The sequence below is a fragment of the Halomonas halmophila genome, from assembly GCF_006540005.1.
Lineage (GTDB): Bacteria > Pseudomonadota > Gammaproteobacteria > Pseudomonadales > Halomonadaceae > Halomonas > Halomonas halmophila.
This window is the reverse complement of sequence record NZ_BJOC01000035.1, coordinates 1-42,961: the sequence shown is the minus strand read 5'-3', so window position 1 is coordinate 42,961 and position 42,961 is coordinate 1. Positions and strand designations below refer to the sequence as shown.

The 42,961-nt window shown below is 53.5% G+C and carries 34 protein-coding genes and 2 pseudogenes; 33 read left to right on the top strand and 3 right to left on the bottom strand.

The genetic code is table 11. The features are described 5' to 3' along the window. Positions 1-168 precede the first annotated feature (168 nt). Positions 169-1,707, bottom strand: a complete 1,539-nt coding sequence (locus HHA01_RS12340) for an alkaline phosphatase D family protein (protein ID WP_141321125.1) — start codon at positions 1,705-1,707, stop codon at positions 169-171. Positions 1,708-2,237: 530 nt separating this feature from the next. Between HHA01_RS12340 and HHA01_RS12335 the strand changes: the two genes are divergently transcribed. From HHA01_RS12335 to HHA01_RS12185, 31 genes and pseudogenes are all read left to right on the top strand, one after another. After that, entirely contained in the window at positions 2,238-4,001 is a 1,764-nt protein-coding gene (locus tag HHA01_RS12335) for an SLC13 family permease (protein ID WP_141321123.1), read from the top strand. 282 nt (positions 4,002-4,283) lie between these two features. Next, entirely contained in the window at positions 4,284-5,093 is an 810-nt protein-coding gene (cysQ, locus tag HHA01_RS12330; protein ID WP_141321135.1) for a 3'(2'),5'-bisphosphate nucleotidase CysQ, read from the top strand. 258 nt (positions 5,094-5,351) lie between these two features. Then, the gene (gene cysD, locus HHA01_RS12325) at positions 5,352-6,266 is read left to right on the top strand and encodes a sulfate adenylyltransferase subunit CysD (protein WP_141321121.1); all 915 of its coding nucleotides are present in this window, start codon (positions 5,352-5,354) and stop codon (positions 6,264-6,266) included. Between the two features lie 104 nt (positions 6,267-6,370). After that, the gene (locus HHA01_RS12320) at positions 6,371-6,718 is read left to right on the top strand and encodes a four helix bundle protein (protein WP_141321119.1); all 348 of its coding nucleotides are present in this window, start codon (positions 6,371-6,373) and stop codon (positions 6,716-6,718) included. Between the two features lie 61 nt (positions 6,719-6,779). Further along, entirely contained in the window at positions 6,780-8,696 is a 1,917-nt protein-coding gene (gene cysN, locus HHA01_RS12315; protein WP_141321117.1) for a sulfate adenylyltransferase subunit CysN, read from the top strand. 106 nt (positions 8,697-8,802) lie between these two features. Further along, positions 8,803-9,213: an RT0821/Lpp0805 family surface protein gene (locus HHA01_RS12310; RefSeq protein WP_141321115.1), complete on the top strand. Its 411-nt coding sequence runs from the start codon at positions 8,803-8,805 to the stop codon at positions 9,211-9,213. Between the two features lie 14 nt (positions 9,214-9,227). Next, positions 9,228-10,919, top strand: a complete 1,692-nt coding sequence (locus tag HHA01_RS12305; RefSeq protein ID WP_141321133.1) for a polysaccharide biosynthesis/export family protein — start codon at positions 9,228-9,230, stop codon at positions 10,917-10,919. 63 nt (positions 10,920-10,982) lie between these two features. Beyond that, positions 10,983-11,798, top strand: a complete 816-nt coding sequence (locus tag HHA01_RS12300; RefSeq protein WP_141321131.1) for an ABC transporter permease — start codon at positions 10,983-10,985, stop codon at positions 11,796-11,798. 12 nt (positions 11,799-11,810) lie between these two features. Continuing rightward, positions 11,811-12,830 carry an ABC transporter ATP-binding protein gene (locus tag HHA01_RS14860; RefSeq protein ID WP_218023810.1) on the top strand — a complete coding sequence of 340 codons (1,020 nt, stop codon included), beginning with the start codon at positions 11,811-11,813 and terminating at the stop codon, positions 12,828-12,830. Between the two features lie 96 nt (positions 12,831-12,926). Beyond that, positions 12,927-14,009 (top strand): KpsE/RkpR family capsule polysaccharide export protein, encoded by a 1,083-nt coding sequence (locus tag HHA01_RS12290; RefSeq protein WP_141321113.1) that lies wholly within the window; start codon positions 12,927-12,929, stop codon positions 14,007-14,009. A 59-nt stretch (positions 14,010-14,068) separates the two neighbouring features. Beyond that, a pseudogene (locus tag HHA01_RS12285) lies at positions 14,069-15,063 on the top strand (IS30 family transposase). A gap of 46 nt (positions 15,064-15,109) precedes the next feature. Then, a pseudogene (locus tag HHA01_RS12280) lies at positions 15,110-15,259 on the top strand (IS30 family transposase); the annotation flags it as partial. Between the two features lie 88 nt (positions 15,260-15,347). After that, positions 15,348-16,202: a sulfotransferase gene (locus HHA01_RS12275; protein ID WP_141321111.1), complete on the top strand. Its 855-nt coding sequence runs from the start codon at positions 15,348-15,350 to the stop codon at positions 16,200-16,202. Between the two features lie 268 nt (positions 16,203-16,470). Then, on the top strand, positions 16,471-17,406 hold the full coding sequence (locus tag HHA01_RS12270; protein WP_141321109.1) for a phytanoyl-CoA dioxygenase family protein: 936 nt from the start codon (positions 16,471-16,473) through the stop codon (positions 17,404-17,406). Between the two features lie 388 nt (positions 17,407-17,794). Beyond that, positions 17,795-18,622: a sulfotransferase gene (locus HHA01_RS12265; RefSeq protein WP_141321107.1), complete on the top strand. Its 828-nt coding sequence runs from the start codon at positions 17,795-17,797 to the stop codon at positions 18,620-18,622. Between the two features lie 102 nt (positions 18,623-18,724). Further along, a complete protein-coding gene (gene rfbB, locus HHA01_RS12260; protein WP_141321105.1) occupies positions 18,725-19,804 on the top strand; it encodes a dTDP-glucose 4,6-dehydratase in 1,080 nt (359 codons plus the stop codon). Next, positions 19,804-20,688 (top strand): dTDP-4-dehydrorhamnose reductase, encoded by an 885-nt coding sequence (rfbD, locus tag HHA01_RS12255; RefSeq protein WP_141321103.1) that lies wholly within the window; start codon positions 19,804-19,806, stop codon positions 20,686-20,688. Before rfbB ends, rfbD begins: the two co-directional genes overlap by 1 nt. Positions 20,689-20,765: 77 nt before the next feature. Next, positions 20,766-21,638 (top strand): glucose-1-phosphate thymidylyltransferase RfbA, encoded by an 873-nt coding sequence (rfbA, locus tag HHA01_RS12250; protein WP_141321102.1) that lies wholly within the window; start codon positions 20,766-20,768, stop codon positions 21,636-21,638. Positions 21,639-21,720: 82 nt separating this feature from the next. Next, entirely contained in the window at positions 21,721-22,263 is a 543-nt protein-coding gene (gene rfbC, locus HHA01_RS12245) for a dTDP-4-dehydrorhamnose 3,5-epimerase (RefSeq protein ID WP_141321100.1), read from the top strand. A gap of 81 nt (positions 22,264-22,344) precedes the next feature. Then, positions 22,345-26,028 (top strand): glycosyltransferase, encoded by a 3,684-nt coding sequence (locus HHA01_RS14775; protein ID WP_170214877.1) that lies wholly within the window; start codon positions 22,345-22,347, stop codon positions 26,026-26,028. A 476-nt stretch (positions 26,029-26,504) separates the two neighbouring features. Next, positions 26,505-27,551, top strand: coding sequence for an HAD family hydrolase (locus HHA01_RS12235; protein ID WP_141321098.1), 1,047 nt, complete (start codon positions 26,505-26,507; stop codon positions 27,549-27,551). An 11-nt stretch (positions 27,552-27,562) separates the two neighbouring features. Further along, a complete protein-coding gene (locus HHA01_RS12230) occupies positions 27,563-29,500 on the top strand; it encodes a rhamnan synthesis F family protein (RefSeq protein WP_141321096.1) in 1,938 nt (645 codons plus the stop codon). Continuing rightward, positions 29,500-30,426, top strand: coding sequence for a hypothetical protein (locus tag HHA01_RS12225; RefSeq protein ID WP_141321094.1), 927 nt, complete (start codon positions 29,500-29,502; stop codon positions 30,424-30,426). The genes HHA01_RS12230 and HHA01_RS12225 overlap by 1 nt, the downstream gene beginning before the upstream one ends. 13 nt (positions 30,427-30,439) lie before the next feature. Beyond that, positions 30,440-31,432: a hypothetical protein gene (locus HHA01_RS12220; RefSeq protein WP_141321080.1), complete on the top strand. Its 993-nt coding sequence runs from the start codon at positions 30,440-30,442 to the stop codon at positions 31,430-31,432. 34 nt (positions 31,433-31,466) lie between these two features. Then, positions 31,467-33,206 (top strand): glycosyltransferase family 32 protein, encoded by a 1,740-nt coding sequence (locus HHA01_RS12215; RefSeq protein WP_170214876.1) that lies wholly within the window; start codon positions 31,467-31,469, stop codon positions 33,204-33,206. A gap of 15 nt (positions 33,207-33,221) precedes the next feature. Next, a complete protein-coding gene (locus HHA01_RS12210) occupies positions 33,222-33,899 on the top strand; it encodes a hypothetical protein (protein WP_141321076.1) in 678 nt (225 codons plus the stop codon). Positions 33,900-34,176: 277 nt separating this feature from the next. Then, positions 34,177-35,145 (top strand): sulfotransferase family 2 domain-containing protein, encoded by a 969-nt coding sequence (locus HHA01_RS12205; RefSeq protein WP_141321074.1) that lies wholly within the window; start codon positions 34,177-34,179, stop codon positions 35,143-35,145. A gap of 221 nt (positions 35,146-35,366) precedes the next feature. After that, on the top strand, positions 35,367-37,445 hold the full coding sequence (locus HHA01_RS12200) for a glycosyltransferase family 2 protein (RefSeq protein ID WP_170214875.1): 2,079 nt from the start codon (positions 35,367-35,369) through the stop codon (positions 37,443-37,445). Positions 37,446-37,520: 75 nt separating this feature from the next. Continuing rightward, entirely contained in the window at positions 37,521-38,564 is a 1,044-nt protein-coding gene (locus HHA01_RS12195; RefSeq protein WP_141321070.1) for a glycosyltransferase family protein, read from the top strand. Positions 38,565-38,574: 10 nt separating this feature from the next. Further along, positions 38,575-39,591 (top strand): phytanoyl-CoA dioxygenase family protein, encoded by a 1,017-nt coding sequence (locus HHA01_RS12190; protein WP_170214874.1) that lies wholly within the window; start codon positions 38,575-38,577, stop codon positions 39,589-39,591. Positions 39,592-39,690: 99 nt separating this feature from the next. Continuing rightward, a complete protein-coding gene (locus tag HHA01_RS12185) occupies positions 39,691-40,347 on the top strand; it encodes a hypothetical protein (protein ID WP_141321066.1) in 657 nt (218 codons plus the stop codon). A 159-nt stretch (positions 40,348-40,506) separates the two neighbouring features. On the opposite strand, the gene HHA01_RS12180 is transcribed toward HHA01_RS12185, so the two are convergent. After that, complete coding sequence (locus HHA01_RS12180) at positions 40,507-40,815, bottom strand: hypothetical protein (RefSeq protein WP_141321064.1); 309 nt, start codon at positions 40,813-40,815, stop codon at positions 40,507-40,509. 294 nt (positions 40,816-41,109) lie between these two features. On the opposite strand from HHA01_RS12180, the gene HHA01_RS14770 reads away from it, so the two are divergent. Beyond that, a complete protein-coding gene (locus tag HHA01_RS14770) occupies positions 41,110-41,352 on the top strand; it encodes a hypothetical protein (RefSeq protein WP_170214873.1) in 243 nt (80 codons plus the stop codon). An 82-nt stretch (positions 41,353-41,434) separates the two neighbouring features. Here the strand turns inward: HHA01_RS14770 and HHA01_RS12170 are convergent, their stop codons facing one another. After that, the gene (locus tag HHA01_RS12170) at positions 41,435-42,109 is read right to left on the bottom strand and encodes a manganese efflux pump MntP (protein ID WP_307725351.1); all 675 of its coding nucleotides are present in this window, start codon (positions 42,107-42,109) and stop codon (positions 41,435-41,437) included. Between the two features lie 420 nt (positions 42,110-42,529). Here HHA01_RS12170 and HHA01_RS12165 point away from each other — a divergent pair. Beyond that, positions 42,530-42,961 (top strand): contractile injection system protein, VgrG/Pvc8 family (locus tag HHA01_RS12165; RefSeq protein WP_281285702.1); only part of this gene is annotated, 432 nt, incomplete at its 3' end.

Here is a 42,961-nt window from a genome sequence, read left to right as displayed (position 1 = left end):
TCCCTTCTCCCTTCTCCCTTCTCCCTTCTCCCTTCTCCCTTCTCCCTTCTCCCTTCTCCCTTCTTCCCTCTTCCTTCTTCCCTCTTCCTTCTTCCCTCTTCCTTCTTCCCTCTTCCTTCTTCCCTCTTCCTTCTTCCCTCTTCCGAGCGGCGTCAGCCGCGCTCTTTCTCAGCTTCGCTCCGGCTTCAACTCCTGCCTGAACAACGCTTCCCCGGCGGCGTCTTTCAGCGTCACGGTGAGGGTTTCGCTTTCGCCTTCCAGGTCGACCTGGCCGAAGAACTGGTAGCCGGCAGAGGGGGGAAGGTTGGCCTGGCCGTCGGGTGGCGCCTTCTGGAAGACGACTTCCGGGCCGAAGGTATCGTCGAGGGTGTTGGGGCCGAAGGTGCCGGCGTGCAGTGGGCCGCTGACAAATTCCCAGAAAGGCCGAAAGTTCTTGAAGGCGGCTCGTTCCGGTGAGTAGTGATGCGCCGCGGTGTAGTGCACATCCGCCGTGAACCACACCACATTGCGGATATCGTGGTCGCGAATGGCCTCGAGCAGGCGGGCGATTTCCTGCTCGCGTCCCAGCGGGCGGCCGCCATCGCCGTTCGCCACCGCCTCGGCGTTGTCGCCATCGGCCACCATCAGGCCAACCGGCATGTCCGAGGCGATGATCTTCCAGGTGGCAGTGGAGCGTTTCAGGCTGTCGATCAACCAGTCGATCTGCTGCTGACCGAGCAGGGTGGCACCCTCTGGCTGCTGGTTGGCGTCATTGGCGCTGCGGAAGGTGCGCATATCGAGCATGAACACTTCTATGCCCGGCCCGTACGGGAAACGCCGGTAGATGCGTTGCGGCGCATCGGGCTGTTGGCGCATCGGCATGTATTCGAGGAAGGCACGACGTGCCCGGGCGGAGAGTAGCGAGACATTGGTCTCGGTGTAGCGCGGGTCGTCGAGAACCTCGCCGGGATACCAGTTATTGACCGTCTCGTGGTCATCCCACTGGGCCAGCATGGGCACTTCGGCATTCAGCTGACGCACATTGGCATCCAGCAGGTTGTAGGCATGCTGGCCACGGTATTCGTCGAGTGTTTCGGCCACCTTGCGCTTGGCCGGTGTCACCAGATTGCGCCAGGTGCTGCCATCGGCCAGTTCGACACTCTCCTTCAGGGGACCATCCGCATAGACCGTATCGCCGGAATGGATGAAGAAGTCCGGGCTCTGCTCGCGCATGGTCGCATAGGTGGTCATGCCGCCCCGGGATTCATCGATGCCCCAGCCCTGGCCGACAGTATCCCCCGACCACACAAAACGCACATCCCGCCTGTCGGACGGCGCCAGGCGCAGCTGACCGGTAACCGGCTCGCTGACCGCGCGATGATCCCCCAGCGCGGCAAAACGCACTCGGTAGAACACCCGATCCATGCCATCCAGGCCGGTAACATCCAACCTGGCCGTCAAATCCTGCACGGGCAGGGCATCCGGACCTCGCAGTTGCCGAGCATTCCGGAACTCCGGGTTATCGGCGACCTCCAGCAGCATGCGGGCAGGGCGGTCGACACGTGACCAGATCATCGCCCGATCGGTGAGTATATCGCCGCTCATCAACCCGCTGGTGATCAGCGGACGGCGCTTCTCGGCCAGCACGATGCCCGGCGCAGCCAGCGTCGCACCAAGCGCCACACCACTCTGAACCCCCAATTCCAGTACCTGACGTCGAGTCAACATGTCATTCGTCTCCCTGTGATCGATGAACACCACACGACTCTGACGCAGGGATGTGACAACGCGATAGCAGGTAGGTGAAGCCGGAAGCCGCTAACGGCTAGCTGTAAGCCGTAAGTCGTAAGCTTTAAGAAAGGTCAACTGCACCCCAAAACCTGTCCGCGTTGGGTTTGACCTTGGGGGTACTTACAGCTTACGGCTTACAGCTTATAGCTGGCAGCACTCATGTCAGCAAAACGAGACATTACACATAAGCCCGTTCCTATGGTCTGATAGGTCGCTGCTGACACGCTGGGCCGTTCAGGTTACTGAAATTCATGTTGTAACCGGATAGTGCAGCTGGCCAGCAAGGCCGGTGAGACTGGCCGTGGCTGGCGTTAATCCATAGAATGGGCGTTCAGCCAGAGGCCGGGGTGGGGTTCGCCGCCGGCTATCCAGCGCCGTTCACAACCTAGCAAGACAGGGCAGGGGAATACGCCCGTAACAATCCCGGGGCGGTAGCGTGCCTGAACGCATGAGGAGCAGTCTCTAACATGGCACTGGATGCCTGGCTCAGTACTTTCAGTGTGGTCGCCGTGCTGGTGGCCCTGGCGACAACCAAGATCGCCGCCGATGCGATTCTCATGGCAGCCCTGGCGTTTCTGGTGGTCAGCGGCGTGCTGGGGCCGGCCGAGGCCCTGGTGGGTTTTTCCAACACCGGCGTGATGACCATCGCCGCCCTCTATGTGGTGGCCGCCGGTCTCAAGGAAACCGGCGCCGTGCAGTGGGTCGCCAATGCCCTGCTGGGCCAGCCGGACAGCCTCAAGAAGGCCCAGCTGCGGGTCATGCTCCCGGCTTCGAGCCTCAGTGCCTTCATGAACAACACCACCGTGGTGGCCATGTTCATCCCCGCGCTGCAGGAGTGGTCGCGCAAGCTCAAGCTGCCGCCTTCCAAGCTGCTTTTGCCGTTGAGCTACACGGCGATCCTGGGCGGTACCTGCACCCTGATCGGCACCAGCACCAACCTGGTGGTCGATGGTCTGCTGCAGAGCGAGAAGGGCGTGGCTCTCGGCATGTTCGACCTCGCCCAGGTCGGTGTGCCCATGCTGTTGGTCGGCGGCACCTTCCTGATGCTGTTTGCCGACCGCCTGCTGCCGCGCCGCGAAGGCTTGATCGAGCAGCTGGACCTGGCCCGCGAGTACAGTGTCGAATTTGTGGTCACCGAGGGCGGACCCCTGCCCGGCAAGACGATTTCCGAGGCCGGGCTGCGTAACCTCCAGTACGGCTACCTGACCGATATCGAACGTGACGGTCGTTTGATGACCGCCGTGCCGCCCGAAACCCAGCTCGAAGGCGGCGATATTCTGGTCTTCATCGGCGCGCCGGAGCTCGCTCGCGAGCTGCGCCAGGTGCGCGGTGTCAGCCCCGGCAGCGACGACATTCACAAGCTCGACGTGGCCAACCACCATCGCTGCCTGGTCGAGGCGGTGATCAGCCCGGACTTCACCGGGGTCGGCCAGACCGTGCGCGAAGCTCGGGTGCGTTCACGCTTCCAGGCGGTCATCCTGTCGATCTCGCGCCAGGGCCGGCGCCTGCCTGGCAAGGTCGGCGATATCCGCCTGCAGGTCGGCGATACCCTGTTGATGGAAACCGGCCACGACTTCGTCGACCAGTACCGCTATCGCCGCGACTTTCTGCTGGTCAGTGCCCTCAACGACTCCACGCCGCCCAGCTTTCACAAGGCGCCTGTCGCCCTGGGCGTGCTCGGCGCCATGGTCGCGGCCGCCGGAGTCGGCCTGCTGTCGATCTTCGAGGCCGCGCTGCTCGCCAGCGGCGGCATGCTGGCCACGGGTTGCATCACCGTCAGCAAGGCGCGCCGCTATATCGACCTCTCGGTGCTCACGGTCATCGCCGCTTCCTTCGCGCTCGGCGCCGCCATGACCAGTTCCGGCGCCGCCCAGGTCATCGCCGGCGGCGTCGTCAGCGACAACATGTCGCCCTGGCTGGCCCTGGCCGTCGTCTACCTGCTGACCACGCTGTTCACGGAGATCATCACCAACAACGCCGCCGCGGTACTGATGTTCCCCATCGCCATGTCGGTCGCCGACCAGCTCGGCGTGAACTACATGCCCTTCGCCATCGCCATCATGTTCGCCGCCTCCGCCAGCTTCATGACCCCGCTCGGTTACCAGACGAACCTGATGGTCTACGGCCCCGGCGGTTACCGACTGCTCGACTACCTCCGCCTCGGCGCACCACTCAGCCTGCTCGTCGGCAGCACCGCCGTAGGGCTGATACCGATGGTGTGGGGGTTTTGAGCCAAGAACGAAGAGGGAAGAAGGAAGAGGGAAGAAGGAAGAAGGAAGAGGGAAGAGGGAAGAGGGAAGAAGCCTGGTTGGCCATGGTTCCTAGAGAAAAGGGGTTTCTTCCTTCTTAAAGCGGCCTCAGCCGCGTTCTTCCCTCTTAATTCTTATGCAGCCGCGCAGCGCCGTTCTTCCCTCTTCCTTCTTTAAGCGGCTTTAGCCGCGCTCTTCCTTCTTCTTCCAACACACTCACAGCTGGACCAGGAGCCCCCCTTGCCCCATTTCGTAACCGACAATATGCGCGACCGTTTGCTGGCGGGTGTCGAGGCCGCGGGCCGTGAGGTCCTGACGGTGTACAACCGTACCTACGAGGTCGAGACCAAGGACGACGACAGCCCGCTGACCGAGGCGGATATGGCAGCGCATCATGCCCTGGTCGCGCTGCTTGAGACGGTGACGCCGGAAGTGCCGGTGTTGTCCGAGGAATCCGGCGAGATCCCTTTCGAGACGCGCCGGAGTTGGGAGCGTTACTGGCTGATCGACCCGCTGGACGGCACCAAGGAATTCATCAAGAAGAACGGTGAGTTCACCCTGAACGTGGCGCTGGTGGAAAACGGCGATCCGGTGTTCGGCATCGTGCATGCGCCGGTGCTGGATACCAGCTGGATCGGCCAGGTCGGCCAGGGCGCCACCAAGATCGAGAAGGGCACCACCCGCGAGATCCAGGTGCGCGCATTGCCGGAAGCTGGCGCTGAGCCCTGGAAGGTCGTCGGCAGCCGCTCCCACGGCTCCGACGAATTCGAAGCCTTCTGCGCCCGCCTGCCGGAGCACGAACGCGTCTCCATGGGCAGCTCGCTCAAGCTCTGCCTGGTCGCCGAAGCCGAAGCCGACCTCTACCCACGCCTCGCCCCGACCTGCGAGTGGGACACCGCCGCCGCCCAAGCCGTCGTCATCGCCGCCGGCGGCCAGGTACTCAACGCCGAAACACTTGAACCCCTACGCTGCAACCAGCAGGATTCGGTGTTAAACCCACACTTCATCGTCTGCGGACAACGCGACGAACGGTGGACGACGGCCCTGCGGGCCAGTCTCCAGAAGGAAGACTGAAGAAGGAAGAGGGAGGTCGAAGAGGGAAGAGGTAAGAAGGAAAAGGTAAGAAGCCACCATGATCAGAGTTCAAGGGGTTTCTTCTCTCTTCAAGGCACGAAGCGCCGTTCTTCCCACTTCACTCTTACGTAGGCACGAAGCGCCGTTCTTCCCTCTTCAAGCGGCGTAAGCCGCGGTCTTCCCTCTTGACTCTTTTCGAGGCGCGTAGCGCCGAGCGTCCACCCACAGACCTATCTTCGACCCAACGGACCAACCGCTATGGAAATAACCCCTGAACGCCAGACTCACCTCAAGCAGCTCGAGGCTGAGTCGATTCATATCATTCGCGAGGTGGCTGCCGAGTTTCGTAACCCGGTCATGCTGTACTCCATCGGCAAGGACTCCTCGGTGATGCTGCACCTGGCGCGCAAGGCCTTCTACCCGGGGCCGCCGCCGTTTCCGCTGATGCACGTCAACACCACCTGGAAATTCAAGGAAATGATCAAGTTCCGTGACGAGATGGCAGAGGCCGCCGGCATGGAGCTCATCGAGCACATCAACCAGGAAGGTGTCGAGGCCAACATCAACCCCTTCGATCACGGCAGCTCCAAGTACACTGACGTGATGAAGACCCAGTCCCTGAAGATGGCGCTGGACAAGTATCAGTTCGACGCCGCCTTCGGTGGCGCCCGCCGCGACGAGGAAGCCAGCCGCGCCAAGGAGCGTGTCTTCTCCTTCCGCGACAAGCACCACCGCTGGGACCCGAAAAACCAGCGCCCGGAGCTGTGGAACGTCTACAACTCCAAGGTCAACAAGGGCGAGTCGATCCGCGTCTTCCCGCTCTCCAACTGGACCGAGCTGGATATCTGGCAGTACATCTACCTCGAATCCATCCCCATCGTCCCGCTGTACTACTCCGCCCCGCGCCCGGTCGTCCACCGCGACGGCATCGACATCATGGTCGACGACGACCGCCTGCCGCTGGAAGAAGGCGAAGTCCCGGAAGAGAAGTGGGTCCGCTTCCGCACCCTCGGCTGCTACCCGCTGACCGGCGCCGTGGAATCCCACGCCACCACACTCCCCGAGATCATCCAGGAAATGCTCCTGACCAAGACCTCGGAACGCAGCGGCCGCGCCATCGACCACGACCAAGCCGGCTCCATGGAGAAGAAGAAGAGGGAAGGCTACTTCTAACGCGCCGGAGGCGCGTTAGAAAGACGGAAGAAGGAAGTCGGAAGAGGGAAGACGTCCTATCTTGACCTAGTCTGCAGGTATCACCATGGAGACAGGGCAATGAGATGGACTTCGAACAACTGGATGTCTGGAAACGGTCGGCAAGGTTATCCGCCGAGCTTTACAGGCACTTCGCAGACTCCCGCGATTTCGGCTTCAAGGACCAGATCACGCGATCAGGCCTTTCCGTACCCAGCAACATAGCCGAGGGGATGGCACGGTTGACCATTCGAGACCGCACTAAGTTTCTTTATATCGCCAAGGGCTCATGCGCGGAGCTTAGAACGCAGGTCTACATCGGCATGGAAATTGGCTATATCGAACGTGAGAAAGGGAATCTCTGGGTAGTGGAAACCAAAAATATCGCTGCCATGTTAACCGGACTGATTCGCAAACAGTCAGATTTCGGCTAGTGCCAGGGGGTTCTTCCTTCTTCCCTCATCCCTCTTCTTACTTAATTGCTAGGACCACGTTATGTCACATCAGTCAAGCTTGATCGCCGACGACATCGAAGCGTATTTGAAAGAACACGAGAACAAGGATCTGCTGCGGTTTATCACCTGCGGTAGTGTGGATGATGGTAAATCGACGCTGATTGGTCGGTTGCTGCATGATTCCAAGATGATCTACGAGGATCAGTTGGCGGCGATCACCCAGGCGTCGAAGACCAGCGGGACCACCGGGGATGAGGTGGATCTGGCGTTGCTGGTGGATGGCTTGCAGTCCGAGCGGGAGCAGGGCATCACCATCGACGTGGCTTACCGCTTCTTCTCCACCGAGAAGCGCAAGTTCATCATCGCCGATACCCCGGGGCACGAGCAGTACACCCGCAACATGGCGACGGGCGCGTCCACGGCGAGCCTGGCGGTGATCCTGGTCGATGCGCGTCACGGCGTGCAGACCCAGACCCGCCGCCACAGCTTCATCGCCGATCTGCTGGGTATCCAGCACCTGGTCGTGGCCATCAACAAGATGGACCTGGTCGATTACTCGGAAGAGCGTTACAACGAGATCGTCAAGGAATACCAGGATGAGGTCGCCGGCAAGCTGAACGCGCCGGACATCCGCTTCGTGCCCATGTCGGCGCTCAAGGGCGACAACGTCGTCAACAAGAGCGAGACCATGGCCTGGTACGAAGGCCCGGCGATGCTCGACCTTCTCGAGACGGTCGAGATCCGCCACGACTCCAACCTGCGCGACCTGCGCCTGCCGGTGCAGTACGTCAATCGCCCCAACCTGGACTTCCGTGGCTACTGCGGCACCCTGGCCGCCGGCGTCATCAAGCCGGGGCAGTCCATCCGCGCGCTGCCTTCCGGGAAGACCTCGAAGGTCGAGCGCATCGTCACCTGGGACGGCGACCTGGAGGCGGCTTACCCCGGTCAGGCGATTACCGTGACTCTGGAAGACGAGATCGACATCTCACGGGGTGACTGGATCGTCGCCGACGACGCCCAGGTCCCGCTGGCCACCAGCTTCGAGGCCGACATCGTGTGGATGCACGAGAAGGCCCTGGAGCCCGGCAAGCTGTATGACCTCAAGCTTGCCACCCGCGACATGGCCGGCAAGGTCTCGGCGATCGACTACCAGGTCGACGTCAACACCCTGGAGCAGCGCCACGCCGATCATCTCGACCTCAACGCCATTGCGCGCTGCCAGGTCGAGCTGACCGCGCCGGTGCCGGTGGACGACTACCGCACCAGCCCGGGCACGGGTAACTTCATCATCATCGACCGCCTGACCAACATCACGGTCGGTGTCGGCATGATCCACCAGCCGCTGGAAAGCGAACTGCCCTACGAGTTCCGCGAGCACGACAGCAAGGCCAATGTGGTGTGGAACCGCACCAGCGTCACCCAGGCCATGCGTGAGCAGCTCAACGGCCACGAAGGCAAGTGCGTGTGGCTGACCGGCTACTCCGGCTCCGGCAAGTCCACCCTGGCCAACGCCCTGGAAGTCGAGTTGAATCGTCGCGGCTACCACACCATGCTGCTCGACGGTGATAACATCCGCCACGGCCTGTGCAAGGACCTGGACATGGGCGAGGGCGATCGTGCCGAGAACATCCGCCGGGTGGGCGAGGTGGCGCGTCTGTTCGCCGAGGCCGGGGTGATCGTCATCACCGCCTTCATCTCGCCGTTCCGCGCGGGCCGCGAGGAAGTGCGCAGCATGTTTGACGAAGGCGACTTTGTCGAAGTGCACGTCGATACGCCGCTGGATATCTGCGAGCAGCGCGATCCCAAGGGGCTGTATCACAAGGCACGTGAAGGGCGCCTCAAGGACTTCACCGGCATCAACAGCCCCTACGAAGTTCCGGCCAACCCGGATGTGACGGTCAGCACCGAGACCATGAGTCAGCAGGACATCATCACCCACCTGCTCAAGGCCCTGTAATACGCTTTGACAGGCTCCTGAAAGGACTTCCGGCGGGCTTCTGAGCATTCTGGTTCAGGTGCCCGTCGGGAGGGCAGCGTCAAGCTGATATCGCAAGGAAACCCCAATGCCACATCAACACCCCGGCCGCGGGCTGCGGCGTAGTGCCTCCGTGCTACTGCTCGCCCTGGCGGCAGGTCTGACCGGCTGTGCTGCCCAGCAGGGCTATCAGAACGACGCCGGCTCAGTGGTCGCCAATACTCAGGGCACCCCGGTTGGCGCCAATCTCAATGGTTTTCTCAGCCAGGCAGCTCCCGGTTCCACCGTGGTGCTGCAGCAGAGCCCCTGGGGCGCCAACGTCGAAGTCATGGCCGAGGCGAGTTATTTCGCCGCCAGCGGTCGCGAATGCCGCCATTTGCAGGTCACATCGTTGCGGGGCAGTTCAATGCGCACCGCAGTGGCCTGCAAGACCGCTGACGGTAGCTGGGTCGCCCACCGATTGGTGACGCAAACTCAGTCAAGGAGGATGGGCCGGTGATCAACCCCAGGAAGATGACACTCAGTGCGGCCCTGGTCGCCAGCCTCTGCCTATTGCCCGGCCTGGCCGGCGCCCAGAACTTCGTGCAGCCCAGCACGGGCATCAGCCAGTCCGAGAGCGGGTCGCTGGGCGACGGCAGTGTCGATGCCAGCCCGCGGGCCGACTGGAGCAATCCCAGGTACGGTCCGGTAGACAACCCGCCGAAGACACAACTCGATGAACTGCCGCCCTTCGGTGCCAACCTCTTCGAGGGCGGCTTCCGTGGCACCATGGCCGACGGCCTGAACAGTAACTACCAGATCAAGCCCGGCGACCAGGTCACCCTGCGCGCATGGGGTGCTGTGGAAATCGAACAGACCATGCCGGTCGATGCCCAGGGCAACGTCTTTATTCCTTCCATCGGGCCAGTCAGTGTACAGGGTATGACCGGCCAGCAGATGGACTCAGCGGTCCGCTCGGCCATCAAGAATGTTTACCCGAAAGACGTGGAGGTCTACACCAATCTGCAGGGTGTGCAGCCGGTGGGCGTCTTCGTGACCGGCTATGTGGACAGCCCCGGCCGTTATGCCGGCACGCCGTCCGACTCGGTGCTCTACTTCCTCGATCAAGCCGGTGGCATCGACCAGAAACTCGGCAGCTACCGTCAGATCCGCGTCGAGCGCAACGGCCGCACCGTGACCACCATCGACCTCTACGATTTTCTGATCGATGGCGATATCCCGCGTCCTCAATTCAAGGATGGCGATACCATCGTGGTCGAGGAGCGTGGCCCGGCCATCGCCGTGACCGGCGACGTCAAGCGCGAATACCGCTATGAGCTGCAGGGTCAGCAACTCAGCGGGGCAGACGTCAAGCAACTGGCTCGCCTCAAAAGCGGTGTATCCCATGTGCTGCTGCGCGGTGACCGAGCCGACGGCCCCATGGCCGATTACTTCGCGCTTAACGAGTTCAACAACCAGACCGTGAAGAGTGGCGACGAAGTACTGTTCAGCTCCGACAAGCGTGCCGACACCATCGTGGTGGAAGTGCAGGGCAGCTATTACGGGCCCTCGCGTTATGCACTGCCGCGTAACGCCCACCTGGGCGAGTTCCTTGACGCCATCAGCGTACCCAGGGACATGACCAGCGTGCGCGATATCTCGATCCTGCGCGACAGCGTGGCCGAGCAGCAGGAAGCCGCCCTGGAGAAGAGCCTGCGCCGTTTGCAGACCACCTATCTGGGCTACCCGGCGAGAACGGCCGAAGAGGGCAAGATCCAGGTGCAGCAGGCGCAACTGATCAAGCAGTTCGTCGAGGAAGCGTCCGAGGTCGAGCCCTCCGGTCAGCTGGTCGTCGCCCGCGGCAATGGCAACATCGCCAACGTGCGCCTGCAGGACGGCGATGTGATCAACATCCCCGAGTCCAACGACGCCATTCTGCTCAGCGGCGAGGTCACCATGCCCCAGGCTGTGGTATACACGCCGGGCATGTCCGTCGAAGACTACATCGAACAAGCCGGTGGCCTCACCTCGCGGGCCGACGATGACCAGATCCTCGTGGCGCACCGCAATGGTGCCGTGGTGCCGGCCGATGATGCTCGCCTGCGTGCCGGTGACGAAATCATCGTGCTGCCAGCCGCACCGACAAGCAACATCGAGCTCGGCAAGTCGATCACGCAGATCCTCTATCAGATCGCCGTGGCCACCAAGGTCGCGCTGGATCTCTGATGGTGCATGATCAATCAGACGGTCACCAGACCGTCTGATTCCTTGCTAGCAGGTTTAATACTCATGTTTCAGATATTCTCTCGTGGGCCGTATGGTACCGAACGGTCGCCGTGGCAAGTCACACGCAGTGTGTGGTACGCCATGTTCATGCGTGAGGCAATCAGCCGTACCATGACGGACCGTATGGGCTGGTTCTGGATGATTGCCGAGCCCATGATGTTCACGTTGATCATGATTGGCATTCGCGGTTTTATACGCGGGGATCGGTTAATCGTTGGGGCCGAGTTCATACCCTGGATGATCGTCGGAATGATGGGGTTTTTTCTGGTGCGAGAAGGCATGATGCGAGCGCTTGGCTCGATAGAAGCCAATCAAGCACTCTTCGCCTACCGTCAGGTACAACCGGTTGATCCAGTGCTGGTTCGAAATTTCCTTGAAGTGATGTTGAGGACCTTCATCTTTCTGATATTTATCATTGGTGCTTTTCTGTTGGGTATGAGCCTGTTTCCGGATCAAGCTCTGTATGCCATGTGGGACTGGTTGGCCTTGTGGTGCCTGGGGCTTGGGTTAGGGTTGATAGTTTCGGTGGCGGGCAGCATGGTGCCGGAGATCGCCAAAGTAGTACGTATGCTCAACATGCCCTTGTTAATCCTCTCCGGCGTGATTTTTCCCTTGAATAATCTGCCGCATTGGCTGCTTGAATACGTGATGCTCAACCCTATCGTACATGGTCTCGAGCTTTTGCGGGCCAGTTTTTTCGATGGCTATCAGGTGATTCACGGCACCAGCGCGACGTACTACTGGATATGGGCTTTGGTGACACTTGCTCTTGGGTTGATGATGCAAATGCGTTTCCGCGATCGACTCAAGGCTAAATAATCCGGAATCCCTATGATCGAGATACGTAACCTCTACAAACGCTATCATAATCATCATGGTAGCCCCTGGGTTCTGGAAAACATCAACCTGACAATCCCTCAAGGGGTAAGTGTTGGTCTGGTTGGACGAAACGGTGCCGGTAAGTCCACTTTGCTGCGCTTGATTGCCGGGATGGACAATCCCGAACGAGGCGCTATCGAGAGGAACTGCCGAGTCTCATGGCCTATCGGCCTGGCGGGTGGCTTTCAGGGCTCAATGACCGGCCGCCAGAATGTCAAATTCGTGGCACGGGTACATGGTGGCCGCTACCAGGTGGAAGAGATAATCCAGCGGGTGCAGGACTTCGCCGAGATAGGCGAGGCCTTCGATGAACCCATCAAGACTTATTCATCCGGCATGCGTGCACGCCTGAATTTTGGCCTCTCCCTGGCGTTCGATTTTGATATTTACCTCTCTGATGAGGCTACGGCAGTCGGCGACCGTGCTTTCAAGGCCAAGGCATCGAAAGCTTTCAAGGACAAGGTTGGGCAGGCTAGTTTGATCATGGTTTCCCACGGCGAGGGCATGCTGAAGCAGCTTTGCCAGGCGGGCATTTATCTCAAGGATGGTCAAGCGATCTGGTATGATGATATCAAGGACGCTATTGCGGATTACCATGCAGAAACCGATGCGGTGAGAGAGAAACAGGACGCTGCGCCACGAAGCGGAACTCTTCAAAAGCCTAAGACTTCGAACCCCAATATGCAGAAGAAAGGCAAGAAGTCTGTTGAAGCCGATGATATTCAATCGCTCGAAAACAGGCTAGAAACAAAGGAAAACGAGCTGACAGTAGCCAAACACGCCTTTGAACATGCCAAATCCTTGGGGCTTGTCACCCCGGGCAACCCCAGCCCATACCGAAAACGTTTTCGGAAAGCGCATCAACAATTCCACCAGACTAAACAACGCCTACAGCAAGCTCGTAACGCTAGTCAAACTGGTAGTGAAAATAATCTGAACCCTCATGGTGCGGCAGATAATTCGACTGATTGAGGGGAGGTTGTTTATTCTGAAGATTAATCCTAAAACGATTCTTCAATCCTTTTGTTTAGTGTCTAGTATTTAAAATTTTTATCGGAATAAGTGTTCATGGTCCGTTTCATCAAAACCCAGCCCCATTGGTTTTTGGCATTAGCCGCTATAGTGCTTGTCTCATTTTACTGGTTTTTCTGGGCCGAGGATCGTTACGTCTCCCGTGCCACGGTCGTCCTCGAGAGCCCCCAGATCGCTCAACCAGAACTGAGCATGTCATCGCTGCTCGGTGGTGGCAGTGGTGATACCGACCTGTTGCTTTTGCGAGAGTACTTGCTCTCTGTCGATATGCTCAAACAGGTGCAGGAGCAGCTCGACTTTCGCAAGCACTACACCGAAAACGGCGACTTTCTGGCTCGGCTGGATGACAGGAATGCCCCCATCGAAAAACTACACAATTATTACAAACAAAGAGTCACTGTCGAGATGGACGAGTATGCCGGGGTTCTGAACGTGAGAGCTCAAGCCTACACGCCAGAGTTTGCCCATCAGATGGTTCAGTTATTGCTCGATGCGGGTGAGCGCCATATGAACCAGATGGGTCAGCGCCTGGCACAGGAGCAGGTAACTTTCCTGGAAGACCAGCTGGAACGTTTGAACGAACGCCTCAAGGAAGCTCGCACCAACCTGCTGGAATTCCAGAACAAGGAAGGTCTGGTAGCACCAGAGCAGACCGTACAAAGCATCAACCAGGTGGTAGCCACGCTGGAAGGCAATCTGGCCCAGCTCAAGGCCCAACGGCAGGCGCTTTCCAGTTATCAGAGCGCGCGCTCCTCGGAAATGCAGCGCGTGCAGAGCGAAATCGACGCCATGCGCGAGCAGATCCAGCAGCAGCGTGATCGCCTGGCTCAGGCCACCGGCGAGTCCCTGAACCGGGTTTCCTCCGAATACAGGACGTTGGAACTCCAGGCCCAGTTCGCCCAGGAGACTTACTCCAGCGCGCTCTCTGCCCTGGAGAACACCCGACTGGAAGCCGCCCGCAAGCTCAAGCAGGTGAGCGTGCTGCAAAGCCCGCTGATGCCGGAATACCCCACCAAGCCGGACCGTCTCTACAACACCACCGTGTTCGCGCTGGTCACCATCTTTCTGGCCTTCATCTTCAGCATGCTGGTGATGATCATTCGCGATCATCGGGATTGAACCCCCTGGCGGTCTCAATGACCAAGTGCAACACATGAACCATCAGGTAAGGTGTTGCTATGACTCACTGCTATCGCTCTCTCTGCTGAAGACCGAACCGCCATCATGATGGTGCGAGCGACTCATTCGATCCGGGCCATCGTCACTCATCTGGGCGTGCATCGAATAGCTTGTCGCGAGAAATCACTCGCCACATGATCAACCCGGTCAAGGGTTAAAGGGCTCGTCTGACACGACATCGGCCACGTTAGTGCCTCAAGCTGCATCCCAATGGGGAGCAGTTCGAGCTGGTGGTCTAGCTGCTACGCAAGTACTGGTCACCGCAACAGATAGCCCGCACAATGAAGCTCATGTCTTCCCATGATTCACGTCGCCAGGTCTCGCATGAGGCCATTTACAACGCCCTCTATGTGATGCCCCGTGGCAGCCTCAAGAAGGAGCTCATCGCCTGCTTGCGTCAGGGCAACGGCAAGCGTCGGCCACGCAGCCGTGGTCAGGATCGACGACAACAGATTCCCGTCCTGGTCAGTATCCACATGCGGCCGCCAGAGATTGAAGATCGCCTGATGCCGGGTCACTCTGGGAGGGTGATCTCATCATTGGCGCTAACAATCGGTCTGCTGTCGGGACGCTGGTGGAACGCACCACGCGCGTTGTCATGTTGGCGAAAGTCGATGGCACCACGGCGGCGGCATACGTCGGCTTCAGTGACAAGCTCAATGAGGTGTCGCGGTCCCTGCGTCTGTCCATGACCTACGACCAGGGTAGAGAGATGGTCAAGCATGCCGATATCACGCAAAAGACCGGTACGGCGATTTATTTCGCTGATCCGCATAGCTCATGGCAGCGGGGCTCCAATGAGAACACTAACGGTCTGTTGCGGCAGTACCTTCCTAAGGGAGCGGACCTGTCGGTCTACAGCCCGGACGATCTCGACGAGATCGCCGCCTCACTGAACACGCGTCCGCGCCAGACACTGGACTGGCGCAAGCCATTGGAAGTTTACGCCAAGGTGCTCCAGAAATCGGTCGCTGGCCCGAGCACCCTTCAATAATGTTGCGCCTGGAACCTGGGACCGCCCTCATACGGCAGTACTTGCCGATCTATCGGTCTATAGCCAGCAAGAGCTGGATGAGATTGCGCTGTAGCGGAACATGCGCCCGCGAAAGCGCTTCGACTTCAAGTGCCCTATTGAGGTGATGAGCGAGCAGATGGCGAAGCACCATGAAGCTCCGTCATCGACACATTGACGGTGTTGCACTCAGAGCCTGCATCCGCCGTTTTTAGTTCCCGGGACCAGACTGATACATTGAAAAGATTTTATATAATGGGTGGCTTATGATTAACAATCTCTTTTTAAGTGTTGGTGCCATGAAAGCTGGCACTACATGGCTCTATGAGCAGCTGAAAGATCTTCCGGATATTTATTTTACTCCCGAAAAAGAGATTCATTATTTTGCTAATAAGGTAGGTATTGAGAAACAGCTAAATCACCGTAATCGTATTCTTAAATTAAAGTCAGTGATGGAGAGATACGGTGCGGGCAATCCGAAGTTTATTTCACAAAACATAGATGAGATCGTTTGGTATGCAAATTATGCTCACCCTGAAGAAATAAGCAACGAATGGTACGAAAGTCTTTTCTCGCAAAACCCCGGTAAGAAGTTTTGCGCTGATTTTTCAAACCTATATTGTCAAATGGATGAAGAGGGTTGGCGTAATGTCCATGAAATTTCACCTAATGTTAAGGTGGTTTACACCTTGCGAGACCCACTGAGTAGGCTTTGGTCTCATTATAAGTTCCACATGAAATGGGTTGGACAGGAAGATAACGCTTTAGATGCTGGTTTTGAAAATTTTAAAAACTTGTTAGATAAGCCTTGGTTTTGGTGTAATGCAGAATATGCAAGAAACTACAGGAAGCTTACAGCCTCTTTGAGTGAAAACCAGCTAATGCTACTTTATTTTGAAGATTTTCGCGAAAAGCCCGTCCAAAATCTAAAAAGAGTGCTAAAATTTATTGGCTTGGAAGAGCGCGGTGTCGAAAGCTTAGGTTTAGAAAAAAAGGTGAATCCAACAAAAAATTTTGATTTTCCTGATGAGTGGAGGTCATATGCTTTGGAAAAGCTAGAGCCGATTTATGAGGAATGTGAGCAATTAGGAATAGCTTCTTCTAAATGGTCGCGCGAATGAAGAGCAGACCCAATGTAGGCGGCGGTCTCAAGGCGCACGCCGCTGGAAGTTTACGCTGAGGTTCTCAAGAAATCGGTCGCTGGCCCGAGGACCCTTTAATTGTGCTGCGCTAGGAAATTGAGACCTCCTGCTGCTTAAAAAATAAACTCCACGGTTAAAATTGATATGCCTAAAGATTGGCATGCGATTGCAATCTTTTTTTGGAAGTTTAAATTAACGACATGTTCCGCTAAGGTATTTTCCATCCTGCCTGGAGGAGTTGAGGTTTATGAAAAGAGTTCACGCTCACAATTTTGAGAAAATTCGCTCAGGGGATTATTTTACGATTCCCAAAGATCAGCTTGATAAAGTCGACTATGCTAGTATTTCGCAACCACCTCATCAAAACATTTACATTATGCGTCGTTTTGCACATGAGCGCTTGGATGAGCTCATGCGAGAGCAGCTAGATGACAACCAGCTATTTTATAGAGATAATGGCTATTTGATTCTTAGGGATTTTATTCCTCATGAATTAATAGATAGATATCTTGAACTCAGGAATGAGTTGCAGCTGGGTCGAGATCAAGTATCTCAGGCTAAGACCCCTCATGTTGAATATAGAGAAATACAAGATATTTTGTGTTATCAACCTCTGGTAAATGTTATTCAAACTCTTCATTCTATGGAGATGGGGTTGATTTTCGCACTCACTGGTTTTAAATCTACGCAAAGAGGTTGGCATCAAGATTCATATCTCGACCATGATGAAGCTATGCCTAGGTGCGCGACATGGGTTGCTTTAGGGGATGTCACAAAAGAGTGCGGTCCATTTGAGTTTGTCCCTAAAAGTAACCAATGGCAAGCCTTATCCAATAAAAAAATAAATAAATACTTGAAAGAAGATTACCACTGGCCAAAGGCACATAGGGAGTCAGTTAACAATGCGCCACGTTGGGGTAGATTAGCTGAATCATTTGTTGATGATGCTGTTTTTAGTAAAATCGAAAGAGATAATTGTGAAGTCAAGCAGTTCTTAGCAAGCAAGGGGGATGTGTTGATATGGTATGGTCGCTTGATGCACAGAGGGATGCCTCCCGAAGACCCTTCTTCTACTCGTCCGGGTTTGATCGGCCACTATGCACCACTAGGTGAAAAGGGGCGTGGCTTTTTTCAGAAGCGTTCGGACAAATCTCACTATTTACTTCCCCCTGGCAAGCTGTGATTAAAAGTGATTTTTAAATTGAATAATAAAACCTTTTGATATTTTACAGCTTAGATCTGTCTGTCGGTCTTAATGACCAAGTGCAACACGTGACCCATCAGGTAAGGTGTTGCACTCAGAGCCTGCATCCGCCGCGTCTTTGAGGCGTTGTCATGGCACTTCGGCATCCATCGGGGCCGGAACCGCTCGCGGCGGGTGGCGTTGTCAGCGGGTTGTAGACAGCTTCTACCCTACCGGTGGCTACGAGGAAGCTCCGGCGGAATTTATGTAGTGTTTCCCTAGCTTTACAATCGTATATGTTTTTCGGTTATTTAATAATTGTCATGGCTTAATATCTTTATTCCAGGTTTTAACGATAAAGAGTTTGAGGCAGTAAAAAGGAGAAAACATGAATCAAGTCCATTTTATTGGAATTGGTGCGATGAAAGCTGGAACAACTTGGCTGCATGATTATCTAAAAAATCATGATGAAGTTTTGGCTTCTCCAATAAAAGAAATGAATTTCTTTACTTCGCATTTAAGAAGGAAAGAGTATCCTCATATTTTGAATGGGTTTGTGAGCCGTTATTGTGAGTTTTCATCTAGCTGTGATTTTAAACAGCCTAACCAAGTAGAAAAGCTTCGCAATCTTTCAGATAGGTTAGCTATGGAGTTTAATCCTTATCACTACCTTAATTTTTTTGAAAGTCGATTGAGTGGTCAGTCTGCTTATGGAGAAATTTCTCCTAGCTATGCAGATCTTGGTTCTGAAGATTTTGCCTACATCACCAGACTTTGCCCGAATGCAAAGTTTATTTTTATCATGAGAGATCCGGTCTCGCGTTTGCTCTCTCATATTAGGTTTGATAAAAAGCTTAACCAAAAACTATCAATATCTCAGTTGTTAGAAAAAGCAGTTAATCCTTCCTCAGTTTTTCAAATTAGAAGTCGTTATGATGTCACTATAAAAAATCTAGAAAAATCAGTGCCAAAAGAAAATATTATCTACCTATTTTACGAGTCAATGTTTTGTAATGAGGAAGTCGCTCGCTTGTGTGGCTTTCTAGGTATTTCAAACAAAAATGCTGATTTTGGCAAAAAAAAGAATAAAAACGACGCTATGCCCTATTTTGACTGGGATGAAGGTTTCGTCAGAGAAATCAGGGAATCTCTCTCTAGCACATATGATTTTTGTAATTATCGGTTTGGTCGTTTGATCCCTGATGATTGGTTATGATCTAATTGTGCGGCCGTTCTTTTATTGTATATCCCTTGGCTTTTTGCTTGTGTGTATTTTGCTTTCCCTCTAATTTTATTTTTATAGAGCTTGTCAGTGTTTATGCCTAAATCAATTCTTTTAACTGGCGGTGCCGGCTTTATCGGTTCGGCCGTGAGTCGTGAGTTGATCCAAAATTCTGGTCATCACGTAGTCAATGTCGACTCGCTGACCTATGCGGGCAATCTCGAGTCCCTGGCATCCGTCGAGTCGGATGAGCGCTACCATTTCGTGCAGGCGGATATCGGCGATATCGAGGCCATGACCGAGGTGTTCGAGACGCATCAACCCGACGTGGTGATGCACCTGGCGGCGGAGAGCCATGTCGACCGTTCCATTGACGGACCGGCGGCGTTCATTCAGACCAACGTCGTCGGTACTTCGGTGCTGCTGGAAGTGGCCCGCAAGTACTGGCTCGGCCTGCTGGAAAGCCAGCCAGAGAAGGCGGCGGGCTTTCGCTTCCATCATATCTCCACCGATGAGGTGTATGGCGACCTGGAAGGCACGGATGACCTCTTCACCGAGACCACTCCTTATGCACCCAGCTCGCCGTACTCGGCCAGCAAGGCCAGCTCCGATCATCTGGTTCGCGCATGGTACCGCACCTACGGCCTGCCCACGCTGATCACCAATTGCTCGAATAACTATGGGCCTTACCACTTCCCCGAGAAGCTGATCCCACTGATGATCCTCAATGGCCTCGCGGGCAAGCCTCTGCCTGTCTACGGCGATGGCATGCAGATCCGCGATTGGTTGTACGTCGAGGACCATGCCCGTGCACTGATCACGGTCGCCAGCGAGGGCGAAATCGGCGAGACCTACAACATTGGCGGGCATAACGAGAAGGCCAACATCGAGGTGGTACGCACGCTCTGTGACTTACTGGATGACAAGGTTGGTACTTCGCATCTCGCACCTCACTCCTCACACCATGACTTGATCACCTTTGTGGCCGATCGCCCGGGTCATGATATCCGTTACGCCATTGATGCCTCGAAGATCGAGCGCGAGCTGGGCTGGAAGCCTGCCGAGACCTTTGAAACGGGCATGGCCAAGACGGTGGATTGGTACCTCACCAACCGCGAATGGTGGCAGCGCGTGCTGGACGGCAGCTATCGTGGCGAACGACTGGGAGTGCTGTGATGAAGATTCTGATCACGGGAGGCTCGGGTCAGGTCGGCTTCGAGCTCCAGCGCCGGTTATCTACTCTGGGCGAGATCGTGGCACCGACCCGAGCCGAGCTGGATCTCTCCGATGTGCAGTCACTGACGGATTATCTGAATGCGCTTGAGCCCGGAATGATTGTCAACGCCGCAGCTTACACAGCTGTGGACAAGGCCGAGTCCGAGCCGGAGCTGGCGCGTCGACTGAATGCCGAGCTGCCCGAGCAGCTAGCGACTTACGCTGCCTCGCGGGGCATTCCGCTGGTTCACTATTCTTCGGATTATGTCTATCCAGGCAAAGGCGAGATGGCCTGGACAGAAGAGAGCGGCACTGGTCCTTGCTCGGTGTATGGAGAGACAAAGCTGGCCGGGGATCAAGCTGTGGAGACCAGTGGTTGCCGGCATCTGATTTTTCGCACCAGCTGGGTGTACAGCGCACGTGGTCACAACTTCATGAAGACCATGCTGCGCCTGGCGCGGGAACGCAGTGCCTTGCAGATTGTCAATGACCAGGTTGGCGCGCCAACCCCGGCACGCTTGATTGCAGATATCACGTTACTGGCCCTGCATGGCATGCAACAGGGGCTTGTTGGTAGCGGTCTGTACCACCTGGCGCCGCGCGGCGAGACTAGCTGGCATGGCTTTGCCAGTGAAATCTTCCGACTGGCTCGGGAAAGCGGCGAATCCCTGTCCATCGACCCTGAGCAGGTAGCCGGCATTCATACGAATGAGTATCCTACGCCCGCAGCTCGGCCGCTGAACTCCCGCTTGTCGCTGGAGAAGCTGGAAGGGGCTCTGGCCATGCGTCTGCCGGAGTGGCAAGCCCAACTGGCGCTCACGCTCGATGAACATCTTGGCCGCTAACCGGCCAATGCCCGGCACGTGCGTGATGGCCGCTCTGTCGGGCGGATCTGATAAAGAACACGCAAAGGAGAGATAGCATGGCGCGCAAGGGCATTATTCTGGCGGGGGGGGCCGGTACCCGCCTGCACCCGATTACCCATGGTGTTTCCAAGCAGTTGCTGCCGGTTTACGACAAGCCGATGATCTATTACCCGGTCTCGGTGCTCATGCTGGCCGGTATTCGCGAGATTCTGATTATCTCCACCCCGGAAGACCTGCCCCAGTACGAAAACCTGCTGGGCTCCGGCGAGCAGTTCGGGGTGCACTTCGAGTATGCCGAGCAACCCACGCCGGACGGTTTGGCCCAGGCGTTCGTGATCGGTGAAGACTTTATCGGCAATGACCCGGTATGCCTGGTACTTGGCGATAACATCTTCCATGGCCAGCACTTTTCCGAACAGCTTCTGCGTGCTGCCAATCAGGAGAGAGGCGCTACTGTCTTCGGTTATCTGGTCAAGGACCCGGAGCGCTTCGGTGTTGTCGAGTTCAACGACAACGGCAAGGCCATTTCGATCGAGGAAAAGCCTGTCACACCTAAGTCCCCCTATGCAGTGACGGGCCTCTATTTCTACGACAATGATGTGGTGGAGATCGCCAAGCAGGTCGAACCTTCGGACCGTGGTGAGCTGGAAATCACCAGCGTCAACAACGCCTACCTGGAGCGCGGGGACTTGGTCGTGGAGCGCCTGGGACGCGGCTTTGCCTGGCTGGATACCGGTACCCACGACAGCTTGCTGGAGGCCAGCCAGTACGTGCAGACCATCGAACATCGTCAGGGCCTCAAGATTGCCTGCTTGGAAGAAATTGCTTGGCACCAGGGCTGGATCAGCCACGACGCTATGCAGCAGCGAGGTCAGGACCTGAAGAAAACAGGATATGGCCAGTACCTGCTGCATGTACTGTCGGTGTAGTGAACCGGGCCTACGATAGCTGACCAATGTTGATCGCAGGGGTGGCCATGGCCACCCCTGCGGCTGATAAGGATGATAGACGATGGATTACACTCGGTTGGATATTCCCGAGGTGGTACTGCTCACGCCCAGGGTCTTCGGCGATGAGCGCGGCTTCTTCATGGAGAGCTTTCGCCAGAGCGAGTTCGAGCAGCACTGTGGGAACTACACCTTCGTGCAAGACAACCACAGCAAATCAAAGCACGGTATTTTGCGTGGCCTTCATTATCAGTATGAACACCCGCAGGGGAAACTGGTTCGTGTGACCCGGGGTGAGGTCTTTGATGTGGCAGTGGATATGCGGCAGAGCAGCCCAACCTTTGGTCAGTGGGTAGGGGCGATGCTGAGTGAACAGAACAAGCGGATGCTCTGGGTGCCGCCGGGCTTCGCGCATGGGTTCTATGTCACCAGTGAGGAAGCCGAGTTTCTGTACAAGTGTACGGATTATTATGCCCCGGGGGACGAAGTCTCGATTCGCTGGGATGATTCCGGTCTGTCGATCGACTGGCCTCTGTCGGGTGCTCCAAATGTCTCCGAAAAGGATGCACAAGGCCTGTCATTCGCCGATGCCCCTCGCTTCCGTTGAGCGCGCCCTGGAACCTGACGAGAGCCTGATATGTGGAAAAAGCCGTCGCAGCCCAAAACAGACACAGAGCGTGGTGCCGCCATGTCTGATATTGACTCAGGATATTATCGCCAGCGCTATAGTGATTTGGCCAACTTGACCGACGACCAGTTGAAACGTCACTGGCAACAGCATGGTCACGCAGAAGGACGCTTTCCCAATGCGCAAGCCGAACAGCAATGGGAAGAGCGAGAAGGGCAGTATGTCAGAGCTCTGCTAGATATCCAGTATTACCGGAAGCAGTATGCCGATCTTGCTAACCTGACCGATGAGCAGTTGGTTGAACACTGGCTAACGCGGGGCCATGAAGAAGGGCGCCTGGGATCAAGCCAGCACTTGCTGGAGCATGCTCGCGAGGTTGTAGAGAGCGAGGACTCTAGCGTTGACCAGAAGTTGGATCATGAAGCCATCGAGGCCCGCCTTGATCGGCTGGACACCAGTTTTTACCGTCAACATTATTCGGATTTGGCTTCTAAAAGTGACCAAGCGCTCGTGGCTCACTGGTTGAAGCACGGCTTTGCAGAGGCGCGTTTTGGCCGTCGTGAGGAACTGGAATCCGTTGACCCCGTTGAGATTAAATCAGCTGTCTGGACTGCTGAAGCCTATCTTAAGGAATACGGTTTCGATCCGGATTTCTACATTGCCTATCACGATGACCTTGAAGAGTACGATTATCAAGCGGCGCTCGAGCATTATCAGGCTTTCGGGCGAAGCGAAAAGAGGCCTGCGTCCTTGCAACAGTTCTCGCGTCTGAAGCTGAATGGAGAGGTCGATTTCGGCACCAACATAACGCTGGAAGATGTATATCAACACAACCTGAACAATGGGCTCGATATCACCTTCAAGGACCTGACGGCCGTGCTGCTGGGAGAGCCTACTTATGCTGCCAGCTTTTTTACCGCACGCGAAAATGATGTTGGGTTATATCTGGCGCTGGCCGTTCAGCGCTTGCTTGCGCAGGAGTATGACTGTGCGCGGGCGCTGGCTGCTACCGGCCTGGTGTTCAAGCAAAGCGCGCGCCTATACGAAGTGATGGGTAATACCTACCTGGATCAGGAACGTCCTCAGTTGGCACTGGGCTTTTATGATGCTGGGCTGGAGGTTGCTGAGAATCTGGCCTACGTGCATGCTAACAGAATGCGTTGCTTGGCCAGCATGGGCCGCTATCAGTCAGTCATTGATACCTACATACACGGCATTGCTGTTGTCGATAACCCGCATCTCTTGCATATCCAATTTGATGAATGGGTGAAAGAGCATTGGGGAAATCAGCAGGATAGCCTGCTGCGTTGGGTTGATCGTGGTGACCGGCAGCAGCTAGTAGAGTCCTCCTGGACCAATACAAAAGCGCTTTATTATGCTTATTGGGCACGTTATACGCCGGGTCGCGAGGGTGGCGAGACTAGATACTCTGCCATGGATGATGACCTGCCTGACTTACCTACCCTGGGAAGTATCAATGCACGAAAGGTGCTGATCGTCGGCGATTTTCATGTCCCCCAATGTGTGCGCTATCGCATTGACCAGAAAGTCGAACAGCTTGAAGCGCAGGACAGGCAGGTTGAGGTCATCGACTGGACAGAGCTGGAGGAGTATCACAACCAGGTGGTTCTCCATGATCTGGTGATCTTCTACCGTGTTCCCGCCGTTCCGGATGTGGTTCGGGCCATGGCACAAGTCAACGTGACCGGCAAGTTGAGCTTATATGAAATCGACGACCTGATTCTGGACCCCGTATATCCACCGGCCCTCGAGAGTTATGGTGGTTACGTTTCGCCACAGACCTACCGCCGACTGACCCAGGGCATGGCGATGTTCAACAGTGCTGCGCGTCTGTGCCGGTTGGGTCTGGCCTCTTCGGAGCCACTGCGCGACTACATGGCCTCGCTTGTTCAGGACAAGCGCTGCCTGTTGCATCGTAATGGCTTGGATAAGCTCAACCTGTTTCGTGAGATCGACAAGTCTGCCAAGACCACCATCGATATTTTTTACGGTAGTGGCACCCAAGCCCATAATAGCGACTTCATCGAGCAAGCCTTGCCAGCCATAGAGCGCATCCTGGAAGAAGTACCGGAAGCGCGGCTGGTGGTGGTCGGGTACCTCAAGCTGCCAGTCGCCTTTCGCGAGCGTTTTGCCGAGCAGCTCTCACAGCTTCCTGCGGTGAAGCATGTGCAGGGTTACTGGTCGCTACTGGAGCAGGCCGACATCAACATCGCTGTTTTGCATGACGATGCCATCAATTCCTGCAAGAGCGAGCTCAAGTGGTTTGAAGCTGCCTGCTTTGGCATACCGTCGATCGTCAGCAGCACGGCCAACTATCGGGATGTCATACACGATGGCGAGGATGCCTTTCTCGCCACCAGCGTGGAGGAGTGGTACCAGGCGCTCAAGCAATTGACCGACAGTGCCGAAGCGCGACATCGCGTAGGCCGTACCGCTATGGAACGCATTCGAGGCGAGTACAGTGTTGGCGAGCTTGGTCGCCAGTTGGTGGAGCAGCTGGATCGAGAGGCAAGTAAGGGCGAGACCAACAAACCCAAAGTGGCGTTAGTCAATGTGTTCTTCCCACCGCAATCCATTGGGGGAGCGACGCGCGTGGTTGCCGATAACTTCTCGGCACTCTGCCAGAATTACAGCGAGGAACTGGATGTTTGCGTGTTCACTGCGGATGCTGAGCATGGGCCGCCTCATGAAATGACGGCTTATGAATGGCAGGGCAAGCGGGTATACCGCGCTTCCACCCTGTGGCGTGAGCACATGGATTGGTATCCCAACGACGACGAGATGTACACGCTATTCCAGGAGTTTCTGGAATTGGAAAATCCTGATGTTGTTCACTTCCATAGCGTGCAACGTCTGACCGCTTCCATTGTGCAGGCAGCCAAGGATACTGGTGTTCCTTACATGATCACGGCTCATGACGCCTGGTGGATATCCGATTTCCAGTTTCTGGTAGATGAGAATGGCAAAGTCTATCCGGAAGGGCACCCCGATCCTTATGCGTCCATTGAGATGCCCAAAGGCATAAGTCTGGGAAGCTCGATTCAGCGTCGTCGCGACCTCAAAGAACTTCTGGCTGGTGCTGCACAGGTTCTGACTGTCTCCGAGACGTTCGCAAACATATATCGCCGTAATGGTGTATCAAACATAAAGGTGATCCCCAACGGTATTTCCGACGATATGGCATGGGCTCCGAAAGATACAAGTCATATTGAGCGGTTGATATGCGGCCATGTTGGCAACATGACAAACCACAAGGGGTATTACCTGCTCAAGGATGCCGTGTTAGAAACACAGCCACAGCATCTCGAGTTCCTCATTGTAGATCACAGCAAGGACGAGAGTTATGTCCATCAGTCTTACTGGGGAGAAGTGCCGGTCACATTTATCGGGCGTATGGCACAGGACAGAGTAGTCGAAATTTACCGGCGAATGGATGTACTGTTTGCGCCTTCGACCTGGCCGGAAAGCTTCGGTTTGGTTACGCGAGAAGCAGCAGCTTGCGGGTGCTGGGTGGTGGCCAGCAACCTTGGCGGAATAGGAGAAGATGTTATAGAAGGCGAAACAGGACATGTCATTACTCCTAATTCAGAGCAGATGGAAAGTATGCTGAATAAACTAGATCAGAATCATGAAAAATATAAAAAAGAAACCCTGACAGAAGACCTGATGACTTCATCAAAGCAAACTGCGCAGCTAAAAGGTGAGTACCTGAAGCAATGTTAAATATCGAGAGTCTTCTCGTTGGGTATGGAATTCCCTCTTTAGACTAGTTTTTTTATGAGGGTGGCTTGTTCAGAGCCAAAATCCTGACCTTAAACCATGTTTTTGAAGCGACTCGTTAGACAAAAGATCAATACCAGTTTACTGTCGTGCCGCCGCACATCTATGTAAAAGCTCAGCGAGTCAGCCTAACTCAACCCTGCCCGGAGTGTTGCATTGTTAGGTTGGCTCGGCTCATGACTTCACTGGAAAACCTGGTGTCAGTATCTGAACCTCTTTCAGTGCCTCTGTTGTGAATGTGAAGGTGTTCCGTGACAAGCTTGCTAAGCGTGGACCCAAAGGCCAAAGTAAATCGGAAATCTGAGCTGACGGAAAGCGGTGTTATAAGTTCTCTGGTTTCAGGGCGATATGAGTGGGCTAGCCTGAGTCAAGTTCTGATATTTGCCTGATGTTTATTTTATTTATATTGCAGGAAGAAAATGACAGAGACATATACGGCGCTTAAAGAGTTTGGCGGTTCTTTTTTGGGACCATCGCTTACAGTTTACGCAAGAGAGTTAGAAAACCGGGCCAACAGTAAACTGCCTGTTTGTCTGGCAAGAGAGGGGTGGTTGTTTTATGAGTTGCTGACACAGCTTCGCCATCAAAGATTAATTCACCTAGATTATGCTCCTGTATATTTACGGCTCTCACGAACGCTTTTGTTCAGGGCTATGCTTGGGGAGTCCCTGACTTATAGTATTGCCATGAAAATGGATTTTGAAGGCAATATGCTTCAGTTGATGATGAAGCGATTTGGGCTTCAAATGCATGAGGCTTATTCATGTTTGCCTGCCGAGCTTTTGTTAATGAGTGTGTCTCTTCCGAATGATGGCCAAAAAGTCATAGAGTGGCTTGAACCTTATAATGAGCCTCTGGCGAAGCAAGTAGAAGCCACTCGTAGTGCTACGTCAAATTACTTCAGGAGCCTGGGGCTTTGTGATGCAAGTCTAGCACCATTAATGCTTGATGTGGGGTATTCAGGATCTATCCAGAAGCTTTGTACTAATTTTCTTTCTCGCGATACTCAAGGGCTGTACTATATTGCTTCAAACCCAGGTGAGCACATCATTGGGGATAATAAAGCAGTTTTGTATGGTGTGTTTCGCGAAGGTGCACAGTGGAAAGAGAATTACACCATGCTGGAGCGTTCACTGCTGCTCGAGTGTATGATGACCGCGCCTCATGGTCAGGTGGTTGATATTCGCCAGGCGCAAGATAATGAGTATGTTTTCTTTTACGGGCGGGAGGCATCGAGTCAGCGGTACTATCAAAACCTTCAGGCTGTACTGGACGGCGCCATTGAAGCAGTAACGCAAGCCTTCCAGCAGGATGTCACATATTCAGTTAGTGAAATAGAACAGCTGTTCGAAGTTTTTGCTAATAAACCTGGTGCAATCCCCAAAGCCGCGTGGCATTTGTTTACGGCAGATGATGACATAACCGGAAATGGTATAGTAAATCCTCTCAAGATATTCGGGATCTAGTCGGGGTCGTAATGAGAAAGTATCTTAAGGAATTTGGTAAAAAGTTTAGCCAAAATCGCTCGAAAGGCCTAAACTACCAACAGTTGACAGAAAAATCTATCTCTTTGAAACTATTTGACCCTGACTGGTATGAAGAGCGTTATGGAAGAAAATTTTCCAGCAATGTAGAGGCCTTTAAAGATTATGAAAGAAAGTCCCGCTTCTCTCCAGTCAACCCTTCACCTGAATTCGATACTGAAACTTATCACCGAAGTTACATGGATGTATTCCATGGGCAAATAAGCCCTTTGGTTCATTATGTCCTTCATGGAAGAAAAGAAGGGCGTCAGCATGCTGTGGAGGCTTCAAGGTGGACGCCACGAGATATCTTAAAGCCTAAGCGCGAAATTACACAAGATGCTCATAGATTAAAAGTAGCTGCCTGTTTACATATTTTCTATGAAGATTTTATTGACCGCTTTGCAGAAGCTCTTGATAACTTCCCGATTAATTTAGACGTTCTCTTGACAATAGTCGATGAAGAGCTTGTCAAAAAAGCGAAGAGAACCTTTGGTAAGCATCCAAAAGTAAACAGTTTGGAAGTTAGAGTTGTGCCCAATAGGGGGCGTAATTTTTGGCCAATGCTCGTCGAGTATTCTGATAAGCTACAAGAGTATGATCTGTTTTGCCATTTGCACTCCAAGAAGTCCTTATACTCGGGAAAAGAACAGACTCAATGGGCAGACTATCTGACAGAGTATCTGCTGGGGGACCCTGCAGTAACATCTGGAATGTTAAACTGCTTTGCAGGAAATGAGCAGTTGGGAATCTATTACCCGACAACATTCTGGATGATGCCCACATGGGTAAACCATCTAACCATGAATACTCCTTTTATGCGCGAATGGGAGACGCAGCTTGACCTACCAAAAAATAGTGGCTTTTTAAGCTACCCTGCAGGGGGGATGTTCTGGGCACGTCCGGCGGCGCTGAAAACTTTACTCGGAAAGGCATGGGAATATGAAGACTTTCCTGAAGAACCCTTGCCCAATGACGGCTCAATGCTCCATGCATTGGAGCGAATTATAGGAAGTGTTGCTGAGAAGGAAGGCTATAAAGAATTTTTTTATTATCCACCAGCCGGTAAATTCACACAAGATTATTCTTTTATATTCAGCAGTTATGAAAATAAAGGGATAGAACATCATCTGCAGGCTATACAAGCACATGAGTGTATCAGCTTTGATGTTTTTGATACATTGGTCAGACGTGAATACACGGTACCTGATTATGCGAAGCTTAAGCTTGGACAACAACTTGTTGAAAGTGGAATAGTTCAATCATCTGAAGACTTTGTAAAGCTACGTAACAAGGCAGAGCTGAACCTTAGGAAAAAAAATAACTTCCAAGCTGACGTCACTATCGAGGATATTTACCGTGAAATTGGCAATAGCCTTGCCGTGTCTGAAGCTGATGCCTTTCGGTTCATGCAGGAAGAGTTCGAGCTGGACCTGAAGATGGTCCAGCCAAAAAATGAGATGGTCGAGCTATTTAATCATCTTGGCAGCTCCGGACATAAGCTTTGGGTGATTTCGGACACTTATTATACGCGCGGTCAAGTAGGCCTTATGCTCAAAAAGGCTGGTATCAGTGTGCCTTACAGGTTACTTGTTTCGAGCGCCGAGAAAAAACGTAAAGATAATGGAAGCATGTGGCATATGGTTAAGGAAGATCTGGTAGAAGAAGGAGTTCAGCGGTATCTGCATATTGGGGACAACGTTGTGGCAGATGCTCAGTTGCCGGGCGACTTGGGCCTTGCGACTTTTCACATCCTACACCCGATGGACAAATGGAAAGCGTTAGGATTCCCCGATGTACTCCAGGGCAACGACGGTCTTGATGAAGCGCATATCCTTAAGTGGGGTAAGTTAGTCAGCCAGGTTGGCCGCAACCCTTTTATTGGTGAATGATGAAAAAAGATACACTGTACTTGCATGTCGGTTGGTCCAAAACCGGAACTTCGGCTATTCAGTCTCAAATACAGCAGCAAAAAAAAGACTTTTCTGATAAAGGTATACTTTACCCACAAAGCCTGCAGTGGCCTGATCATTCGCACCATCCCTTCGCATTGTCTTTCAAAGGTAGCGGTGCATACCAGAGTGATATGACCCCTCCGCAGGCCCTTGAAATGTTGCGCCAAGAAATGGAGGCATCACCTGAGGATAGTATTTTGATTTCTTCAGAGCTCTCTCCGTTTTATTTCAACAACCCTAAGTTCAAAGAGTTTGTTGCAACACATTTTCGTAAAGTCGAAGTGTTGTTCACAATTCGCCCGCAGTCTGAGTTATTGCTTTCTCTTTTTAATCAGTTAGTTAAAGATCCTAATGTCCGCTACGGTGCTTCATTGTTTGCTTTAGCGATGCGCAATATTAGTTGGCTAAACTTTTATCAAAACATTAGTCAGTGGCGAAATTATGCAGGGCCTGAAAATATTCGGATTATTCCTTATAGTCAATCTATTGTAGATGATTTTTTTTCAGAGTTTTCTGTAAATGTAAAGCATGTTAGCGAGGAAAGATCGTCCAAGGTAAATCCATCAATACCGACTCGTTGCCTTGCTGTACTTCAAGCAAGAGGGCGTAAAGCTACAGACAATGCCAGTTTCTCTCGTATCAGAGATAAAGTGACTGATCTCGCTAGCAGGGTGCCTGTGGAGCGCGATAGGCATGTTTTGTTTTCCGTACCCGAGCAACAGTCTCTGGATGCACACTTTAAACAAGGCAATCAATTTCTTGCAGATGAATATGGCCTTGATATCAGTAAGATACAGAATCAGCACTACAAACCGGTAAAAGCCTTACCTCCTGGTATAAAACTTGAAGAGATAGCTACTTAATAAGGGGACCACCATGAAGCTGGTTCTTCACCCTGGCCATTCAAAGTGTGGCTCGACGACTATTCAAAAGGCAATTATAAAAAATAGAAACTTATTAGAAAGTGTAGGCTATGTGATACCGGACCCACAAATGCGTACTAAGGGAGATTATGGCTTTAACCCAAATGGAGAAACGCCACGCCCTTATTTTCGCCATGTAATGGAAAATGGTGATATAGCTTCATTACAATCTAAGCTCGATTCTATTACAAAAAAGTATAAGTATGATGATAATGCTATTTTACTGGTTAGCGCTGAAAACCTTGTTAACCAACTTGGAAAAGAGTCAGGTGCAGGTATTCACAAGGCTCTTGCATCTTATTTTTCTGATGTTCAGGTCTTGTATTATATACGCCGGCAAGATGACTTCCTGATGTCTGCTTGGCAACAATGGGGCTATAAGCAAGGTATAACACTCGATCATTTCGCAAAAAAAGCAGTTCAAAGGCGAAACCCGAATTATTTAATTAGCATGGAAAAATTTGAGAAGTTATATGGAGTTGAGAATGTTACAGTTATACCTTTACTGAAAGATTATCTGCTAAATGGTTCGTTGCTCTCAGATTTTTTTTATAGGTTGTCTGTTACAGGCTTTGAAAAAAATATACAAGCCGGAGTTGAAAATAAAAGTTTAAACCCTTTCTTGTGTGAGGCCTTGTCCAAGGAGACTCAGCTTTTCAGGGATGTCCACGATGAGCGTGTGAAGAATAATTTGTCAAGAGTTTTAGGCGAAGGTAGCGGTCTTTTTTATAACACTCCGAGTTATTTGTCTCCATCACTTAGAAAGTATATTCTCAATGCTTTCTCTCAAGATAATAAGATGATTTCATCGCGATTTTTTAATGGTCAACCTTGGTCTGAGGTTTCATTTAATGAGACTGACCACGACCGAGAAGAGTTGATGAAAGCTTCACGTTTGGCGACCCGTGTTATGACAAAGCTATATGCTTACAATTCTTTCAAATAACCCGTCTGCGCCGTTCACAGCCGTGAGAGATAGTATGACTAAAATCCCTAAAAATATTCTTCAGTTTTGCCATGCTAAAGAAGACGCACCTGATAAACTAATTCAGGCTTCCATGGATACTGAGTCTAATTTGCCTCAGTATGACTATTTCATGGCTGATGATAATTTCATTAAGAAGCTAATAATAGATCATTGGGATTATAGTCTTTACAATTGGTATTGTAATAACAGAATACCTGCATCCCGTGCAGACTTGGCTCGTTTGCTTTTGGTCTACCATTATGGTGGGATATATGTTGACTTGTCGATGAAGATTAAAACAAGTTTTGATCGTTATTTGAATAACGACTTAGTGCTTTTGAGGAGAGATGACTTTTCGAAGTATGCGAGCAATCCTGGTAAGGCTCATTTTACTAACTCTATAATTGGTGCTCCACAGAACTCAGAGATAATACTTTCCTTCATTAACCGAGTACGACTAAACTTTTATCTGGGGAAATTCAACTATGATGTTATCAATTGCACTGGCCCCGGTGTGATTAATGATATTGTCTCCTATTGCTCGGATAGGATTAGCCTATACCCACTAAGTTTTAAAAAATCAATAAATGTTTTGTTTGATTATGTAAGGGTGAAAGGTTTTTCAAACACATGGGTTGAGTTACAGAAAAAAGGGATTTTTTCTGAAGAAGATCCCAAAGATGTGTTTCTATCCCAAGAGGACGGTAAAGAAAAAGGGGAGTCGCCATCAAGTCCCTCAGGTTCTAACAGAGCCAAAGCTAGCCACTTTATCCCTGACATACAAAGTGATAATGAAAGCGTTTTATATTTGCACTTTGGCTGGCCAAAAGTTGGCAGTACAACGGTGCAAGATTTTTTCAGAAACACTGATTTTGGGAAACATTGTATATACCCTTTAAATGGTCGTCCTAATAATGTTCGGGCACACCATCAGCTGGTTAAGAACAAGTTCTGCGGCCCTGTTGCTGATAGAGTTATTTCAGAAATTTCTAATTACAATAAAGCTGTCATATCCTCTGAGCAGGGAATTGTTGATCTATATAAAGAAGGGTTTGTCAATGGGCTTCAGGATTTTATTCATCGGTGTGGCAAGCAGGTAAAAATATATATATATTTAAAAAATATATTTTCGTTTGTCGAAAGTTCTTATTCTCAGTGTTTAAAGACAGATCTTTTTGAGATTGCGCCTAAAGATTATAAGGGTAGTATTAAGAAATTTGTAGAAGATGCTTTTGCCTCAAATTGCTCACACCTTCTTGAATACAGTAGGGTAGTTAACTATCTGGAGGATATCCTTCCAGCTGGCTGCCTTAATGTCAGATGTGTCGGTGTCAATATGCAAGGAGAGAATGTCCTTGAAGACTTTTTGCTTCAAAGCGGCTTAGGTAACTTTTCTGAATCGGGCTTAGCTCAGCGGTCTAATGAGTCTATAGGAATTTACGAAAAAGCTTTGTTGAGGCTTTTTAATACAAAGGGAGTTGATCGAGCTAGTAAGTTTCATGCCCTGCGCGATTTTTCATCGCTTAGACCTGGTTACGCAGATTTAAAAATGGATGCAGATTTTTGCACCATACAGGACAGTTTTCCTTATTTGAGTCGCCTGCAGCAGGGAGTAGTATCCGCTAATGGAAATCACATCGATCTTTTGTCAAGATTAGCCAGGTTTGATAAAAGTGAGCTCTCAAAAACTACTTATGTAGATTTGTGTAAGAGAGCTGAACTGGATGAACTTGTGCCATTTTATTTTAAGTAGCTTTGGAGCTTAGTTGTGATTGATTCTGTTTTGTTATCTATACATCTTCCCAAGTGTGCCGGAACTAGTTTTAAAAACTCATTAGTCTCGGCTTACGGCAAAACTTGTTATCTTGATTATGGAAACCTTGTTACTAATAAGTCAGAGAGGGCGCGATCGGTTAGATTAAAAAAGAAGCGGGAGCTTTTGAATATGGTGCTCAATGGTAACTTTGAGTACGATATTGTTCACGGACATTTTTATGCTACCAAGTACTTGGATGTCGTTGAGAGGCCCAAGTGGGTTACTGTATTAAGAAATCCTCTCGAGCTAGTCCCTTCTTATTATAATTTTTTAAGTAGCTCGAATAGTAATGGGCCGCTTTTTAAAGTTGCCAGGGAGTCTTCTTCACTAGATGAGTTTGCAAGCCATCCATGGTTTTGTAATATTATGAGCAAGCAGATCTATCCTCTTCATTTAAAAGATTTCTATCTTGTTTCCACACTTGATAGTTATGAAGAGTTTTGTGATGCCTTTGGTCAAGTTTCAGGACAGACTTTTAATCCCGATCATAAGGTGAATATTTCTTCAAAGCCGAGCCATTCGTTGACACGTAACCAAAAAGACATCATTGAGAATAATAATAGCTTAGATTTGAAGCTTTACTCAGATCTCGTGAGTAAAGGTGGAATTTTGTTTCGCGATTCTAAATAGGTTCGTATTTTAAGGCTATCACATCAAGAAGTTTACTAAAGCCGCTTTTTGCATTATCGTAAATTTGGCGTGTCATATATAAAAATCGCTTTTCTCTTTACAGAGTAGAGTTATGGGGTTTGGGTGTATCAGCGTACCTTTTTTCGAAGCTTTATGTTTCTTTTGTTTCTTTTGTTTCTTTTGTTTCTTTTGTTTCTTGGTGCAAGAGCCTGAATGGTTTTGTTCTAGTGATTGGCTTTTGTCTCGGTTTTGGCTCATTTTTTATTTCGAGGTTTGAGTGAATATTCTGCACTTTGTTCATATACCCAAGACGGCAGGTACAAGTTTTCGGCTTGCTGCAGAAGAAGCTTTCTCCAGTTCTTCCATAGAGTATGATTATGGCGCTAACTCTTCAGAAACCACTCCCTTAGTAAAAAAGGAACTTTATGATGCGGAGCCTGACTTCTATGACTTTTCAAGATGCCTAACATCTTCGCGAAAAAAAATGGTCTGTGGTCATTTTAATGTCAATAGGTTTTTACCTGTTCTAGGGATTGAGGATACTGTAGCGTTTTTACGGGAGCCTCTTCAGAGGATGCTTTCCGAATACGCACATTTTTTGCGGCACTATGGTTTTAAAGGGAGTTTTTACGACTTTTTTTCTCGTCCCGCCATGATTAATCGTCAGTCAAGAATTTTGAGTAAAATTGATGTAGAGTCTTTTGGTTTTTTAGGGCTGACAGAGAAGTATGAAAAGAGTTTAGAGGTTTTTAATAAAAGGTACTCCAGCAGTCTCCCAGTGCGGAACTATAATAGAGGTGGTATTAGCCTTGAAAAGGACTTGAAGGTTTCTGATGAACATATTTCTGATTTTTATGCATTAAATAAGCGCGATGTTAATCTGTATAGCAGTGCTTGTGTTCTCTTTGATTCTCGGTATTCTGCTTTTCAGAATAATGATACTTGGGCTCACGCTCGTTTGGTAGAAGCTAAACCGGGGCGCGTTGCTGGTTGGGCTTGGTGGGAAGGCGAGCGTGAAGACCCTGTGTTGATAGAGGTTTGGGCTAACGATCAGTATTTGGGTGCCGCGAAAGCACTCGAGTTTCGTCCTGCTCTCTGTCGGCTGAGACCCCCTCGTGGCGGTTATGTAGGGTTTCATTTGCCTGTTAAACTTGCTGTGGGTGATAAGGTGCAGTGTCGTGTTGCCAGCACAGGTCAGTGCTTCCCTATCAATCCGCGCTCTGTTACCAAGCCTGAGGCTAAATGAATAAGATTACACGCCTTTTATCTGATACAGGATCTCGTTGGCTGACAAACTCGCTGATTAGCACGCCTTTGGTTCGTTGTCCTGCTGAGGACTTAACGCCACGTAGCCAGGTCCGACTTGTTGGTGAAGGGCGTTACACCTGGCAGGCTGAGGGCAATGACCCGCAGATGCAAACTCGACGTGAGCTGCCACTCCCGGGTTGGCATATGCTGGAAGTTTCCATGGACCATGATCAGCCGAGTGTTGCTGTTCGCTTGTACTTTAATTTTGGAAAGGGCTTTGTGGAAGAGCAGAGTATTTATCTTCCTTTAAAAAGCGGCCGTATCACTAAACGTTTGTTTTATGTCCAGCGTCAACCGAAGGCCATTCGCTTTGACCCTATGGAGCAGAGCGGTTTTTTTACTATTCGTCATCTACGACTCGCCTGGTTAACACCATGGTTTGCCCATGATCGGCTTGTGCAGCGCTTGTCCAATATGCATTACGCCTGGCGGACCATGAACAAGCAGGATGTTCTGCCTGCACTCAAGCAAAAGGCAGCGGATCAGGGACGTCACTGGCGTGATTTGGCTCTTTCGGATTACGAGGAAACCTTTGAGCGAGTGACGGCCCGTCGCAGCTATCGGCAGTGGCTGGAGAACCGCAAGACATTGGGACCTGACAAGGTCCAGCGGGTTATCGACAAGTTGCCCAACAAGCCGCAGATTTCGGTGCTATTGCCGGTTTTCAATCCCCAGCCGGAATGGCTGGAAGCCTGCCTGGATTCCGTGCTCGAGCAGCAGTATCCCTACTGGCAGCTATGCATTGCCGATGATGCTTCCACGGATTCGCGCGTGCATGAGGTGCTGAAGCGCTATGCCGAGAGCGATTCGCGCATTCAGGTCGTCTACCGCCCGCGCAACGGGCATATCTGTGCGGCCAGCAATAGTGCCCTGGCCCTGGTGAAAAGTGATTTTGTGGCCCTGCTGGATCATGATGATCTGCTTTCGCCTCGGGCGCTGTTCCACGTTGCCGAGGCGTTGCACCGCTTCCCCGAAGCGAAGGTACTCTACAGCGACGAAGACAAGCTGAATGACAAGGTCGAGCGTTACGATCCTCACTTCAAGTCCCGCTGGAATCCGGACCTGTTGCTATCGCAGAATTACCTCTCACATCTCGGCGTATATCGCACCGAGCTGGTCAAACAGGTAGGAGGCTTTCGAGAAGGCTATGAAGGTAGCCAGGATCATGACCTGGCCTTGCGTTGCACATTTGGATTGACCGCGGATGAGGTGGTGCATATTCCCCATGTGTTGTACCACTGGCGAGCCGGAGAGGGCTCCACGGCGCAGGCCAGCCAGCAGAAAGACTATACGAGTGAGGCCGGGCTGAAAGCCGTGCGCAGTGCACTGGAAACTTCCTGGCCTGGTGCCCGGGCGGAACATGGGAGTCTGCCCAACACCTATCGTGTGATCTGGCCATTGCCGGATCCGGCCCCCAAGGTGACTCTGCTGGTCCCTACTCGGGACCGGGTCGAGATCCTTCGACCATGCGTTGATGCGATTCTCGAGCGGACCGATTACCCGGATCTCGAGCTGTTGATTCTGGACAACCAGAGTGAGTGCCAAGAGACCCTGACTTACATGAGTGAGGTGGAGGAGCGCGACTCGCGAGTTCGGGTGCTGGCCTGGCATGAGCCTTTCAACTATTCGGCGATCAACAACTTCGGAGCGCGTCAGGCCAAGGGCGAGATTCTGGCACTGGTCAACAATGATATCGAGCCGATCAGGGAAGACTGGCTGCGCGAAATGGTCAGCCATGCCTGTCGGCCGGATATCGGCTGTGTGGGCGCCAAGCTGTATTACCCCAATGATACCGTGCAGCACGGCGGCGTAATCCTGGGCATTGGCGGCGTGGCTGGTCACGCGCACAAGTATTTCAGTCGCAACTCCCCGGGATATTTCTCGCGACTGTTCCTGACGCAGAACATGTCGGCGGTCACGGCAGCCTGTCTGGTGGTGCGCAAGTCGATTTTCGACGAGGTAGGAGGGCTCAATGAGAAGGATCTGCCGGTGGCCTTCAATGATGTGGACTTCTGCCTGAGGGTTGTTGAAGCGGGGTACCGTAACCTCTGGACACCGCATGCCGAACTCTATCACCACGAGTCTATTTCGCGGGGCGCGGACAATAACTCCAAGAAACGATCAAGGGCGCAAGGAGAATCCTCATATATGCGCGAGACATGGGGAGCTTTGCTGGATCATGACCCGGCCTATAACCCGAACCTGACGCTTGTGCACGAAGACTTCTCGCTTAGGTGAGGGATCAGAGGTAGACGGAAGAAGGAGAAGAAGGATGGGGCCGGTTGTGGTCGGTGGTTTGGAATGACGGAGTCCATGATCAGTAAACGCTGGTTTGTACTTAGTGACGGGGCGCGGCCGACCGAGGATATCTACTTCCTCGAGTCTGCGGCGCCCGGCTTGCGCGCGGAAGGCCTCGACATCGGGCGGCTGGATGTGCGCGGGCTGCGCTGGCGGTTGGCGCGCTGGGTGCTGTCGCGGCAGATGGGCGCCAACCTGGTGATCTGCCGCAGTTTGCCGGTGTATGCATTGCGCTGGCTGGAGCGTCAGCGTGATCTCTTCGGTCGCATCGTCTATCTGGTGGATGATGATATTCCGGCGGCGGCCGAGGATGAAGGACTGCCGGCGGCGTATCGCCAGCGCATGGCGCGCCTGGCCGAGATGCAGCCGCGCTGGTTGGCACTGGCCGATGTGGTGGTGACCTGTAGTGAACGGCTGGCGGCTTCCCTGGCGGGTCGGCATGCGGATGTGCGGGTACTGACGCCGCCCTTGATCGCGCCGCTGCCGGATCTGGCCCATTTCGAGACGGCAGGGGCCGAGCCCGGGAAATGGCGCCTGGGATTTCATGGCACGCGGGCGCACTTGCCCGATCTGCAGCATATTGCCTCGGCATTGATCCGCTTGCATGACGAGCGCCCGGCGGTCTCCCTCGAGGTGATGATGGGGCGGCATACACCGCCTGAATTGCGTGGTCTGGCGCGTCTGAAGGCGCCGGATGCCAGGTCGTGGAAGGCGTTTCGACGCTATCAGCAGCAGCATCGCTTGCATATCGGCTTGGCGCCATTGCTGGACTCGGCGTTCAATCGGGGCAAGTCATTCATCAAGTTTCTGGATATCAGTGCCATGGGCGGCGTGGGGATCTATAGCCGGCGAGCGCCCTATACGGATATCGTCGAGGATGGGGTGACCGGCCTGCTGGTGGATGATACGCCGCAGGCGTGGCACGACGCCTTGCACTATCTCTGCGATAATCCGGAGACGACACGACGCATGGCCGAAAACGCGGCTCGAGTTGCCAGGCAGCGCGGCGATCCGGCGCAGGCAGTGGCCTTCTGGCGTCGTCTGAGCTCCGGGAATTAAGGAAGGGATGATGTTCAAGCAGATTACGCGTTTGCCGGTGTGGCTGGCGGAGTTGTTTACCGGGACCAAGTCCTTTGTCGCCAATCCCCTGATCGGCAGCCGGCGCTTGAACCGCTGGGGCCTGCATGTGGGGCGGGTGGCGCTGGCCCATGGCGTGATGCGCCTGCGCATGGGCATGTTGAGCTGGCGGGTGCCCAGGGAGGACCGCCGCCAGTTCATCGAGCAGGGCTATGTGCTCAAGAAGAACTACCTGCCGGAGGCCGAGTATCAGGCGCTGGTGCGCGAGGTGCGTAACGCCGGGGGCGAGGTGCGCCAGTGCAACCAGGGCAATGCCCAGACCCGGCGCATGTTGCTGGCCCCCGAGGTGCTCGAGGACATGCCCTACACCCGGGCGCTGATGAAGGACCCGGCATTCCGGCGCCTGATGCGGTTTTGTGCCGGCCACCTGCGCATGCCGATCTGCCATGCCGAGAAGGTGAGGAACGGCGTCACGGATGATGCACCGGACCCGCAGACCAACCTGCACGTGGATACCTTCCAGCCCACCATGAAGTTCTGGCTGTATCTGGAGGATGTCTCGGATCGCAACGGGCCTTTCGTCTTCGTGCCGGGCTCCACCTGCCTCAGCCGGGACCGCCTGCGCTGGGAGTATCAGATGAGCCTGAAGGCGCGCGAGCATGCCGATCGCTACACGGCACGCGGCTCCTTCCGTGTGGCAGAGGACGAGGCCGAGACGCTGGGCAAGGCGCCGCCGCAGAGTTTTGCGGTGCCGGGCAATACGCTGCTGATCGCCAATACCTTCGGCGTGCATGCGCGCGGGCACGCCGAATCCGGTACATCGCGCCTGGCGCTGTGGGGCATGAGCCGCACCAATCCGTTCAACCCGCTGCCGGGCCTGGGCTTCGAGAGCTTGAACCGCTTGCAGTATCGTGTGCTGCAGCGCATGCGGCGCCGTGAGGACGAGAAAGCCGCCGCGCGGGGCGCCAAGGCGTCCTGGCATCGCGCCGAGGGGCCGGATGCCTGGTGACGCGCTGTGGGCCGACAGACGATCGAGTAGTGTACGAGTTCTGCCGACAATAGGGATTTCGAGGTAATGCGCAATCGCACGTGTAATGGGAAGCAAGGGATGAGCAACGGTCGGTATCACGATCTGCCGGCGGCGCATCGCACTGCCAGTCATCGACGTCGCGGCCTGAAGCATGCCGCGCTGATGACGCTGGGTGCGGCCGCGGCGCCCATGTCGGCCTGGGCCGATGGCATCAGTGTCACCCCCTGGGGCGAAGGTTGGGCCCTGGGTGGCCATGCCGGCCAGGCGATTCACGAAACGGTGAAGAGTGGCGAAGCCTTCAACCCCTTTGCCTGGGAGTCTAGGGACTATTACATCGCCAGTGTCGGCCTGCAGAAGGAGCTGGTAGATTTTGGTGGCTACTCCAAGCTCTACACTGAAGCCAATGTGTCGTACATCTTCGGTGACGAGGATTACTTCGAGAGCTTCATCACGCCGTCGCTCAGCTGGGAGCCTTTCCCCTGGGACGATAGCGTCGATACCACGGCCTACCTGGGCGTCGGGCTCTCCTATACCACCGAAGAGTCGCAACTCGACGATTCCGGCGAGAAGCTGATGGCCTCGATGATCTTTGAACTGGAAGCCCAGCCGGATGCCTGGGGCCCCTGGTCGGTCTATGGCCGCTTGCACCATCGCTCGAGTGCGTTTGGCTTCTTCAGTGATCAGGAGGGCGGTAGCAATATTCCCTCCCTCGGGGTGCGGTACCACTTCGATTGAGTGGCGCAAGGTGAGGTGGCAATGCCCCGTTAGAGGATCGTGCCATGTGCCACGAACACAAAAGCTACCGGATTGCTCCGGTAGCTTTTTGGTATGTGCCACTGCTCGGGGATGCTGCTGCCGGCATCACGTCGATAACGCATGCCTGTCAAGGCGTGATCAGCTTGCGGCCGAGTCGACGCCGCTATCCTCGACGATTTCACCTTCCGGAAGGTCGGCTTCGGGCTCATCCGCGACTTCTGCATTGTAGTCGGAACCCGTTCCGCCGTCCTTGACGATGCTTTCATCATCCAGGTTGGCGTTCGTCTCGCCTTCGACTTCCGGGTTATGGTTGGACTGCACGCCGCCATCTTCGACGATGGCTTGGTCCTGGTGCTCCATGCCGTCTTCGTGATGCTCCGCCATGGCGACGGAAGAAGCGAGCATCAGGGTGCTGGCGATGGCGGCTGTCTTGATGATCTTTTGCATGCTTTACCTCTAACAAGCTGAGAGTTGGTACACCGCAGAGCAGGAAGCTGTACTGCGCCTCTGATGTGTTGTACACAATTTATACGCCACAATATTAGCATGCAAACTATTAGGCTGATTGCGTGAGGCCATCGGCTGCTGGCTGCCTTCGCTGGCTATTGATTGTCTGATGCTTCTGGGCCTCAGGCTGCAAGGTTTTTTCCCCAACTGTCGCCATTTTGCCACGCTTCAAACGCCTTCCGGCCTGCTAGGATGCGGCTGTGCGACACTGAGATATGAACGGGAGATAGCTTCATGCGTGTACTGTGCTTGTTGATGGGGGCCTTGCTGGTGGCGGGCCTGGCGGGTTGTAGTTACCATCCGGCGCGTATCTCGCCGGAACCGGCTGTCGTGATTGATGACGATGGTCATCATGACCGTGATGATCGCGACCATGATCATGACCGTGACTACCGCCATCGTGACGATCACCACCATGATGATGGCCGTGGCGGTGGTTTCTGCCCGCCGGGGCAGGCCAAGAAGGGCCGTTGCTGATTCGGGTGACTCGACAGGTTGGCAGATCCACAAACGCCGCTACGATGCTTCATCGTGGCGGCGTTTTGGTTGGGTCAGAGGATCATCCGCTCAACAACCCCAGATGCTCGACCAGAATGGCGATACCGATGCCGCACAGGGTAAGACCGCCCAGCACCTCGGCGCGTTTGCCGACCACGGTGCTGATGGCGCGGCCCAGCATGACCCCGAGTGTTGTCATCAGCAGGGTGGCACCGCCGATGGCTAGCGAGGTGAGCACAATATTGGCCTCCATGAACGCCAGTGTGATGCCGATGATCAGAGCATCGATGCTGGTTGCGAAGGCGGTGATAACCAGGCGCAGCAGTGACGCAGGCTGGCGTTTTGGGGCTGCTGTCTCTTGCGCTGTGTCGTCGTGACTCTTCAGCCCTTCATGCATCATGTGGGCACCCAGCAGACAGAGTAAGGCGAATGCCACCCAGTGATCCCAGGCGGTGATGAACTGGGACATCGAGAGGCCAAGTGCCCAGCCGAGGAGAGGAGTGATGGTCTCGATGGTGCCGAAGATCAGACCGGTCTGCAGGGCCTCAATAAAGCTGGGACGACGAGGCAGTGAAGCGCCCTTGGTCAACGAAGCCACGAAGGCGTCGCTGGACATGGAGAAGGCAAGAAACATAGTGGAGTACAGAGACATGCTGGCAGTTCCCGACAAGTAAGCAGGCAAGGCGACATGCATTGCCGGTGGCAATGCGTTTGCGCCATTGGTCTCGCCAGCCATCAGGCCACCCGTGCCACGGCATTGCTGCCGAGTGTGTTGACACGGAGACTTCGCGGCACGTGACGTTGACTCATTCGGCGATACAGCGGCAGAGCGCTGGAATAGGTCGCTGAAAAGGCACGCGCTGGAAGCAGGCTACTCCCCAAGAACGGTATGTATCATACCCCTTGGGGGAGGGGGTTGTCATGCCTGTGACGATGGCCTTTCCATTGGTTACGTGCCGGGCGAAAAACGAGGGATCAGCGCTGATGACGGCGAGGCAAACCGGCTGCGCGTAGTATTTCCGATATGAGGATTGTAAGAGATTTTCGACGGATGGCCAGAAAAGCTTGTTTGTCATCCAAAAATCCTTAGATTGGTGCTGTTTATCATCCAACACTGACATCAACGATTCGATTGATGGCTTCCAGGAGGGACGCCATGCAAGCCAAGGGATGGCATTTCACTCTCAGCCTGGCCGGCGGCGGCAGCCTCGACCTGGCGGTGGTCGACTTCCAGCTTGACGAGGCGCTTTCTGCGCCCTTTACCCTGGAGGTCGAGGCCGCCAGCCGTCGCGGTGACCTCTCGTCGAGCGATCTGCTCGAGCTCGGTGCCAGTCTTACCGTATGGCGCGATGGCGTCGCGGTGCGTCGCGTGCACGGCGTGGTCAGCGAGTTCGCCCGCGGGGATCGCGGCCATCGCCGCACCCATTATCACTTCACCATTCGCCCGGCGCTGTGGCGGCTCTCGCTGCGGCAGAACTCGCGTATCTTCCAGAACGTCTCGCCGCTGACGGTCATCAACACCCTGTGTGAGGAAAATGGCCTCACCGACGTGGCCTTCGCCGCCACCCGCCAGCCCGCCAAGCGCGAG

What these genes read in the sequence shown, in the direction of transcription:
- HHA01_RS12340 (WP_141321125.1), bottom strand. Translation starts at nt 1,707, where the DNA reads ATGTTGACTCGACGTCAGGTACTGGAATTGGGGGTTCAGAGTGGTGTG.
- HHA01_RS12335 (WP_141321123.1), top strand. Translation starts at nt 2,238, where the DNA reads ATGGCACTGGATGCCTGGCTCAGTACTTTCAGTGTGGTCGCCGTGCTG.
- cysQ (WP_141321135.1), top strand. Translation starts at nt 4,284, where the DNA reads ATGCGCGACCGTTTGCTGGCGGGTGTCGAGGCCGCGGGCCGTGAGGTC.
- cysD (WP_141321121.1), top strand. Translation starts at nt 5,352, where the DNA reads ATGGAAATAACCCCTGAACGCCAGACTCACCTCAAGCAGCTCGAGGCT.
- HHA01_RS12320 (WP_141321119.1), top strand. Translation starts at nt 6,371, where the DNA reads ATGGACTTCGAACAACTGGATGTCTGGAAACGGTCGGCAAGGTTATCC.
- cysN (WP_141321117.1), top strand. Translation starts at nt 6,780, where the DNA reads ATGTCACATCAGTCAAGCTTGATCGCCGACGACATCGAAGCGTATTTG.
- HHA01_RS12310 (WP_141321115.1), top strand. Translation starts at nt 8,803, where the DNA reads ATGCCACATCAACACCCCGGCCGCGGGCTGCGGCGTAGTGCCTCCGTG.
- HHA01_RS12305 (WP_141321133.1), top strand. Translation starts at nt 9,228, where the DNA reads ATGACACTCAGTGCGGCCCTGGTCGCCAGCCTCTGCCTATTGCCCGGC.
- HHA01_RS12300 (WP_141321131.1), top strand. Translation starts at nt 10,983, where the DNA reads ATGTTTCAGATATTCTCTCGTGGGCCGTATGGTACCGAACGGTCGCCG.
- HHA01_RS14860 (WP_218023810.1), top strand. Translation starts at nt 11,811, where the DNA reads ATGATCGAGATACGTAACCTCTACAAACGCTATCATAATCATCATGGT.
- HHA01_RS12290 (WP_141321113.1), top strand. Translation starts at nt 12,927, where the DNA reads ATGGTCCGTTTCATCAAAACCCAGCCCCATTGGTTTTTGGCATTAGCC.
- HHA01_RS12275 (WP_141321111.1), top strand. Translation starts at nt 15,348, where the DNA reads ATGATTAACAATCTCTTTTTAAGTGTTGGTGCCATGAAAGCTGGCACT.
- HHA01_RS12270 (WP_141321109.1), top strand. Translation starts at nt 16,471, where the DNA reads ATGAAAAGAGTTCACGCTCACAATTTTGAGAAAATTCGCTCAGGGGAT.
- HHA01_RS12265 (WP_141321107.1), top strand. Translation starts at nt 17,795, where the DNA reads ATGAATCAAGTCCATTTTATTGGAATTGGTGCGATGAAAGCTGGAACA.
- rfbB (WP_141321105.1), top strand. Translation starts at nt 18,725, where the DNA reads ATGCCTAAATCAATTCTTTTAACTGGCGGTGCCGGCTTTATCGGTTCG.
- rfbD (WP_141321103.1), top strand. Translation starts at nt 19,804, where the DNA reads ATGAAGATTCTGATCACGGGAGGCTCGGGTCAGGTCGGCTTCGAGCTC.
- rfbA (WP_141321102.1), top strand. Translation starts at nt 20,766, where the DNA reads ATGGCGCGCAAGGGCATTATTCTGGCGGGGGGGGCCGGTACCCGCCTG.
- rfbC (WP_141321100.1), top strand. Translation starts at nt 21,721, where the DNA reads ATGGATTACACTCGGTTGGATATTCCCGAGGTGGTACTGCTCACGCCC.
- HHA01_RS14775 (WP_170214877.1), top strand. Translation starts at nt 22,345, where the DNA reads ATGTCTGATATTGACTCAGGATATTATCGCCAGCGCTATAGTGATTTG.
- HHA01_RS12235 (WP_141321098.1), top strand. Translation starts at nt 26,505, where the DNA reads ATGACAGAGACATATACGGCGCTTAAAGAGTTTGGCGGTTCTTTTTTG.
- HHA01_RS12230 (WP_141321096.1), top strand. Translation starts at nt 27,563, where the DNA reads ATGAGAAAGTATCTTAAGGAATTTGGTAAAAAGTTTAGCCAAAATCGC.
- HHA01_RS12225 (WP_141321094.1), top strand. Translation starts at nt 29,500, where the DNA reads ATGAAAAAAGATACACTGTACTTGCATGTCGGTTGGTCCAAAACCGGA.
- HHA01_RS12220 (WP_141321080.1), top strand. Translation starts at nt 30,440, where the DNA reads ATGAAGCTGGTTCTTCACCCTGGCCATTCAAAGTGTGGCTCGACGACT.
- HHA01_RS12215 (WP_170214876.1), top strand. Translation starts at nt 31,467, where the DNA reads ATGACTAAAATCCCTAAAAATATTCTTCAGTTTTGCCATGCTAAAGAA.
- HHA01_RS12200 (WP_170214875.1), top strand. Translation starts at nt 35,367, where the DNA reads ATGGACCATGATCAGCCGAGTGTTGCTGTTCGCTTGTACTTTAATTTT.
- HHA01_RS12195 (WP_141321070.1), top strand. Translation starts at nt 37,521, where the DNA reads ATGATCAGTAAACGCTGGTTTGTACTTAGTGACGGGGCGCGGCCGACC.
- HHA01_RS12190 (WP_170214874.1), top strand. Translation starts at nt 38,575, where the DNA reads ATGTTCAAGCAGATTACGCGTTTGCCGGTGTGGCTGGCGGAGTTGTTT.
- HHA01_RS12185 (WP_141321066.1), top strand. Translation starts at nt 39,691, where the DNA reads ATGAGCAACGGTCGGTATCACGATCTGCCGGCGGCGCATCGCACTGCC.
- HHA01_RS12180 (WP_141321064.1), bottom strand. Translation starts at nt 40,815, where the DNA reads ATGCAAAAGATCATCAAGACAGCCGCCATCGCCAGCACCCTGATGCTC.
- HHA01_RS14770 (WP_170214873.1), top strand. Translation starts at nt 41,110, where the DNA reads ATGCGTGTACTGTGCTTGTTGATGGGGGCCTTGCTGGTGGCGGGCCTG.
- HHA01_RS12170 (WP_307725351.1), bottom strand. Translation starts at nt 42,109, where the DNA reads ATGGCTGGCGAGACCAATGGCGCAAACGCATTGCCACCGGCAATGCAT.